Origin of the sequence: Reichenbachiella ulvae, from assembly GCF_025833875.1 — a bacterium.
GTDB lineage: Bacteria > Bacteroidota > Bacteroidia > Cytophagales > Cyclobacteriaceae > Reichenbachiella > Reichenbachiella ulvae.
The window spans coordinates 4037002-4094672 of record NZ_JAOYOD010000001.1 but is presented as its reverse complement, the minus strand read 5'-3'; the positions used below and the strand labels follow the sequence as shown (position 1 = coordinate 4094672).

At 42.1% G+C, this 57671-nt stretch carries 44 protein-coding genes (2 of these 44 only partly in view); 22 read left to right on the top strand and 22 right to left on the bottom strand.

Annotated elements, in window-relative coordinates:
- Positions 1–1192, top strand: partial view of a bifunctional alpha/beta hydrolase/OsmC family protein gene (locus tag N7U62_RS16580; RefSeq protein WP_264139155.1) — the 3' portion only. Its footprint begins 14 nt before the window's first position; the window shows 1192 of its 1206 coding nt (coding positions 15–1206); its start codon lies beyond the left edge, outside the window; the stop codon is at positions 1190–1192.
- Between the two features lie 70 nt (positions 1193–1262).
- Here the strand turns inward: N7U62_RS16580 and metE are convergent, their stop codons facing one another.
- On the bottom strand, positions 1263–3572 hold the full coding sequence (gene metE, locus N7U62_RS16575) for a 5-methyltetrahydropteroyltriglutamate--homocysteine S-methyltransferase (protein ID WP_264139153.1): 2310 nt from the start codon (positions 3570–3572) through the stop codon (positions 1263–1265).
- A gap of 127 nt (positions 3573–3699) precedes the next feature.
- Here metE and N7U62_RS16570 point away from each other — a divergent pair, with 127 nt between their 5' ends.
- Both N7U62_RS16570 and glpK read left to right on the top strand, forming a co-directional pair.
- The gene (locus N7U62_RS16570) at positions 3700–4212 is read left to right on the top strand and encodes an Lrp/AsnC family transcriptional regulator (RefSeq protein WP_318840701.1); all 513 of its coding nucleotides are present in this window, start codon (positions 3700–3702) and stop codon (positions 4210–4212) included.
- A 323-nt stretch (positions 4213–4535) separates the two neighbouring features.
- A complete protein-coding gene (glpK, locus tag N7U62_RS16565) occupies positions 4536–6023 on the top strand; it encodes a glycerol kinase GlpK (protein ID WP_264139152.1) in 1488 nt (495 codons plus the stop codon).
- A 3-nt stretch (positions 6024–6026) separates the two neighbouring features.
- On the opposite strand, the gene N7U62_RS16560 is transcribed toward glpK, so the two are convergent.
- From N7U62_RS16560 to N7U62_RS16520, 9 genes are all read right to left on the bottom strand, one after another.
- Positions 6027–8042, bottom strand: coding sequence for a hypothetical protein (locus N7U62_RS16560; RefSeq protein WP_264139151.1), 2016 nt, complete (start codon positions 8040–8042; stop codon positions 6027–6029).
- A 20-nt stretch (positions 8043–8062) separates the two neighbouring features.
- Entirely contained in the window at positions 8063–9166 is a 1104-nt protein-coding gene (locus tag N7U62_RS16555) for a DUF4249 domain-containing protein (RefSeq protein ID WP_264139150.1), read from the bottom strand.
- Positions 9156–10259 (bottom strand): DUF4249 family protein, encoded by a 1104-nt coding sequence (locus N7U62_RS16550; protein ID WP_264139149.1) that lies wholly within the window; start codon positions 10257–10259, stop codon positions 9156–9158. The genes N7U62_RS16555 and N7U62_RS16550 overlap by 11 nt, the downstream gene beginning before the upstream one ends.
- Positions 10259–12919 (bottom strand): TonB-dependent receptor, encoded by a 2661-nt coding sequence (locus N7U62_RS16545; protein ID WP_264139147.1) that lies wholly within the window; start codon positions 12917–12919, stop codon positions 10259–10261. Before N7U62_RS16545 ends, N7U62_RS16550 begins: the two co-directional genes overlap by 1 nt.
- A 193-nt stretch (positions 12920–13112) precedes the next feature.
- Positions 13113–13679: a pentapeptide repeat-containing protein gene (locus N7U62_RS16540; RefSeq protein ID WP_264139145.1), complete on the bottom strand. Its 567-nt coding sequence runs from the start codon at positions 13677–13679 to the stop codon at positions 13113–13115.
- Between the two features lie 10 nt (positions 13680–13689).
- Positions 13690–14430: a DUF3667 domain-containing protein gene (locus N7U62_RS16535; RefSeq protein WP_264139144.1), complete on the bottom strand. Its 741-nt coding sequence runs from the start codon at positions 14428–14430 to the stop codon at positions 13690–13692.
- Positions 14431–14916, bottom strand: coding sequence for a GyrI-like domain-containing protein (locus N7U62_RS16530; protein WP_264139143.1), 486 nt, complete (start codon positions 14914–14916; stop codon positions 14431–14433).
- Between the two features lie 101 nt (positions 14917–15017).
- A complete protein-coding gene (locus N7U62_RS16525; RefSeq protein ID WP_264139141.1) occupies positions 15018–15764 on the bottom strand; it encodes a glucose 1-dehydrogenase in 747 nt (248 codons plus the stop codon).
- A gap of 78 nt (positions 15765–15842) precedes the next feature.
- Positions 15843–16421 carry a TetR/AcrR family transcriptional regulator gene (locus N7U62_RS16520; RefSeq protein WP_264139140.1) on the bottom strand — a complete coding sequence of 193 codons (579 nt, stop codon included), beginning with the start codon at positions 16419–16421 and terminating at the stop codon, positions 15843–15845.
- 222 nt (positions 16422–16643) lie between these two features.
- Here N7U62_RS16520 and N7U62_RS16515 point away from each other — a divergent pair, with 222 nt between their 5' ends.
- Positions 16644–19028, top strand: a complete 2385-nt coding sequence (locus tag N7U62_RS16515) for an ABC transporter permease (RefSeq protein ID WP_264139139.1) — start codon at positions 16644–16646, stop codon at positions 19026–19028.
- A gap of 66 nt (positions 19029–19094) precedes the next feature.
- Here the strand turns inward: N7U62_RS16515 and N7U62_RS16510 are convergent, their stop codons facing one another.
- The 4 genes from N7U62_RS16510 to N7U62_RS16495 form a co-directional block, all read right to left on the bottom strand.
- Positions 19095–19727, bottom strand: a complete 633-nt coding sequence (locus N7U62_RS16510; protein WP_264139138.1) for a hypothetical protein — start codon at positions 19725–19727, stop codon at positions 19095–19097.
- A 78-nt stretch (positions 19728–19805) separates the two neighbouring features.
- Positions 19806–22376 carry a TonB-dependent receptor plug domain-containing protein gene (locus N7U62_RS16505; protein ID WP_264139137.1) on the bottom strand — a complete coding sequence of 857 codons (2571 nt, stop codon included), beginning with the start codon at positions 22374–22376 and terminating at the stop codon, positions 19806–19808.
- 6 nt (positions 22377–22382) lie between these two features.
- Positions 22383–23300, bottom strand: coding sequence for a FecR family protein (locus tag N7U62_RS16500; RefSeq protein WP_264139136.1), 918 nt, complete (start codon positions 23298–23300; stop codon positions 22383–22385).
- A 48-nt stretch (positions 23301–23348) separates the two neighbouring features.
- Positions 23349–23876, bottom strand: coding sequence for an RNA polymerase sigma factor (locus tag N7U62_RS16495; RefSeq protein ID WP_264139134.1), 528 nt, complete (start codon positions 23874–23876; stop codon positions 23349–23351).
- 707 nt (positions 23877–24583) lie between these two features.
- Here N7U62_RS16495 and N7U62_RS16490 point away from each other — a divergent pair.
- From N7U62_RS16490 to N7U62_RS16455, 8 genes are all read left to right on the top strand, one after another.
- The gene (locus N7U62_RS16490; protein WP_264139133.1) at positions 24584–25798 is read left to right on the top strand and encodes an MFS transporter; all 1215 of its coding nucleotides are present in this window, start codon (positions 24584–24586) and stop codon (positions 25796–25798) included.
- Between the two features lie 146 nt (positions 25799–25944).
- Positions 25945–27288: an NAD(P)/FAD-dependent oxidoreductase gene (locus N7U62_RS16485; protein WP_264139131.1), complete on the top strand. Its 1344-nt coding sequence runs from the start codon at positions 25945–25947 to the stop codon at positions 27286–27288.
- A gap of 117 nt (positions 27289–27405) precedes the next feature.
- Positions 27406–28107, top strand: coding sequence for a hypothetical protein (locus N7U62_RS16480; protein ID WP_264139130.1), 702 nt, complete (start codon positions 27406–27408; stop codon positions 28105–28107).
- Positions 28108–28190: 83 nt separating this feature from the next.
- Positions 28191–28709: a hypothetical protein gene (locus N7U62_RS16475; RefSeq protein WP_264139129.1), complete on the top strand. Its 519-nt coding sequence runs from the start codon at positions 28191–28193 to the stop codon at positions 28707–28709.
- Positions 28706–29263: a sugar O-acetyltransferase gene (locus N7U62_RS16470; protein ID WP_264139127.1), complete on the top strand. Its 558-nt coding sequence runs from the start codon at positions 28706–28708 to the stop codon at positions 29261–29263. The genes N7U62_RS16475 and N7U62_RS16470 overlap by 4 nt, the downstream gene beginning before the upstream one ends.
- A gap of 161 nt (positions 29264–29424) precedes the next feature.
- A complete protein-coding gene (locus tag N7U62_RS16465; RefSeq protein WP_264139126.1) occupies positions 29425–31866 on the top strand; it encodes an ABC transporter permease in 2442 nt (813 codons plus the stop codon).
- Positions 31867–31966: 100 nt separating this feature from the next.
- On the top strand, positions 31967–32611 hold the full coding sequence (locus N7U62_RS16460) for a ThuA domain-containing protein (RefSeq protein ID WP_264139124.1): 645 nt from the start codon (positions 31967–31969) through the stop codon (positions 32609–32611).
- Positions 32612–32683: 72 nt separating this feature from the next.
- Positions 32684–33865 (top strand): cation:proton antiporter domain-containing protein, encoded by a 1182-nt coding sequence (locus N7U62_RS16455; protein ID WP_264139123.1) that lies wholly within the window; start codon positions 32684–32686, stop codon positions 33863–33865.
- Between the two features lies 1 nt (position 33866).
- Here the strand turns inward: N7U62_RS16455 and N7U62_RS16450 are convergent, their stop codons facing one another.
- From N7U62_RS16450 to N7U62_RS16440, 3 genes are read right to left on the bottom strand one after another with little or no spacing between them, the layout of a single operon-like run.
- Complete coding sequence (locus N7U62_RS16450) at positions 33867–34826, bottom strand: succinylglutamate desuccinylase/aspartoacylase family protein (protein ID WP_264139121.1); 960 nt, start codon at positions 34824–34826, stop codon at positions 33867–33869.
- A gap of 15 nt (positions 34827–34841) precedes the next feature.
- A complete protein-coding gene (gene rimK, locus N7U62_RS16445) occupies positions 34842–35744 on the bottom strand; it encodes a 30S ribosomal protein S6--L-glutamate ligase (RefSeq protein ID WP_264139120.1) in 903 nt (300 codons plus the stop codon).
- On the bottom strand, positions 35741–36178 hold the full coding sequence (locus N7U62_RS16440; protein ID WP_264139118.1) for an ATP-dependent zinc protease family protein: 438 nt from the start codon (positions 36176–36178) through the stop codon (positions 35741–35743). The genes rimK and N7U62_RS16440 overlap by 4 nt, the downstream gene beginning before the upstream one ends.
- 224 nt (positions 36179–36402) lie before the next feature.
- On the opposite strand from N7U62_RS16440, the gene corA reads away from it, so the two are divergent.
- The 4 genes from corA to N7U62_RS16420 all read left to right on the top strand — a co-directional run bounded on the left by corA (position 36403) and on the right by N7U62_RS16420 (position 38710).
- Positions 36403–37530 carry a magnesium/cobalt transporter CorA gene (corA, locus tag N7U62_RS16435; protein WP_264139117.1) on the top strand — a complete coding sequence of 376 codons (1128 nt, stop codon included), beginning with the start codon at positions 36403–36405 and terminating at the stop codon, positions 37528–37530.
- 64 nt (positions 37531–37594) lie between these two features.
- Positions 37595–38137 (top strand): pyridoxamine 5'-phosphate oxidase family protein, encoded by a 543-nt coding sequence (locus tag N7U62_RS16430; RefSeq protein WP_264139116.1) that lies wholly within the window; start codon positions 37595–37597, stop codon positions 38135–38137.
- 44 nt (positions 38138–38181) lie between these two features.
- Positions 38182–38412 carry a hypothetical protein gene (locus tag N7U62_RS16425; RefSeq protein ID WP_264139115.1) on the top strand — a complete coding sequence of 77 codons (231 nt, stop codon included), beginning with the start codon at positions 38182–38184 and terminating at the stop codon, positions 38410–38412.
- 1 nt (position 38413) lies between these two features.
- Entirely contained in the window at positions 38414–38710 is a 297-nt protein-coding gene (locus N7U62_RS16420; RefSeq protein WP_264139113.1) for a type II toxin-antitoxin system RelE/ParE family toxin, read from the top strand.
- A gap of 131 nt (positions 38711–38841) precedes the next feature.
- Here N7U62_RS16420 and N7U62_RS16415 read toward each other — a convergent pair whose 3' ends face one another.
- On the bottom strand, positions 38842–40119 hold the full coding sequence (locus N7U62_RS16415; RefSeq protein ID WP_264139111.1) for a DEAD/DEAH box helicase: 1278 nt from the start codon (positions 40117–40119) through the stop codon (positions 38842–38844).
- Between the two features lie 314 nt (positions 40120–40433).
- Between N7U62_RS16415 and N7U62_RS16410 the strand changes: the two genes are divergently transcribed.
- The 3 genes from N7U62_RS16410 to N7U62_RS16400 all read left to right on the top strand — a co-directional run bounded on the left by N7U62_RS16410 (position 40434) and on the right by N7U62_RS16400 (position 44132).
- Positions 40434–40907, top strand: a complete 474-nt coding sequence (locus tag N7U62_RS16410; RefSeq protein ID WP_264139109.1) for a hypothetical protein — start codon at positions 40434–40436, stop codon at positions 40905–40907.
- A 91-nt stretch (positions 40908–40998) separates the two neighbouring features.
- Positions 40999–42390 (top strand): sodium/proline symporter, encoded by a 1392-nt coding sequence (locus tag N7U62_RS16405; protein WP_264139107.1) that lies wholly within the window; start codon positions 40999–41001, stop codon positions 42388–42390.
- A 74-nt stretch (positions 42391–42464) separates the two neighbouring features.
- Positions 42465–44132, top strand: a complete 1668-nt coding sequence (locus N7U62_RS16400) for a capsule assembly Wzi family protein (protein WP_264139106.1) — start codon at positions 42465–42467, stop codon at positions 44130–44132.
- A gap of 65 nt (positions 44133–44197) precedes the next feature.
- On the opposite strand, the gene N7U62_RS16395 is transcribed toward N7U62_RS16400, so the two are convergent.
- Positions 44198–45739 (bottom strand): hypothetical protein, encoded by a 1542-nt coding sequence (locus N7U62_RS16395; RefSeq protein WP_264139105.1) that lies wholly within the window; start codon positions 45737–45739, stop codon positions 44198–44200.
- Between the two features lie 229 nt (positions 45740–45968).
- On the opposite strand from N7U62_RS16395, the gene gltB reads away from it, so the two are divergent.
- From gltB to N7U62_RS16380, 3 genes are all read left to right on the top strand, one after another.
- Positions 45969–50465 (top strand): glutamate synthase large subunit, encoded by a 4497-nt coding sequence (gene gltB / locus N7U62_RS16390; RefSeq protein ID WP_264139103.1) that lies wholly within the window; start codon positions 45969–45971, stop codon positions 50463–50465.
- Positions 50466–50468: 3 nt separating this feature from the next.
- Positions 50469–51884 carry a glutamate synthase subunit beta gene (locus N7U62_RS16385; RefSeq protein WP_264139101.1) on the top strand — a complete coding sequence of 472 codons (1416 nt, stop codon included), beginning with the start codon at positions 50469–50471 and terminating at the stop codon, positions 51882–51884.
- A 1292-nt stretch (positions 51885–53176) separates the two neighbouring features.
- Entirely contained in the window at positions 53177–54205 is a 1029-nt protein-coding gene (locus N7U62_RS16380) for a hypothetical protein (protein ID WP_264139100.1), read from the top strand.
- Between the two features lie 62 nt (positions 54206–54267).
- Here N7U62_RS16380 and N7U62_RS16375 read toward each other — a convergent pair whose 3' ends face one another.
- The 3 genes in view from N7U62_RS16375 to N7U62_RS16365 are tightly spaced (at most 49 nt apart) and all read right to left on the bottom strand, a layout consistent with a single transcriptional unit that may run on beyond the window.
- Positions 54268–55044 carry a carboxypeptidase-like regulatory domain-containing protein gene (locus tag N7U62_RS16375; RefSeq protein WP_264139098.1) on the bottom strand — a complete coding sequence of 259 codons (777 nt, stop codon included), beginning with the start codon at positions 55042–55044 and terminating at the stop codon, positions 54268–54270.
- A gap of 49 nt (positions 55045–55093) precedes the next feature.
- Positions 55094–55504 carry a tellurite resistance TerB family protein gene (locus N7U62_RS16370; protein WP_264139097.1) on the bottom strand — a complete coding sequence of 137 codons (411 nt, stop codon included), beginning with the start codon at positions 55502–55504 and terminating at the stop codon, positions 55094–55096.
- On the bottom strand, positions 55504–57671 hold the 3' portion of the coding sequence (locus N7U62_RS16365; RefSeq protein WP_264139096.1) for an AsmA family protein. It continues 457 nt past the right edge of the window; only the last 2168 of its 2625 coding nucleotides appear in the window; its start codon lies off the right edge, out of view; its stop codon occupies positions 55504–55506. Before N7U62_RS16365 ends, N7U62_RS16370 begins: the two co-directional genes overlap by 1 nt.

Below are 57671 nucleotides of genomic sequence, written 5' to 3'. Positions count from 1 at the left end.
AATTACCATTCAAAACGAAAAAGGCTTTGATTTAGCGGCGGAGCTTTTGCTTCCCATTGATCAAAAACCCATCGCCTACGGCATATTTGCCCATTGTTTTACCTGCAACAAAAATCTGAATGCTGTCCGCAACATTGCCGAGTCCCTGCGTCACAATGGGATTGCTATTCTCAGTTTTGATTTTACAGGCTTAGGGAGCAGTGAAGGGGATTTTGCTGATTCCAATTTTAGCAGCAATGTGGAGGACATCCTATCTGCAGCCAATTGGTTGGCAGAAAACCATGAATCGCCCAAGCTGTTGATTGGTCATTCGCTGGGTGGGGCTGCAGTCGTGATGGCCGCATCTCGTTTGAAGGACATTCTGGCGGTAGCAACTGTGGCAGCACCCGCTTCACCAGATCATGTCATTCATCTATTTGAGGAAAAAGAGGAGGAGGTGAAAGAGAAAGGTTGTGCTCAGGTCAATATTGGAGGAAGACCTTTTGTGATCAAAGAGCAGTTTTTGCAGGATGTGACGTCTCATGATCTGTCAGATGATCTAAAGTCGCTAAAGAAGTCTTTGCTGATCATGCACTCTCCTCAAGATCAGATTGTAGATATCCAAAATGCCCAGAAAATGTATGAGTCTGCCATGCATCCGAAGAGTTTTGTTTCGCTGGATGGAGCGGATCATTTGCTGAGCGATAAAGCAGATTCCGACTATGTAGGTGAGTTGATCGCCTCATGGGCCAAGCGATACTTACCACCCAAGAAGCAAAGTGAGTTAAAAACCAATGAAAGAGTGGTGGTGCAAATAGGTGCGGATGGCTATACCTGTGATATCCTGGCAGACAAGCATCGCCTACGTGCGGATGAGCCTGAAGATGTAGGAGGAAATGATTACGGTCCAGATCCCTATGAGCTGCTATTGTCATCTTTGGGTGCATGCACGGTGATGACGCTCAGGATGTATGCCGACCGAAAAAAATGGGAGTTGGAAGAAGTAAAAGTCCACCTGAACCATGAAAAGGACTATCCGAAGAATTGTGAAAACTGTGATGAAAAATCCAGAATTGATCAAATCACGCGTAAGATAGAATTGAAAGGAAACCTTAGCGAAGAGCAAAAGAAGCGCCTGATAGAAATTGCCAACCGCTGCCCAGTACATCGCACCTTACATAGTCCTGTGGAAGTGTACACGGAGAGCATCTAGCTGTTTTTATTAATTGAAAACAGCGTAAAAAAGGCCGTTTGAATTTACCTCAAACGACCTTAATCAAAACTTATACTTCTACGCTAATCCTTTCCCTCATTTGTTTGGCAGCATCCACCAGATGAATAAGGGCTTGTTTTGTTTCTGGCCACTGTCTTGTTTTCAAACCGCAGTCTGGATTAACCCAGATGTGTTCAATTGGCAAAAGTTCACTGGCACGAACGAGTAGTTTTTCTATTTCCTCTACAGAAGGTACCCTTGGGGAGTGAATATCATATACCCCTGGCCCAATCTCGTTGGGGTACTTGAACTGGACAAAAGCATCCAGTAGTTCCATTTCTGATCGAGAAGTCTCTATGGTTATGACGTCTGCATCCATTTCGGCGATGCTTTCTATGATGTCATTGAACTCCGAGTAGCACATATGGGTGTGAATCTGCGTTTCATTCCTTACCCCGCTGGCTGAAATTCTAAAAGATTCTATGGCCCAATTAAGGTAAGCTTTCCATTCGTTTCGCTTTAAGGGTAGCCCCTCACGAATGGCAGGTTCATCGATTTGAATGACTTTAAGACCTGCCTTTTCTAGATCCACCACTTCGTCTCTGATAGCAAGTGCTATCTGCTGACAGGTTGCAGATCTAGGTTGGTCGTTTCGGACGAAGGACCATTGCAAAATGGTGACTGGCCCGGTTAGCATTCCTTTCACGGGTTTGTTAGTTAAGGATTGGGCGAATTGGGACCATTTTACAGTCATGGCTTCTGGTCGAGAGACATCACCATATATGATAGGAGGCTTGACACATCGGCTACCGTAGCTTTGTACCCAACCATATCGAGTGAAAGCAAATCCTTCTAGCTGTTCGCCAAAATATTCGACCATGTCATTTCTTTCGAATTCGCCATGAACCAAAACATCCAAACCAGCTTCTTCCTGAAATCTAATCGAGCTTTCTGTTTCTTTGGCCAGTAGTCGGTCATAGCTATCCTGATCCAGGTCGCCTTTTTTGAATTGGGCTCTCCAGCTGCGGACTTCTTTGGTCTGAGGAAAGGATCCAATTGTAGTGGTAGGGAATAGTGGCAGGTTTAGCACCTCCCTTTGTTGTTTTTGTCTTTCAGTAAATGAAGCGAGTCTCTGAGAATCATCGGCACTTAGTGCTTTCACTCTTCTTTGAACCAACGGGTTGTGAATCAAACCAGATGTACGACGTGAAGCATTAGCCTTTTTGTTATCCACAAGTTTGGAGAGGATATCTTGGGCTTTCACATTTTCGGCCAGGGCTTTTAAGGTGACGATCTCTTCCAGTTTTTGTTTGGCAAATGCCAGCCAGCTCTTCAATTCCTTGGACAAATCCGTTTCTAGATTCAGATCACAGGGACTATGCAGCAATGAACAGGAAGAAGCCACCCAAACTCGATCAGCACCTATTGCCTTGATGGCTTTTTGGATCAACGAAAGAGATTTTTCAAAGTCATTTTTCCAGATGTTTCGGCCATCAACTACACCTAGAGACAAAATCAGGTTGCTATTAGTGAATTGGGTAGACAAAGCCTTTTCCAAATCTGATTGACCTCTAACCAAATCCAAATGGAGAGCATGTACGGGAAGCTCCAGAGCCAGCGATAGATTTTCTCCAAAGCTGTCAAAGTAGCTGGTAAGAATGATGTTGATTGACGGAAATTTTTCGGAGAAATAATTGTAGCAATGTTGGATGGCACTCTTTTCCTTTTCACCTAAATCTAATGCAAAACAAGGTTCGTCGATTTGTACATATTCAACATCATTTTGCTCCAATAGAGATAGCAACTGATGATAAACCGGCAGTAATTCTTCAAGTAATTCTATTCTATGAAAGCCTGATTCTTTTTCCTTTCCTAATAACAAGAAGGTCACTGGCCCTATTATCACAGGTTTAGTTTTTATGCCCAGTTCCAGTGCTTCTTTGTATTCAGAAATGATTTTATCTGGATTTAAAGAGAATTTTTGATTCTGTACAAATTCTGGTACTATGTAATGATAGTTGGTATCGAACCATTTGGTCATTTCCATAGCCGTGATGTCATATCCATCCTTTTGAATACCTCTAGCCATGGCAAAATAGAGATCTAATGGTGATAGATTTTGCTGAGCTGATTGGTATCTCTCGGGAATGCATCCCAAAGTCACTACCATGTCGAGTACCTGGTCGTAGTATGAAAAATCATTGGATGGTATTAAGTCAATCCCAATGTTTAGTTGTTCAAGCCAATTTTGCTTTCGAATTGTTCTGGCTGTTTCATGTAGTTGGACTTCATTGGATTCTGCACTCCAATATTTTTCTTCGGCTTTCTTTAGTTCTCTTTTGCTACCAATACGAGGGTAGCCTAGCAGGTTTGATTTCATTTTAATTAGCTTTATTTTCTTCACAAAGCTATATGTATAGATAATACATCTTTGATTATTCCATATATTCGAAAAACAAACCTATATAATCGTAAATAACAGATAATTAATTTATTCATTGAATAAAATGAAGGAAGGAAAAGAAAAATATTCTGTGCCAAAATTGGATGCAGTGGACCATCGATTGCTGGCGATGCTTCAGAAAGACTCGAGCCTGACTACAAAGGAGCTGGCCGCTAAAGTCAACCTTTCGCCTACTCCTGTGTTTGAGCGAGTCAAAAGATTGGAGAAACATGGCTATGTCAAAAAGTATGTCGCGGTGCTGGATGCAGAAAAACTAGGTTCTGGACTCATTGTTTTTTGCAATATCACGCTCAAGGAACACAGTCAGTCCATTGGACATCGCTTCGTAGAGGAGATCATGACGATAGATGAAGTAACAGAGTGCTACAATATATCTGGCGACCATGACTTTCTATTGAAGGTAATGGTGAAAGATATGAAGCACTACCAGGATTTTGTTTTTAATACTTTGGGATCTGTAAGCAACGTGGGTAGCGCACATAGCACATTTGTTATGGCCGAAATAAAGAATAGCCATGCAGTACCAATGCACGTCCATTTTGGCAATGGACAATAACTAGGCATTTCACCTATTTTAACATTCCATTTGTCAGTTTGGCACAGGGCTTGCCAATAACTAATCGAGTTTTAGATTAAAAGTTTCATAGTTTATGGTCCAGCCGGGACCAATAGATTAGTTGATTGGTTATGTTTTGAGTTTGCCCTGATAGCTCCCGCTATTGGGGCTTTTTTATATTGTCCAGACTATCCTATTATTGGTTGATTATCAGCACTTTAATTTCCTAATATTTCAGATGTATTACAGAGTTGGCTTTTCTATGTAAAAAATCATAAATTGATCTATTAGATATATAAGCAATTTGACTGATATTTGGCATCATGAAGCAGTATGTACTGGCATTGGACCAGGGAACGAGTAGTTCTCGAGCGGTACTTTTCGATCAAAAGGCCAAAATGGTCGGAGTTGCTCAAAAAGAATTGAAGCAAACCTACCCTAAGCCTGGATGGGTAGAGTATGATCCTAAAACAATATATAAAGACCAACTGGAGGTACTTTACGAGGTATTGAAAAAGACCAAAGTAAGTATTAGCCAAGTGGCTACTATTGGTATAACCAACCAAAGAGAATCTGTGGTAGTATGGGAAAAGCGCAGTGGCAAACCCATCTACAACTGCATATCCTGGCAGGATACTCGTACTACTCTGATGTGCAACGACCTCAAAGACGAGGAAGAAGGAATTGAAGCCTATATCAAAGAGACTACAGGACTACTTCTAGACCCTTATTTTTCAGCTACCAAAGTCCAATGGATCCTGGATAATGTTTCGGGCGCCAGACGTAAAGCAGAAAATGGTGAACTTTTGTTTGGTACCATCGATACCTGGCTGCTTTGGAATCTAACAGAGGGTGAGTCTCATCTGACGGACTTCACCAATGCCTCTCGAACGTTGCTATTCAATATCGCAGAATTGAAATGGGATGATGAGTTACTAGAAAAATTCAGAATCCCGAGAGAAATGTTGCCTGAAGTAACTCATTCTGGTTATTACTTTGGCACAGCCAAGCTTCAGGGAGCCGAGATACAAATAACAGGTGTGGCTGGAGACCAGCAGGCGAGTATGTTTGGACAGGGCTGTGTAGAACCAGGTCAGGCCAAAAACACTTACGGTACCGGATGTTTCATTCTGATGAATACAGGTGAGACTATCCAGCATTCTAAAAATGGATTATTGACCACAATTGCCTTGGGCTTTAATGGTAAGATAGATTACGCATTAGAGGGCAGTGTATTTGTAGCGGGTGCAGCTGTACAATGGTTAAGAGATGGATTAGAAATGATCCGAACAGCTGATGAATCTGAGGCCATAGCAAAGAATGCCAATCCAGAATCAGGCGTATATGTTGTTCCGGCTTTTGCTGGATTAGGTGCACCATTTTGGGATATGTATGCCCGCGGAGGAATTTTTGGATTGACACGAGACTCTAATCAGTCGGACATCGTAAAGGCTACTCTTGATTCGATGGCTTATCAGACGAGAGATGTGCTTCAAGCCATGGCTGCCGATTCTGGTCTGCAATTGACGGACCTGAAAGTTGACGGAGGAGCTTGCGTGAACAACTACCTCATGCAGTTTCAGGCCAACATCATGAACATACAGGTTGAAAGACCTACAGTGATAGAAACTACAGCTTTGGGTGCGGCTTATCTTGCTGGTATCACCGCAGGGATTTGGAACAAAGATTCGATTTTCAAAAAACGATCCATTGACAAAGTGTTCAAACCGAAAATGGATGACTTCACTAGAGCCAAACTCTATGAAGGCTGGCACAATGCCGTGAAGCGGTGCATGAATTGGGCGAGGTGATCTTTAGTGTACCTGGTAAGTTTTAGAGGTTGTTGTTGGAATCTTAGTCTTGCATTCTATCAGGTCTATTTGATATTCGCCCTTCAAATCTGATTTGATCTTGTTCATATCAATTTCTTCAATATCAGATATACATCCCCAGAACAATTGCTTCCTAAAATCAGGTGAATGAGGGTTTTTAGACATTTTTTGAGTCGGGTCAACTCTTTTTCTGAGAACAGGCAAATCGGCATTTTGCTTTTCCAGAGGGTTTTCAATTCCATCTTTAAGATATATGGAAACTGCCCCTTTTAGACCCAAGTTTCCTAAGGTAGCGGTTGAATGAATCGAATTACGAAGTTCTACTCTCTCGACACCTTTTGGATCCATGTTCAACACATATTTGCAATCATAAGTAGGCTCGTCATTGATAAAAATGATAGGAGGAGCGTCAAACTTGTATATGGTCATGTACCGATAAAGTGAAAACTGAGGTTCATTATTTTCATACTGTACAGATAAGTATTTCACAATATTATTGATCAGGTCTTCCATGGTTTCAGGTATTTGAAAATCTTCCATAGAATAAGTGAAATCTGCCTCAGGAATTAGCAACTCCTCCTCGTCCTCTCTATATGATTTGTTGATGGATTGAAGATCCTTTAAAGAGGAGAGATATTCTTGAGTCTTTTCATCTACACTCAAAATTTGTTTAAGAGGAGAATATTTGTAATTGGCTCTTTCATAAACGGGAACCTCTCTTAATGGAATCAAGTTACCGGCCAAGAGGTATGGGAAAACTCTGGTTTCTTCTTCTGGCATCCATTTTTCAAATTGATGAAGGCCGGTAATATCTGACCTAAGCATTTCAATAGGCTCCAGATGTGGTACTGTGAGCATAGAGACTCTTCCGAATGACTTTTCATCCTTTAGAGATATCAACCCTCCCTCATTTATTAGTTTTATTCTTTCTTGATTTTCAATTGAGGTGAGCTGGTCTTTAAAGACCCTTAAATAGGATTCAAAATCTCTATTAGTTACAAGTTGTATGTCCAAACCGTATTGATCAAGAAAGTAATACTCAAAAGCATCGAATTGATAATAATCCTTATCCTCTTCCAGATAGACGGAAGCAATTTGTTTTTTTGATTTCCAAATGCTGTCGGAACTTAGCTCAGCTTTATGGGCAATGATTCTTTTTAAAAAATAGCCAGAAGAGTCCGAAATTATGATGGAGTTAATACCGGGTTCTAATTTTAGTTGTCCCATTAATATTGAAGAATTCTCAGATGAAAGCTTATCCGACAACATGTTAGTACCATTCCATTCGATCGAAACGACCTTTTGAGTGTTTTCTATTTTATAGTGTAGACTATCAGTTATTATTTGAAGGGAACTCTGGAAAACATCCCGATTTGAAATGGGAAGAACTATTGATCGTCCTTCATAATTCACCCTATAAAAATTGGAATTGGGTGTGATTGTGGTAGAAACGATTCCGTTTGCATCTGTTTGCAAAAACTGAATCACAGAATCTTGATCATCGACAATTGATAAGGTAGTGGATATGCCCGATCCCAGTTCGTCCAAACTCCTGAAGCTGATTTTTGATTCTACTCCATTAACAAATTCAGAAGCATCCAGAAAATATTCCAATTTGATAGGTTGCCTATCCTCAATGTTGGTAGTTTTATCACCGAAAACATGAATCCGTTTTTCTACTTGATGACTACCAGGTGAATGAGCAATGAGCCTATATATCCCTGTTTTTAATGAATCAGTCAAATAAAAGAACAGTTGGTCTTTTGAGGTTTTTATTAGGGACTGTGTTTCGATAATACTACCATTAGGAGCTACCAAATCGATAGTAGTCAAAAACCCTTCCGACTCACTAGAGTTACCGATCTTAACAATATCAAATAACACCTGCTCTTTTGTTATATAGGTATTCTTATTGGTCAAGACAGAAAGGTCTTGGGCTTGAATAAAAACACAATGAGCAAGTAGAATTGCGGTAAGAATGAGTTTATATTTTTTCATTTGGGAAAGTAAATCTTTGGTTAATTGTTCCACCACCAAGGTTTTTGGTTGGTTATTCTAGATCTAACTACTAATTCTGCTTGTCGACAGTCATAGCATGATGGAGGAGGTAAAGGAATATTACATGAGCTTCTTAATGACTCAGGATATATGATGTTATATGAAACCATTTTAGGATTGAAAATCCAACGATAGTAGGATTCGCTTACTGCTCCAAAATAACCATAGACTGGAACGTTAGGGTTATTTGAACTCATGTTGGTTTTTAGATTATAAGGAGGAGGAGCAAACAGACCTTCTTGTTCTTCTTGTCTTTTGATGTCGTTCCAGTAGGAAAAATAACTTTCGGCCATAGCATGTTGACGAACAAGTACTGATAAACCCTCGTGTATTTTATCTACTGCAGTGTTGACAAACACCATTTCATGACTTGTACCAGGCTGATCGAATTCAGCTACTTCAAAACCTGGATAAAACAACTCTTCGGTTATCCAGCATCGATAGTTTGGATCAGTTTGCGTTGGATTCAATCTGGCGACAAATCCATAAGTAATATCAAAATCCCATTTGTAGTATTCAGTAGAAGATGGAGTAATGTTTTCTGGCATATCCACTTTCAATTGTAATCCCTTGGCTTTGATTATTATTTCTTCTCCTAACTCGATGCTATAAATATCTTTTTCTATTTCCTCGTATTTCAATGTGCCAGTTAGAGAGGAAGAAGGAAGACCGACCCACTCACTGTAAAATACATCTCCTTCCGGCAGAATTATTTCAAGTTGGTATTGTTGATCTTGTTCCGCTTTAAAATCCTCGTAGAAAAGTTGATATACTCCAGCATCTGTTTCAGAATAATCCCAACTTTGATTTTGATCAGAATGGATAATTACTTCTGCTCCTCTGACTTTTTCATTCAATGAGTTTTTCACTTGTCCTGTCCAGCTAAGTTTTATATCGAAATATCGGGGGTCCGTAGGCTCCATGTTTAAATCAGAGTAGGATTGATCTGATATAAAACCCTCTACAACTAATGCTTTTTCAACTTCATTGACCTCAAATTCATAGGTGCTAATGCATGAAGCCCAGAATAAGGCAATTAAAATGATTGTAAATTTATTTTTCATTCCACCAAAGAGGTTTTTCATTCGTGATAGTTAGACCAGTAGAAATGTCGTAGGCCATACAGTTGAAGCAAAATGGAGCAGGGTCTAAATCAGGGATATTGCATACATCATAAAAAATGATTGGGTAGGATACCATGTCGTTTGAAAATGTCCATCTATGGAAATATTCCTTCACCACTCCGAAATAGCCAAATGCCGGGTTATTATTGTTAACACCTGATATATTGGTAGGTAAATTGTAGGGAGGTGGTGCAAATAGATCTGATTGTTTTTTTTGTTTTTCTATTCCAGACCAAAAGTCATAATATCCCTCGTTTAGAATTTGTTGTCTAATTAATATAGAGAAGCCGTCATAAATCTGATGATGATCGGTATCCACAAATTGTAAATCCAATGTAGAGTTGACTTCAGAAGCCTCTCCAACGAAGAAGTCGTCGTAATAATAAATGTCAGTCGCCCAGCATTCATAGTTTGGGTCCGTGTTAGTAGGTAGGTTTCTTGCAATGACTACAAAAGTTGTATTAAAGTCCCATTTAATGTATTCGTTGAGTTCCCCCTGCTTCTCTGGAATATTTGCTCTCAATTGGACTCCTTTCAATTCCTTAATGACCTCTTCTCCAAGTTCTATTTCATAGACCAATTTCGTAGATTCGTAATATTCAATTTCACTTTTGCGACCTTCTGGAAGGCCTGATGGCGTTGATTTATATTGCTCACCATTCGGTAGAGTAATTTCAATATGGTATTCGAGGCCTGGTTCTACTTTAAAATTCTCGAATGCCAATAAGTATTTTCCTGGTTCTGATTCAACATAGTCCCATGATTCATTGTTGTCATTAACAAGCAATATTTGCGCACCAGATATCAATTCGTCTCGGGTATTTGAGACCACACTAGAATACTTTAATTCCAGATCAAAATACCTGGCATCCAATGGCAGGTCCGTTTCCATTCTAGCATTGATGTCATCAAAGGAGATATTAGAAACAAATCCATCTACTACTAAGAATCGACTTGGTTCGTCAATTTCAAAGTTGTAAGTGCTAACACAGGAGGATAGCGAAATAACAATGATGACCAGTGTCAATCTCATTATTTTGAAATTCTAAAATTGTAAGTAAGAGATGGAAATGCGGAACCAAGAATAGAGAGTTTGCGCGCCTGACCTGAATCGTTGAAATAAATGGAATAAGCATTTTCTCTACCGTAAATGTTGAATACAGAGAAAACCCATTCTCCACTCAATATTTTGTTTTTCTTAAAATTTTCTTTGAGTGTAAGCGATATATCAAGTCGATGATAGTCCGGTACCCGATAGGCATTCCTTTCAGAATAAATTAAAACAGCCAAGGTTTTGTCATAGCTATATTTAGATATCGGAACAGTGATAGGTCTTCCTGTGCTATAGCTAAAGTTCGCAGAAAGAATTAACCTTGGGGCTAGTTTGTAATTAGCTACCAGGGTAAGGTCATGTGGTTTGTCAAAATTAGAACTGTAGTACTTTCCATTGTTGATAGTTTCGATTTCTGAACTTCCATCAAACTTTTTCAAACTACGGGAATAAGTATAAGAGATCCAGCCATTCAACCTGCCTTTGTTCTTTTTGAATTGGAATTCTACCCCATAAGATTTTCCAATACCCTGAACCAAACTTCCCTCAATTTGATCATTACCTATTATTTCTGCTCCTTCTATAAAGTCTATGACATTGCGCATGTCCTTATAATATCCTTCTACTGAAATTTCATATTGACTATCATATAGGTTTTTGAAAGCTCCTAATGCGAACTGATCTGCAAATTGAGGTTTTAGGTTCGGTCCACTAGCTAAATAATAATCCTGAGGAGTTGCCGAAACAGTATTGGAAACTAAATGAAGATACTGGAATGAACGGTAGTAACTGGCTTTGATGGAGGTATTGGCATCCAAAAGATACCTTAGCGATATCCTTGGTTCAAGAGCTGAAAAATTATCAATTAATTCCCCGGATTTATAATCTTGGCTAGAGGAAACCACTGGTTTTCCGGAGCTGTTTTCTTCAAAAGAATAAATTTTGTCTGGACCAAAACGATAGAAGGTTGAATATCTTAGGCCGGCAGACACGGCCATTCTTTGACTCAAGTCCCAATCGTCATGAATGAAATAATCGATCTGTTGTGAACTTTGATCTGGAATCTTGGCATATTCGAGCGAGGATAATGCGCCTGGTTCAAGGGTGCCTGGACTTATGCCATTATTGTTGTATTCAATGCCCGCAGTGACGGTATTCTTATAAAACATTTTATATTGAAATTCTAATTTACCCGAGAGGGTATTGATACCATTGTCGAAACTATAGGTATCTAGAGGGTTTTCCTGATTGGTGGTTTTCACCCAATAATCACTACTTGCAAAATTCAAGGTTGAAATTAAGTTGTCTCCGTAAATGTGATTCCAATCGAAACTGAAATTTTGTGTGTTCCAATCATAGACTGCTTCATTGTTGAGGTTGAAATCATCATGACTTCTATAGAATGAAGCTGTTATAAAGTCCTTAGTGCTCATACGATAGAGCAGTTTTCCATTAAAGTCATAAAATTGAGCCGAACTGTTGTTTAACTCAATATTATTGAGTGAATGCATAAGCCAATTGGTGTATGAAGTTCTACCTCCTATTAAGAAAGAGACCTTGTCTTTCACAATAGGACCTTCAACAGTTAGTCGGCTCGAAACTAACCCAATACCTCCATTGGCTTTGAAATGTTGATCATCACCATTTCTCAATTTGATTGAAAGAACTGAAGATACCCTTCCGCCATAGTTTGCTGGTCCACCCCCTTTATATAAGTCTACCTTGTCGATCATATCTGAGTTAAAGGCACTATAGAAGCCGAATAAGTGTGTCGGGTTGTAAATAATGGCCCCATCCTGTAGAATCAAGTTTTGACCGGATTCTCCACCACGAACATTGAAGCCAGAGGAAAGCTCTCCTGCTGTAGTTATGCCGGGTAAAGTGGTTAAGCTTTTCACTGGATCGACTTCACCCATAAAAGTGGGTAATTGTTTGATCGTTTTGGCTGACATCTGTTGAAGGCCAGCCACACGTTGGTTTACATTGGCTCCATCTGGTTCGGCTCTTATGACTAATTCTTCTAACTCTACTGATCCTGAAAATAAATTAATATCAAAGGATCCGGAGGACTTGATATAAGCGTCTACTTTTTTGGCTTCATAACCAACAGAACTGAATTCAATAGAATATTTCCCTACAGGAACCTTTAAGTTATAATTGCCATTGAAATCACTGATAGCACCAATGTTTAATGTTCTGATATATGCTTTAGCACCTAAAAGACCTTCATCATTGCTGCCATCAATGATGGTTCCAGTTACGGTTACTATTTCATTGGGTTTGGCATCCTCCGTGCCTATGACTATTAGATCTTCTTTTTGATTTGATGTTGCTTTGAAGTAGTCAGGGTTTTTCATTACCAAGACATAAGATCCATACATTTCTAATAAAGAATACACCTTTTGATCAGTGTTTTCAAGGATAAAGCTAGCAATGGATTTGGACTCACCACTTTTTTGGATTGAATTGCCTTCAAACCAAGAAGGGTCAAAATAGATATTAACCTCGTATTCTTGTTCAATGCTTTTACAGGCATCAACAAATGATTCTCCGAGATAGCTTTCCTTCAATAGTGTTTGGCATTCAGCAATAAAAGGCAATAGGTAGGCTATTGATAAGATAAAAAAGCATTTATTTATCATGTTGTTATTTTTGGGCTTAGACGAATACAATGGTCATCATTTATTAACCAAATAATTCTAATTAAATGGTAGGTGGTTAATAGTGTTGATCAATGGTGATTAGTCGTATCACGCAAGTTACAAACCGTTAGGGAAAATAAAAGTTAAAGTATGGACTTTGATGTCATTTCTGCGTTAAGGCAGAAAATTTGATTCACCCCACCTTAATTCCAAATACTGATACTAAACCAACTAATCCTTCTGGGCTGAAACGTGCGTTTTTAAGCAGGTTGTTTCTGGGATCAATTTGAAAGTTGAGGGCAGTTCGGAGCTCTGCTTTCTCAAGGTTGGTTCGCTCAAAAATGCTATCTATGAGGTGGCTACCACTGAAGTCGCTTTGGGTCAGATCACATTCTGTCAAATCCACTTTCTCCATCTTGCAATTAATAAAAGGAGTTTTTTTCAGTTTCAATTGAAAGAAGGAGGAAAAGTCTAATACACAATCTCGAAAAGTAAAGGCCAGTAGAAATGGATTGCAGTCTTCAAAATGCAAGCCCATTAGTTTGCAGCCTTTAAAATCTACTTCCTTGAATGAAGTGTGATGCAGCTTGGACATGCTCAGGTCGCAGTTGATGAATTGCGAGTTGTTAAAACTCGCTTCAGAAAGATCCAGATCATTCAGTTGGCAATTTTCGAAAGTACAGTCAACGAACTCTCCAGTCTTCCATTCTTCTTTCTGAAAATTGATGCCCTCAAAATTGACTTCATCAAAATATTCCATACGAATAATTTTATCTCAGTATAACAATAAGATAGGAAAGACTCATGCCTCCCCATGTGTAAATTATGACACTCAAAACACTCAAAAGTATGGATTTTAGTACCACATTTAATTTTCGTCCAAACAGTGAAATGCTACCATAAAAGGTAAACAAGAACATAATGAGCAATTGAAGTTTCATGTTGTCGAATTCAGTCAAATGTATCAGGAGCATGTAAAAAATTCCTGCTAAGATGTACATTCCGATAATGTAAAGGGCGACTGCTGCGTATTCTGCGAGAAAATATCTTTTGCGAAAAAAGAGCTTCATCATCAATGCTACGGCTATCACCGGGATCAGAAGCATTTTGTTGATATGAAGAGTCATAAACTTCGCGGCGTTCATCATCTTAACTGCTACTTCCGGCATCCCTACATTTTCTATTCTGGCAGCCTCTCCCTGCAGCGGATCAAAACCTATCAGTTTTTGGATGATCAGATAAAATGCGGAAAGGAGAATATAAAAGTAGAAGGGTTGATAATATCTTTTTCGTTTTCCGGCCAAATAGGATTGAAAAACCTCACCTGGATTTTTGATCAGCGAAAGAAGGGTAAAGAGGAAGGGTCCTTGAAAGGATAAAGCAGAACGGAAAAATTGAGAGAGTGAATTTTTAAAGGTAATACGATCTACTTGGGTCGATTGACCACATTCAGGACAGTAGCTTGAAGTCACGATTGTCTCGCAGTTGAGACAGGTATTGGTATGCTCCATTTATGCTTTTGGCTTTATGGGCACCCAGATTTCTTCTTCAGAGTCTGGGTGATTGTTTTTGTATTTCTCTCCCAACAATTCGAAGTGCTCTCTACGATCTACTTCATATTCCGAATTTGGGATCCATTCAGCAAAAATGTATTCGAAAGTGCTTCTGAATTCATTGAAACTACCCTTGTGTAAAAATACCGCATACAATCCTCCATCCAGTTCATAACTAGACATTGCATCTGGTACATTATTAATTGAATCAACTGCTACAGCTGCCCATTTGGTAAAGGGAGTCTCGGGGGTGAAGTCTTTGAATTCCAAATTAGGATCATACACTTGCATGGAGTACAGATCTGAAGAAATAGGGTTTTTTATTTCTTTTCTTCTCGGCATAAAGCTACCCCAAAGTTGGGCAGTTTTGTTCTGCATCAAAGTCATCTCTATCGATTGACCGATCAGCAGCTTTTTGGGAAGCGTTTCGATTCTTAAAAACATTCCACAATTATAGAATAATATACTGAATGAGGAAAAGGCACAAAAAAGCCAGCAGCTCCTTAGAGCTGCTGGCTTATAAATTACTACGAATAGAAAAAGATTTATACTTGTCCGATTCCTCCGTCAACAATCAACTCTTCGCCTGTGATGAAAGAAGCATCGTCTGATACCAGGAATAAAGCCGCTTTGGCGAGTTCTTCAGATGCGCCGAATCGACCCAAAGGTACCTGAGCTGCAAAACCTGCAGCCATTCCATTCAATTGATCCTCGGTCATATCCATTTTACCATAGATTGGTGTTTCTACAGGTCCTGGAGCCAAACTCACGGTTCTGATTTTCTTTTCTTTCAGTTCGTTTGCCAGAACTCGGGTTACTGATCTCAAAGCTGCTTTGGTTGCTGAGTAAATACCAGATCCGGCAAAGCCTTTGTGATGAACAACAGAAGTGTTACTCAAGATAACAGCGCCTTCATTCAAATGAGGGATAGCATGCTTGATTGTGAAAAATGGGCCTTTCACATTGGTATCAAATGTTTCGTTAAAGTGCTCCTCCGTGATATCACTCATAGGCATGAAATGAGCAATGCCCGCATTGAGAAAAAGTATGTCGATTTTCCCGAAGGTTGCTACAGCTTTTTCGATGGCTGCTTTGTTGGCGTCTATGTCTTTGGCGTTTGCCAATACAGCTATGGAACCGCCCCCAATTTCTTTGACGGCCTCATCGAGTGCTTCCTGTCTTCTTCCTGTGATTACTACTTTGGCGCCTTCTTGGACAAAAAGCTTGGCTGTCGCCAACCCAATGCCGCTGTTTCCACCTGTGATCACTGCTACTTTGTTTTCTAATTTCATGTCGTTTGGTTTTTTATTGAAATGATTGTTCCAAATAACGACATACTGAAACGAACGTTTCAAATAATGAGAATTATTTTAAAGGTTTTTTAAAATGTTGTCGACCAAAGCATCCAATTCTTTTTGGTCCGAGATCAATAGAGCGGTGACCTGCAAGCCATGCAGGCAGGTATACAGGTACATGGCTAGCTGTCGGCTATTCGAATCATTTTTCAATTCGCCCGCTTCTTTTGCCGCTTTCAGTTTTTTATCAAAGACCTCTATAGTCGCTTCTTTATTGGCAATGAGTAATTCCTGAATGTGTGGATCTGAATTGCTCAGCTCTGTTGCACAATTCGAAAGCAGGCAGCCCTTGTGATCGGCGTCTTCTTTGATTCCTTTGAGTATCTGAGAGAAAAAATCACGAATGGAATCCATAGGGCTCATATCCTGATCAAAACTTTTCGATAGCGTTTTGGATTGCCAGATTTGATATTCTTTGAGACAGATTTCAAAAAGGTCGTGTTTGTCTCCAAAGCTATTGTAAAGACTGGATCGGTTAAGCCCTGTGGCATCTACCAGGTCCTGCATAGAGGTCGCATGAAAACCTTTCTTCCAGAAAAGTTGGGTGGCGTTATCTATCACCTGGGCTCTATCGAATGTTACTGCTTTTGGCATACTGCAAAGTTGTGCATCACAACTGCTCAAAATTAACTAAAGTTTCCTGTATCCACATTTAACAGCTGTACAGTAACTATAGATAGTGTCCAATACTGCAACCCAACTGTACATAATCGCACGAAAACCAGCTTGACCAAAATCAATAAGACGCTATATATCAATAAGTTAAGTTTTGGGAATGACTTTTGGCATGGCTTGGGAAACAAAACACCGACTAAAATGCTGAAAAACTATCTTCTTGTCGCCTATCGCAATTTGCTCAAAAACAAAAGCTATGTAATCATCAATACGTTGGGACTTGGTATTGCCATGGCATGTTGCATCACGGCTTATATTCTCCTGGCCTATAATATTGAGTTTGATGAATTCCATCGGGACGAAAAAGTGGAGAACATTTATCGCCTTGAGTGTGATCTATTGCTCAACGAAAAAGACCCCTTACTCGGTGTCCATGGGCCTTTGCCAATTGGACCAATGGCAACAGAAGACATTAGCGGTATCAAGCGCTTTACCCGATATTCTATGTTGGGTACCAATATCAGCTTTGAGGACAATGCCTTCAACGAACGAGTATCCTTTGCAGACAGTACCCTTTTCGAGATGTTTGATTTTCCTTCTGTACAGGGAAATTTATCTTCTTTCAAAGATCTCCACAGCATCGTCATTTCACGTGAGATGGCTGAAAAGTATTTTGGAGATGAAAACCCAATTGGTAAAATCCTGACCCTAAATTTTGCCAGAGAGGTGGAAAAACAAATGATGGTCGGTGCGGTGGTAGAAGATGTTCCTGTCAACAGTTCTATTGTATTTGATTTCCTCATCAGAATGGAGCATTTCGCAGAGATGAGGGCGGTAGAAGAGAAACCATGGGCGGATTGGAATGTACCTGGTGTATTTTATGAGTTGGACCCTAATGCCGATCCAGAGACAATTGCCGCCTCCTTTGATCGCTATGCCAAACGACGCAATGAAGCCAAAACGGATCAAAAAGTAGAGCGATACAGGTTGGTTCCATTCAAGCAAAATATAGATTTAAGCCAGCGAGTATGGTCTTCTATCAATACACCTATCGAACTGGAGCCTTTGATTGTATTTACGACTTTGGGTGTGATGATCATATTGATTGCTTGTTTTAACCTGACCAATACCTCTATCGCCATGACGAGTTATCGATTGAAAGAGATTGGTTTGAGAAAAACTGTAGGGGCTAAGAAGAGCCAGATAGTCATTCAATTCTTAATGGAAACGGTTCTTATCATATTGCTTGCAGTATTGGTAGGCTATAATATCTCCTTAGTGATCGTACCAGAGTTTACCAGCATGTGGGACATCCCATACGGTATGGAGGATCTCAATGGTATCAATACTGTGATTATGCTACTTTCGGTTGTCTTCATGACTGCCTTGCTGGCTGGTATCTATCCGGCACTTTTCAGCAGCCGACTAAATACCGTGGAACTGCTCAAGGGTATGGTCAGAATCAAAGGTACCAACGCATTGACCAGAAGTCTCGTGACTATACAATTTGCCATTTCAGTAATTGTTTTGATTGCTGGGGTGGTTTTTATTAGAAATACGCAATTTCAGGAAGGCATTCAATTTGGCTATGACAAGGATCAATTGTTGACCGTGTCGGTGCAAAACCTGAGTGAGGTCAGAGCAATGGAATCAAAGGCCAACAGTCACCCTAAAATTGAGTCGATCGCTTATACAGATCATCAGGTGGGCGCAAGCAGCTACCCATCACCTGTGAAGTTCAATAATGTGATTCATGAGGTACAGCACTTGGCCGTAGGTCGCAATTATTTCGAAACGATTGGATTGGAGTTTGTTCAGGGCAGACCTTTTGATGTGGACAAAACCAATGATTTTGAATTCAGCACGGTAGTGAGTCGTCAGTTTCTGGATAAAGTTGGCCTGCAGGGAGATCCCATTGGTCAGGTGGTGGAGATCCACAATGTGCGTAGAAAGATTGTCGGAGTGATCGAAGATTTTGTAGACAATATCTGGAGATCCAAAGACCCCGAACCATTTGTGTTCTATCCAGCCATTCCTGAAACCTACAAGTTGATGGTATTCAAGGCTCAGAATTCAGATTTGGTGGAAGTAAATGAGTTTTTAGAGAAGACATGGAAGGAGAATTTTCCTACCAAACCCTATATCAGCAAATTTCAGGAAGATGTCGTCATGGAAGAAAGTAAACAGACGAATGACAATCTGGAAAAAATATTTTTGTTCCTTACTGTGCTAGGAGCCATGCTTTCCGCCTCGGGTATTTTTGCTTTGGCTTCCTTGAATATTGCCAAAAGAACCAAGGAGATTGGAATTCGAAAAGCGCTTGGTGCCTCGATTGCTAATATCGTCCTACTTATCAACAAGGAGTTTGTCATCATTTTGTCCATTGCTGCTGTATTGGGTGCAATTGCAGCCTATTTTGGAACCGCTTGGCTGTTGGATTTGATTTATGCCTATCATATTTCTGTAGAATATACAGTCCTGGTGATATGCTCGATTTTCATATTTCTGTTGGGGGTATCTACTACCAGCCTTACCATTTACCGAGGAGCCAGAGCCAATCCAACTGATACACTTCGAGTAGATTAATTAAATCCTCTCAAGTAGAAAAATCCCGCTTCTGTAAGACCAGAGCGGGATCTTTCATTTTATTGATCAACTAAATTCTGAATGTCTGGTCAGGTAGTTTTCATAAATGTTAAACCCAAAGGTCATGATGAAAACGAAAATAGCTGCTGGAATTAAAATCCATAACCAGGTCAATAATGTCAAACCCAGGAAAGTGCTGCCATCTTCCTGCGCCAATGAGGCAATTAAGGTATAGTTGTTTTCTACAGACAGTAGCGTTTCGCTCAGCTTGCCTTCATCTTGAATGATCAACCGGTTTTGATGGTTTTCAAATTCAGACATAAAATTCAGTGAAATAATGAGTTCTGAAAAATCAATGCCGGGCTCAGATATTTTCATCTTCAGATCCACTTGTTTGTTTCCCATCTTGACCTCACAATCGGTGGGGCCAATATTCAATCCATCTAGATTGAGAATGGTCAGGTGACTCAATGTATAGGAAGATATGTGGGCCTTGTATTCGTTTACAAATACAGGGTCTAGATTTCTTCCTTTATAGTATTTCTGAATGATTTTGTCGATTTGCGATCGTGGTACCTGTGTCTCCAAAATCCATTCTCCCTCTCTATTTTGAAGATGAAATGTAGTCTTTGGACTGTTGGCAAAAGCGGGTGCGACAATGCTCAGGATAAGTAATAATGTGAATAATTTCGATTTCATTTCTATTAGCTGCTTTAATGGTTATTACCTATCAAACGATTATAGCTGCTACAACCCTACCTTGAGTTTATTCAATATTTAGAATTCTACGATGAGCATCAGGTTAGGGGCAAAACCTATTCCATATCTATCGATAAAGTTGAATTCAGGGTCTGCTCTGAAAACTCGATCTATCAGGTTGGAATTGTTGAGAATGTTGACCAGAGATAAACCTAAACTAGCGGACCAGTCTCTTTGCACAGATCTTGGCAGGGTATAACTGGCCGACAAGTCCAAACTACTGATCGGGTCATAATACCCGTTTAGCTCAGCAAAAGGATTGGGCGGAGGTGGTGGAGGGGTACTACCTGGAGGTGGGGGATTAGTCGGAGCGGGTCTAGGGGGTCGGTTGAGAAAAATTAGTTCTGCATGTACCATATCCAGGGACTTTTGGTACAGTCCGGTAGACCATTTATAGGCTGCAGATAGCTTCCATCTTCCATTTTGATATGCGCTGCCTAGATAAAAGACATGGGGTTGAACATACTTGGCTTTGAAGCTAAGGTCTTTCGCAGTATCAAGGGTGATTTCGGATTGGCTGTAAGAGTAAGAAGCCCAAACATTCAACTGGCTGTTGAATTGCTTTTTGATCATGGCATCAAAACCTTTGATCCACTGAGAGGAACCGAATATTTCCAGATCAGGCCTTAGAGATCTTCCACTGGATACCGACACCCCACCCGTGAGTTTTTCATAAGCTTCAACATCTATGATCCAGCCCGAATGGTAAATGGTACTACCGAGGGTAAATTGTCTACCATTGATCACATTTGTGCCTTTGTCGTTGGCTAGTACCCATAGCTCATTGTCAAATCCCCCACCCGTGAATTCAAGGTATTTGACCTGACTCAAGTATTGGTGGTACCAACCAGCCGAAGCTCTGAAGCCTACCCAATCAGCAGGCGTGTAGTTGACAAAAGCTCTGGGGTCCCAGTAGATCTGATCCAGAGGAGCATAGTAGGTAGCCCGCGTCCCTAATTGAATGTCCCACTTTTCCCAATGTTTGAGATTCAGATTGAAATAGGGAGAGAGATAATTGGCCCTATCTTCCTCATCGACCCGGTAAATCTGATTTTGCTTCGGTGGTATATTGGCATATTCTGTTCCCACAGCTTGAAAATTGTAATCAATTCCGAGATCCAGCTCCATCTCTTGGAGGCTCAGCTTGAACTCTTCTTTTAGATTCAGGTCTTTGATCCGATTGTTGGAATAAAACAACGAGTCTCCATCCCCATCTGGGTCGATAGAATATTTGAAACTAAAATCTGAATAGGTGATACTGGTATTGGTGGACCATTTTGGGTTTAACTGAGCAGTCCAGTTGAGGTTATATCCTGAATTGGAAAACTGGTTTATATCTTCGCTCTCCTCGCTTCTACCCAAGTTGGTGTAGGTCGTATGATTGTTGGTATAGATGGCGGATAGGGCCAGTTGATGTTTTTCATTCGGGTGATAGTTGATTTTGGTGTGGTAGTCTTGAAAGATAAGGTCTATGTCTCCCTTAAAGTTGCCCGCACTGTCAACCAACCCGGTTCCAGAGAAAACAGATTCTGAAATAGCCTTGAGTTTAGGTGATTGGATGTCTCTCGGGTAGGATCTGCGAGCAGCTACGGATAGACTTACTTTATCTTCAGCTAATTTCGCTTTGCCATAGCCTGTAGCAAATAGTGAGTTTGCTCCTATACCCACATGTGACTCATCATATATCTGCTGATCTGATTCTATGATGACTGCTCCGCCCACTCGATTACCCAACCTGGGATGAAATCCGTTGCGATAGACACTTACATTAGAGACGATCTTAGGGTTGTAGGGTGAAATGGTTCCATAATAGTGCCCACGATGGTAGATCGGAATATTGTCAAACAAGACAAGGGATTGATCAGTATAGCTACCTCGAATGAACAAATTGCCTGCTCGCTGATCCGGAGAAGTTACCCCCGGCAAAGCAGCAATGCTTGCGAATATATCTCCGTCGGTCTCTCCAGGTAGTAGAGGAAGGTCTTCGACATCTATTTTTACTGATTGGCTAGTGGGGTCCAGGTCGATACCTTTGGTTAGGTATTCTTTTATCACCAGGCCTTTTAGTTCTACAGATATATTCATCATAGGGATGGAAAACCTGGATTGGTTGATAAACTGTTGAGGAGAAATCAGCCTTTTTTCATAACCCACGGCATAGAGCAAAACCGTATCCGAAAGGTTGGGTTTGTACAAAAGACGGATGCCGTCGGACTGATAATCTATGGGTTGTGGTACGGCATTGACCAGTACCATGATATCCGTAGGTGCAATGGCGACCTGATCTAGTGAATCATAGGCCTGGAAATAATAGGCTCTTTCTGTAGCACGGATGATAAAGTAATTATTCTCTATTCTTTTGACCTCTAGCGGGAGAATGGATTCAAGTTCAGATACAAAATCAGACAAATCTTGTTGATAGGTAACTTTAGCATCCACTAACCCTATCAGTTGTGGATCGAAAGAAAATTTGATACCCTGCTCTTGTTCATATTTGTTCAAAGCAGATTCAATATTCATTTCTTGCGCCCATACAGACACCTGGCAGAAAAGAGCCAAACTTCCTGCCATAATTTTTCTCCAATACATGCTTGCTTACTTCGTCAAAATGACTTTTTGTTCTTTGATTTCATATTTGATATCCAGCGTACCAAATACAATTTCCAATGCAAGTTTTAGGTCATCGGTTGGAATAGATCCTGTGAATCTACGGTTTAGGTTGACGTCTTTTGTTACCACTTTGACTCCATAGATCGATTCGATTTCTTCGATCAGCAGTCCTAGAGGTATGTTTTCATATTTTGGTTTCGCTTCTAGCCACGAAGGCTTAGCGTTGGTAAGGGCTTCTTTCTTTTCCCAATCTCCTTCATGAAACAGCACGGCCTCTCCAGCTGTCACGAGTTGCGAACTACCGAGCTTCTCCGTGGCACGTACCTTACCTTCAAAACAACGGACCAAAAAGCCATCTTTGTAATCAGCCACATCGAACTGTGTCCCCAAAACCTCAACCTGCCCCTGTTCGCTCACCACGCTAAAAGTCTCCCCTGATTTGACCTCAAAGAATCCTCTTCCTTTCAAGCGGACTTTACGATAGCCAGTATCCCAATCCTTGCTGTCCCAGGCAATCTGTGAATGAGAAGATAGGGTGGCAAAGGATCCATCGGGCAGTTCGACACGTTTGGTCTCACCAAAACTGGTATAGTAGGTTTTTTCTCGTTTGCCGAGATATAAGAAACTAACTGCCAGAACCAATACTATGGAAGCGGCCACTGCCATTCGCTTCCACCCAAACATTGACACCACTTTCCCTTCATTCGCTTTGGGTCTATTCATTACTTCCTTAGGATCGAAAACAGTTTCTTCCTTACTGGGCACCCAGCTATCCACTTCGAAAAGTATCTGCTGGTACTTAAGCATATCCTCTTTTCCTATGATTTCGCTGACCTGCTCATCGCTCAGCTGGCCCTGAACCCATTGGTTTAGTATCTGGTCTATTTCGTTTTGCTCTGCCATCTTCTTTATGCTATACCTGTAAAACGGGAAGGCTCCTATTTACCCTACCTAAATTTTGTAATGATTCAATTCGTCCAGACTCTCTCTCAGGGACTTGAGTGCGGAGGTCATGTGTTTCTCTACCGTTTTTATGGAAACATCCAGCGCCTCAGCGATTTCCTTGTTAGGGGTTTTGTCAATGCGGCTCATGAGAAATACGGTGCGTTGTTTGTCCGGAAGGCTAGAGACTGCCGCCTCCAGTTCTGCTTTAAATTCTTCTCCACGATAAAGAAACTCTGGGTTGTTTTCCATTCGAACATCCGTGCTGGCTTCCCTCTTTTCGAATTTCAGTACCACTTTTTGGTGGCTCGCATCATCCAGAAATATTCGGTTGGCTATGGTAAAAAGGTAGCTCTTCGCTTTGTCGAAGCTCACCTTGCTGCAGTTTTCCCAAAGACGAATGAAAGCTTCTTGCGCACAGTCTTTGGCCTTTTCCAGGCTACCAAATCGGTAGTAAAGAAAATTTCTTAATGGAACAGATTGTTCCTGATGTATGTGCAAGAACCCATGTTCTTCACAGACGGATTTGTCCTTCATAGCGCGGCGATTGTGGAGTAAACTCCAAATATAAGTCAAGGACGGCAAAAAATAATTTGCTCTTGTAGGGTAGGGTAATTTTTTATCCGCTCTTTCTACTCCTGAATCAGCAGCTAGAAAGATGAAAATAACATTCAGAATCATATTAGTCGGAGCACTTTGGTTGGTTGGATTAAACCAAACCAGCTTTCAATCCGAGTCAAAAATGAACGTCGGAATATCCCCAATATCTATCCAGGTAAATATGACAAAGTGTTCTGGTCAAGCGAAGGTTTTCCGAGACAGAAATTAAAATAAGGTTAGGTTAAATAGGTTATCCCAAAGAGACGCTTTGGGTTACTATGCGGGCTGGAGATGTGAGTTTCCAGCCCGTTCTATTTGAAGATTTTGATCATCATGTTTTACTGATCGATCGGCGACAGCCTTCACTTTTTTTCCTGGTACAACTTTCTGCACATATCCTATTTGTATTAAAAGCTGTTCCAAAAATGACCTTCTAATAAGCTGTGCAACAATCCTTCCTTTATAGGTTTTGATATTACACAAAAGCAAGTTGACTTCAATTTTGTACAGACAAATCTTGCGTTTTCGAGGGATATTTATCCCAAATCCATTGTATACCGAGGCGGTATTTTTTTAACTGAAAAAATATTCTGAATATTAAGGATTGGCATGACTAAAAAACTTAAGAACTAAATACTATTACCATGGACAATGGACTGAATAAAAACCGGCTGTTTATCGCCAGCTGTTTTGCTCTACTTACTACGGCCTTTGCTTTTGGCATTCGTGCTGGTATCATGAATGATCTGGTCGCTGACATGAGCCTAACTGACCGTCAGCTAGGCTGGATCAACTTTATGGGCATATTTGGTTTTCCGATTGCCACATTGATCGGAGGGCCGCTGTACAATACTTTGGGTCCCAAAAGGATTGGGAACATTGCATTTATCTGCCATATCCTTGGGATTACTTTTTCCATTCTTTCCAATAGCTTTTTCACTCTGTTCTTCTCTACTTTCTTCATCAGTTTTGCGAACGGTATGGTAGAGGCAGCCTACAACCCCATGATCGCTGCGATGTACGACGAGAAAAGAGCTACCATGCTTAATCGATTTCATGTGTGGTTTCCAGGAGGTATTGCCATCGGGTCTGTGTTGGCTTTGTTGGTGGCCAATATGGGAGGTGGCTGGCAGATCAAACTGTCGATCATGTATATACCGGCATTGATCTATTTTTTCATGTTTAGAGGTCAGCAATTCCCAAAGACACAAAGCGAATCCAGCAGCTCAACAGCTGAAAACTTCAAAGCCATTTTGACCTCACCGATCTACTGGGTGATGCTCATTTGTATGGCGCTGACGGCTACAACCGAACTAGGGACCCAATCGTGGGTTGAAAGGATATTGGCAAACTCCGGCGCTCAACCGCTTTTGGTATTGGCGATGGTAACTGTACTGATGGCAGTGGGCCGATTATTTGCCGGGCCATTAATTCACCGCTTGAATATCACGGGTGTTTTACTTTCTTCAGCTGTTATATCTTCTTTCGCTATCTATTTGATGAGTATCGCGACAGGAGGAATGGTCTATGTAGCAGCCATCTTGTTTGCCATTGGCGTGTGCTATTTCTGGCCCAATATGATTTCTTTCATCGCCGAGTATCAGCCTAAAACAGGTGCGCTGGGTATGTCTCTGATTGGTGGGGTGGGTATGCTGGGCCTTTCGATCTTTCAGCCGATCATAGGCGGGTGGATCGAAGGACATCGAGCCACTTTGGCTTCCGAGGGTATGGTAGGTGAGGCCCTGGAGTTGGCTGCTGGTCAGGCCACCTTGGCCAATATAGCAGTCATACCTATATTGCTAACCGTAGTGTTCATCTTCATTTTCTTCTGGCAAAGAAAACAAGCAGCAGAGGCTTGATAAAAACCTTTATATGAGCAGGGGCAAGGAACAATATGTTTTTTGCCCCTTTTTTATGTTTAATAGTGTCTGGATTATTCCTTTAAATTCGTCAACTCGCTACCTTCGCGCTCGTATCTATCAATGTGTTATCAACACTTACTCACATGAATCAAGCGCACATCTCCCAACTCGAAAAAATCAATATTCCCAAGTCTGATCTTCCAAGAATTGTCATCATCGGTGGTGGTTTTGGAGGTCTTCGTTTTGTCAAGCGGATCGATACCCGAAAATATCAGGTGGTCTTATTGGACAGATACAACTATCACACCTTTCAGCCCCTGCTGTATCAGGTGGCTACAGCTGGTCTGGAGCCAGATTCGATTGCAGGTCCTTTGAGAAAGACCTTTCAAAAGAAAAAGAATTTCTTCTTTAGAATGGCAAGTGCTCATAAGATCGATCCTGTAGAGAAAATTGTAGAAACTAACATTGGTGAACTCAGCTATGATCATTTGATCCTTGCTTGTGGTTCTATTACCAATTTCTTCAACAATGAAGAATTTGAGCAGAAGGCTTTTCCATTGAAGCAATTGCCTCACGCTTTAAACCTTAGATCGCAGATTCTTCAGAATTTTGAAAAGGCAGTATTGAAAAACGATGAAAATGAGGTTCAGCGATTGATGAACTACGTGATCGTCGGTGGTGGGCCTACAGGAGTGGAAGTGGCCGGAGCTCTGGGTGAGTTGAAGAAGCATGTTTTGCCGAAGGATTTTCCTGAGTTGAACCTGAACAAGATGCAGATATATCTGGTGGAAGGGCAAGACAGGCTCCTCGGAGGTATGAGTGAAAAGTCAGGAGAAAAGGCTTTTGAATACCTCAAGAAATTTGATGTGAATCTCTATGTGGGCAAAATTGTGAAGTCCTTTGATGGAGAAACGGTAGAGTTGAATGACGGCATGCAGATTCCGTCCGAAACCTTGATCTGGGCAGCAGGTGTGAATGGAAATGCCCTGACGGGTATGGATCAAAAAGTAACGCGCGACAAACGTTACCAGGTCAATGAATTCAACAAGGTAGAAGGCTTTGATGAAGTCTATGCTATCGGTGATGTGGCTAGCATGAAGAGCGAGGAATTCGAAAGAGGTCATCCTATGTTGGCCCCAGTCGCTATACAGCAGGCCGAGCTTTTGGCTAAAAACCTGAACAAGGGATTAGAAAAAGATAATTGGAAGCCTTTCAAATATGTGGACAAAGGCACTATGGCAACTGTGGGTCGCAACAAAGCGGTGACAGAAGTCTTTGGTAAGCTCAAGTTCGGTGGATTCATGGCCTGGCTTATGTGGATGTTTGTTCACCTGGTGCTGATCGTAGAGTTCCGAAACAAGATTGTCATTATGAGCAATTGGGTGTGGAACTACTTTACCTACGATCGTGGTACCCGTCTGATTATTCGTCCATTCGTTAAGAAGAAGTACAAAGCAAAAAAGCAGGCAGAGGAAATGCCTGTATAAGCAATAACGAACCATGAATCGAAGGAATGACCTTTGGTTCATGGTTTTCATCTTCAATAATCCAGCATAGAGGCAATAAATGGACAAATAACAGGTTTATCTAAAAAAACCTGTACAATGAAACCTCCAATCCTTAGCCTCCTGATTCTCATATTCTTTACTGCCTGTGACTCCAAGGATGATGTCATAGAGATGATCGAAGAGGAGCTCCCTAATCAGACTTTTTCTTTTTCAGATTACAATTGGTCTTCATTTAATGCTTCCGTCTTTGATGTAAAGCTAGATGGAGAAGAGCTGACCTTAACACTCAATCAAAATGCAGCCTGGTTCAATGCTGAAACGGGTGGAATGTATTTCATGACGCATTCTGGTGATTTCGATTTTTCAGCAACCGTGGTGACATCCAATGTGGCAGGTACTCAGGCACCTGTCGAAAGCTATTCCTTTGGTGGATTGGTGGCGCGTGATCCTGGTAGCGCTTCAGAGAACTATGTGCATGTCGTTACAGGCACGGGCGTCAATACCCAATCGCCAATTTCAGGATATGAATACAAAATCACTCGTGACAGTCAGTCTGATTATACAATCACTCAGGATGGAAGCCATGCGCACGATCTTAGACTGGTTCGCGAAGGAAATCTTTTTTCTTTCTATCAGAGAACTGCCGAAAGCGAGGAAAACTGGAACCTAATACATTCGACCGAGCAGAATATGCCTACCGAACTGCAATTGGGCTTCACCATCTATACGGCCTTTGATGGGCCTGAAACCCTGGACATGCAGGTTCATATCAGTCATGTAAAACTTCAATCAGAATAAGTCCTAAATACTGTACAACTCTCTCAATTCTTGGCCAATAGGCTGGCATTTAGTATTTTGAGGGACATAACTAAAAAATGATCATGAAAGCAGCATTACCCGTATTGAGCCTTGTGCTCCTTTTTTATATTTCTCCGGCGCAGGCACAAGAGGATTGCGCCTGTTGTTCTGTCAAACATTCCGAATTTGATTTTTGGCTCGGAGACTGGGAGGTCTTCACCACTGAAAACAAAAAACTGGGGGAAAACACCATCGTCAAACTTGAAAGGGATTGTATCGTGCAGGAGCATTGGAGAGGAGAGTCGGGAATTACGGGCCGTAGTTTCAACTATTTTGATCCATCGGATGGTACCTGGAATCAACTTTGGTTGGACAGTGGTGGATCTAGTCTTAAACTCAAAGGGAGATTCAGGGATGGAAGCATGGTTCTTCAAAGTGGTCTGACCAGAGGCAAGAAAATCGATTGGTACTATGATCGGATCACCTACACAAAGATTGATGAAAACACCGTGAGCCAGCTTTGGGAGATATTGGATTCTAATGAGCAAAGGGTGACTGTAGCCTTCCACGGCGTATACAGACGCAAAGCCAACAACCCATGACCGAGAAGGAGAAAATGCTGTCGGGTCAGCTCTATGATGCCTCTGACACGGAGTTAGAAGCGGAGCGCCATTGTGCCCGCCTCATCTTTCAGGACATCAACACCATGGGAGATGCCAAAAAGGAGATGCGCAATAAGCTTTTCTACAAGTTATTTGGCAAGGCAGGAAAAGGCCTATGGGTAGAACCTCCGTTCTACTGCGACTATGGTTATAACATTGAAGTGGGCGAAAAAGTGTTCATGAATTTCAACTGTTGCATATTGGATGTGATGAAGGTGAAGATGGGCAACAATGTGCTGCTGGGACCTAATGTGCAAATCTACACAGCCACTCATCCTATGGAGGCCAAATCCAGAGCGGAATGGCTGGAATATGCAAAACCCGTCACCATTGGAAACGATGTTTGGATAGGTGGGGCTGCAGTGATATGCCCAGGGGTAACAATCGGAAATGGCGTAGTAATTGGTGCAGGAGCAGTAGTGACCAAAGATGTACCTAATAATGTATTTGTAGGTGGAAACCCAGCAAAGGTTATTCGTGAGATAGATAATTAGAAATTGCGCAGAATGAACGAGGCAATGGTTGCTCATCCAAACATCTATAGATTTTTGCCTCCCGTAATCCAAATACAACCATTTAAATAAGGCGAAAAGTGTTTTGTAATAAACACTATCGGCATAGCAACTAAGTAATTAGAAAATAACCCAATAGAGTTATGCTTAGAAACTATCTACTCATTGCCATCCGAAACCTGTACAAGCACAAGACTTTCAGTTTTATCAACGTGATGGGGCTCACAGCTGGTATCACCTGCTGTTTGTTGATCTTCATTTTTGTAAAGGATGAACTCAGTTTTGACAAGTTCCAGTCCAAGGCGGATAGAATCTATCGTGTGCAGTATATGGTTCAGGAATTTAACATTGGTCAGATACCGCCGATTTTTAATGAGTATTTTGGTGATTACTTTCCCGAAATAGAACAGTCTGCAAGACTCTATAGCCGAGGTGTGAGTATACAAGTTCCTCAACAAGGTGCTGCCCCCAAGCGATTCGAAGAGGATCAGGTTTTCTTTGCAGATTCCTCTGTTTTCCAAATTTTTGACTTTGAATGGATCGAGAAACCGACATCCGAGCCTCTGTCAACTCCATTAACTGTTGTGCTCAATCGTGAGTTGAAAGAAAAATATTTTGGTGAGGAAATAGCTACTGGCCAATCCATAGAGCTGGAGGGGAAACCATTTAAGGTCATTGGGGTGGCCGAGGATTTTCCGAGCAATTCCCATCTTCATTTTGACATGTTGGTTCCCTTTTATGATCAGGTGATCATTGAGCCAGAAGGTCTTGCCGATTTGCTGAGAAGAATAATCAAAGAGAACTGGGTGTTTTCTCACTCTTCGACCTATGTCCTTTTGAAAGAAGGACAGTCAGCTGCTAGTGTCAATGCACGTTTTCCGGACTTTGTGGAGGAAAAGATTCCTGAGGATATGCAGATCAGTCAAGCCTTCAAATTACAACCTCTTTTGTCCATCCATATGGATGAAGAAGTGTCGGGCGTCAATGACAACCCAGGGAGTCAAACTTTTATCAAAGTATTCATCACCGTGGGTATTCTCACCCTATTAATTGCTTGTATCAATTTCATCAATTTGTCTACTGCTCGTTCACTTCAGCGAACGAAAGAAATTGGTGTGAGAAAAGTCCTGGGTGCCTGGAAACGAGATTTGGTGATGCAGTTTATGGGTGAATCTTTTGTGACTACTGCAGCCGCTACGGTTTTGGGTTTTATTGCTGCTTTTTTCATGGTGGGTGTGCTCAACAGGATGACTGGAAAGGAGTTGGGAGTAGAGGTGTTTTATCAATGGGAAACCTGGATTATGATCGTGGTGCTCTTTGTAGTGACTAGTTTTTTAGCCGGTTTATACCCCGCGTTTTTTGTCACGAGAATTTCACCAGTAGAGAGTGTGAAAGGCATGGTAGCCAAAAATGACAAGAGCGGTTTTGCCTTCCGCAATGTCCTGATGGTCATTCAATTTGCTATTTCTATCATATTAATATCCTCGACGCTTTTGGTATTTGATCAACTGGATTTCATCAAAAACAAACCTTTGGGATTCCAAAAAGACCATATGATCAATGTACCTGTTCAAAGCCAAAACATGAATAACATATTTGGTGGTATCAACGAGCAGAAGCGCCAGCAGATGAAAGCATTCGAAGATGATATTGCGAAAATTCCCGGTGTAAGGGCAAGCACTTTGTCTGCAAATGTACCCGGAGGAGGGGTGGTCAACAGAGGAGTGGTGCCGGAAGGATTCACACCAGAGGACAAATTGATTGCGCCAGTGCTATCAGTCGATTATGACTTTTTGGAAACTTACGATATTGAATTGGTAGCGGGTCGAAGCTTTGATGAGAGTTTTGGGACGGATCATATGGAAGCCTTCATCATCAACGAACAAGGTGTGAAGGAATATAATCTGGGTAGCAATGAAGAGGCCATTGGCAAATCGATGGAAGTGGAGGGGAAAAAAGGGAAGATTGTTGGGGTGATCAGAGACTTCAACTTTGAAACGCTCAATCGACCGATTACTTCTCTGGTTTTGAATATCAATCCAGGACAATTTGGTTTCTTTTCCATTTCCATTCATAATCAAAATATTCCTGAAACATTGAGTGCTATAGAAGCGAAATGGAACGAGCATTTTCCGAGTGAGACCTTTTCTCATACCTTTTTGAACGCTCAGCTGAACGATGCCTACGAAGCGCAGGATCGATTCGGGCGAATGGTGGGTAATTTTTCGATTCTTGCCATTCTTATTTCATGTTTGGGTTCATATGGTCTGATCATTTTCGTAGCTGGCCAAAAGATGAAGGAAGTCGGCATCAGAAAAGTGCTGGGTGCCTCTGTGACTAGTTTGGTCATGATGTTGTCCAGACGTTTTATGGTATTGATTCTGATCGCTGTGTTGATTGCGGTACCCGTCGCATATTGGTTTGCAGGAGTTTGGCTAGAAGAATTTTCCTATCGAGTGGATATAGCGCCGATCAATTATCTCTGGGCTAGTTTGGCAACCATGGTTTTGGTCTTTGGTACGATAGCCTTTCAGTCGATCAAGACTGCCGTCTCTAATCCAGTGAAGTCGCTGCGAATTGAATAATTTCTTCTCTATCATTGTTACTATGATATTGATGAGAAAGATAGTGGTAGGCCTAATGCTCCTGATGCTTATGGTTTCCTGCTAGCATAAGGAAAAGGTCTTGGTTTTCAGCAAAACTGTAGGCTACAGACATGCGAGTATTGAAACCGGCGTTAAGTGCATCGAGCAATTAGGCTATGAACATCAATTTTTGGTTGACCATAGCGAAGAAGCTGCAGTCTTTTTATCAGACAGCTTATCCACTTATGATGCGGTTATATTTCTCAGTTCATCTGGCGACATTTTCAATTCAGAGCAGGAAAAGGCCTTTCAATCTTATGTGAAAGCAGGTGGGGCTGTGATGGGAATACACGGAGCGACCACTACAGAGTATGAATGGCCCTGGTTCAACCAACTGATGGGTGCCTATTTTGATAATCATCCTGAGATCCAGACTGCCGATTTTGATGTGGTAGATCCAAATCACCCTTCCACCCGGCAGTTGCCCACAAGATTTCAAATGGAGGATGAATTCTACAATTTTTATTCTATCCAACCTGGCCTGAAGCCTCTGATCAGGATAGATGAGTCCAGCTATGAAGGAGGAAAACATGGCGACAATCATCCTATAGCCTGGTATCATACTTTCGAGGGAAGTCGAGTGTTTTACACTGCTCTGGGTCATAGAAAGGAACTTTATCAGGATTCCGTTTTTGTTCAGCACTTGATGGGTGGTATTTCATATGTCCTGAGAAGAGAGGATTGAAAAATATTGATTTCACCTCTCTTGGGCTGGATGGCAAATGAGCGTATTTTAGTCCCGATGAACGCAACGAATATGATATTACTTACTGCTATGGGTAGCCAGCTTAATTTACTGCTAGCTGTTTGTGGTTTGATTCTGATTTTAGGTTTGTTGCTCAAACGAGCTCATCAGCCTTATATCATTGCCTATATTCTCACCGGGGTGGCTGTGGGTCCGTGGGGTTTTGGCCTGGTGACCGATACCCATAGAGTCGAGCTGATAGGTGAGATGGGTCTGATCATACTGATGTTTTTCATTGGCATGGAAATTTCTCTACCAGACTTTGTAAAAAAGTGGCGCGTAGCTGTTTTTGGTACAGGCCTACAAGTAGCCATTAGTGTTTTGGCAATGGCATTGGTAGGATACTTTCTGGATTGGGAATTTAAACGAATGCTCCTTTTAGGTTTCGTGATATCTCTGAGTAGTTCAGCTGTGGTGATCAAGCTACTCGAAGACAATGATCTACTATCCACTCGGATTGGTCAGAATGTAATCAGTATTTTGATCACCCAGGACATTCTGATCGTGCCGATGATCATCATTATGAGTTTGTTTGATCAGGGTGGTTTGGACTATGAAAAAATATCCCTGCAAGTAGTAGGAGGAGGATTGATGATACTGCTCTTGCTTTATTTGTTGAAAAATAAAACTATCCGTTTGCCTTTCAATGATCAATTGAAGGGTGATCAGGAATTGCAGGTATTCGGCGGGCTGATCATTTGTTTTGGGATGGCATTACTGTCTTCCTTCTTTGAACTTTCGGCAGGTCTTGGCGCTTTTGTGGCGGGGCTGCTGGTACATGCTTCTCCGGCTACTCATTGGTTGTACGATAGTCTTAAGTCTTTTCGGATAGTTTTAGTATCTGTTTTTTTCTTGTCGGTAGGCATGTTGATCAATATTGAATTCATTCGCGACAATTGGATGATCATTGGAAGTTTGGTGTTGGCCGTCTATCTCAGCAACATGCTGATCAATGCCTTCTTGTTAAAAATGCTCGGGAACACTGGTAAGGAAAGCCTGTTTGGGGGTGCGCTATTGGCTCAGATTGGGGAGTTCAGTTTTGTACTGATTTCTATAGGTTATCATTCGTCAATTATCTCGCTATTCAGTTATCAAATGACTGTGATAGTCATTTCGATTACGATTTTCATTAGTCCAATTACGGTTTTCTTCGCAAAGCGAGGATTGAATCTGGATCCCGAATCTTTAAATTGAATTACTCAGCAATAGGAGCTGGGTCCTTGTACACCCCTATGTGTACAATGGCATCACCTGAGTGAACAATTGGATTGTGATTGAGCCCAATGATGTAGCCATTGGCACTAGACCGTACGGCTATTTTGAACTCTCCAAAGGGGTCTGAGATATAACCAATGATCTGGTTACGCTTTACCATTTCTCCACTTTTGACCTCTGTGAGAAAAAGTCCGGAGGCCTTGGCTCTAATCCAGGAAGAAGATTTGATTTTGATGTTTTGAAAATCCGGAACGGGTGCGGGATCGCTGTGCATTTCCAGATATTTCATCAGACGCAAGGTGCCGTCAATTCCATGATTGATGGCAGACTCATCAAAGCGCGCTGATTCGCCTCCTTCGAAGACCAATATTTTTTTGCCCATTTTGCCAGCAGCCCATCTCAGTGACTTGGGCCGAAACGGAGAATGTAGACTAAAGGGAGCATAAAAGGCTTTGGCTAATTCTGCATTTTTGGGTTGTGTCATCACACATCTCACCTGTGGGTAATTGGTACGATCCGCACCACCAGTATGAAAATCCACCCCATAATCAATCTGGGGTATGATTTCTTTCATCAGATAATAAGCTACCCGCGCAGCAAGAGAACCATTTTTATTCCCGGGAAAGGAGCGGTTCACGTCCTTACCATCTGGTACGTAGCGCGAAAAGTGGATAAAACCGTAAACGTTGAGAATAGGGATGCATATAGTGGTGCCACGATCAACTATATGGTATCCCTTTTCGATCATTCGTCTGACGATTTCTATCCCATTGATCTCATCACCATGCAGACCACCCATCAACAGGAGTATTGGGCCTTCTTGCAAAGCACGAGATACTGTAATGGTAATTTCAATAGGAGAATGCGAAGGCAAACGGGCGATATTCACCGTCACGTTTTTGGTTTCACCTGGCAATATGTCTACATCACTTATTCGCATTCTGACAGCACAGCCTTAGGCGTGCTTTTTAGTTTTCTTTTTCTTTTTGGCCTTAGATTCGATGAATTCTACGATTTTGTCCGCTATGTCCACACCTGTGGCATTTTCTATCCCTTCCAGACCTGGAGAGGAATTGACCTCTAGAACCAACGGACCTTTTTTGGACTGTAGCATATCTACACCAGCTACCGCTAGCCCCATACTTTTTGCAGCTTTGAGGGCAGTTGATTTTTCTGCACGACTCAATTTGATAACTGCGGCATTGCCACCTCTATGAAGGTTTGATCTGAACTCACCCTCTTTTCCTTGTCTTTTCATCGCTCCTACTACCTCTCCATTGACTACAAAGGCGCGAATGTCTGCTCCACCGGCTTCTTCGATGAACTCTTGTAGAATCACACGTGTCTTTACACTTTCGAATGCTTCGACTACCGATGTAGCAGCCTTGTTGGTTTCGGCCAGTACCACACCCAGTCCCTGGGTTCCTTCCAGCAACTTGATCACTACCGGGGCTTGTCCGATGTGTTTTAAGACCTTGTTTTCTTTTTTATTGAAGTTGGTAAAGGCAGTTTTAGGCATCCCTACACCAGAACGGGACAAAATCTGAAGACTTCTGAGTTTGTCTCTTGACCTGGTGATGGCGATTGAATCTACTGTACAGAAGACATCCATCATTTCGAACTGGCGAACTACTGCGGTACCATAGAATGTTACCGATGCACCAATCCTAGGAATCACAGCATCAAGATCATTAAGGACCTCTCCTTCATAGTAGATAGAAGGCCCTTTATCATCCATGATGATGTCACACTTCATGTGGTCAATAACTCTGGCTTCATGTCCCCGTTTTTCTATGCCCTCGACAAGTCGGCGGGTGGAGTATAGTTTAGGGTTGCGTGACAATACAGCGATTTTCATAATGTAGTTTTTCTTTTTTTGTGTGATAAATTTTTGAGTTGGACATCCACCAGATACTTTCCAGAAAGAAAGGTTCTTCCCAAGAGGATGGGGTTTTTCATTTTGCGTCGGTCGGTTAGCGAAAATTCAATTTCTTGTTTTTCACCAAATAAGAAGATTTCAGTTTGGATCGTGAAACGCTCTTCCATGTCTCCATTAGAGCTTTTGACTGTTTTCCGATCAAAGTGCTTCGTACGAAAGACCTTGTCCTCATACTCAGGATGATCAGGATCCAAAATTTGGAAGCTTAGTATTTCTTCTCCATTTTCTTTTTCGATGATGGTATGATGACAGTGAAGGGCAGAACCATAAGCACCCGTATCAATTTTTGCATCAATTCCTATTAAGTCAAATTCAGGTAAATCGACTTTATCCTTTCGGCCGATTGTGATCATGTGTTGTTTACTATCAGGTTTCAAAACTGAAGGTCATATATAAGAGAGACAAAACAAAGCCCATTGGGGATTATTCCACGAATGGTCTTATTGAATCCAAGCTCAAATATCTCTACTAAATTCAAATAAATGACAGCTAGAGATTTTATTCTTTTATCAAATTTGTACTTGACCCATGATTATCATTTAGCTTTATTTTCTCCAATCATTAGAAATTACAAAACATGAAAGATTTTGACATCACACGTCCCGATAAGTTATTGTTCTCTGGATTGAAGAGTTTGGTGAGCTTGCCGATCTCTCTGTACACAGATCAAAAGTCTAAGGCTAAGGGTAGTGGACAGGTTTCCTTTATCGGAGAGAAAAAGGTGGAGGAGGTAACTACTCAGCATTATTTGTACAATTCAGATACGCTGGATATAGTCAATGAAAATGCGCACGATACCTTCCCCAAGAACCTGGATGACAAGAAAACGCATTGGTTGAATATCTATGGATTGCATGATGTTCAATTGATCGAAAAGCTTTGTACAGATCTAAAACTAGATCGAATCACCCTGCGTCATGTATTGGATACTACTTTGAGACCGAAAGTTGAGGCATACGATTCGTATTTGTTTTTTAGTATCAAATCTGTTTTGCGAGAAGGGGACGAAGACCTCAAGGTAGAGCAGGTCTCTTTTATTCTTTCTCACAATTATGTGATTTCTTTTCAGGAAGAGGTGGGCGATCACTTTGATCACATTCGAAATAAAATTGTAGAGAAGCTGGGGCTGGTGAGAACTAAAAAAGCCGACTTTCTAGTGTACCAGTTGTTGGACGCGATTTTGGACAACTATTATGAGACTATAGAGTGGATCAATACGGAAGTGGAGCAGATTCAGAGGCAGATATTCAAAGAACCATCGCAGGATCTATTGATTCGAATGGAGCACATGAAGCAATTGGCCCAAACGATTAAGAAGGCGTTGACACCTTTTAAAGATTCGCTTCGGATCATCGGATCAAGTGATAGCAAGTTCATATTAAAGGATACTGACAAGTACTTTATGGAGTTGATTAGTAGTAGTGAAGGGGCGATTGACGAGGTACAGTCTACGCTCAATTCACTCGAGAGTTTGACCAACGTTTATTTTTCTTCCCTGAGTCAGAAGATGAACGAAACGATGAAGGTGTTGACAACAGTGGCTACTATTTTCATCCCATTGACCTTTATCGCTGGGGTGTATGGAATGAACTTTGAATATATGCCAGAGCTAAAATTCCACTATGGTTATCATGTAGTTTGGGGGGTGATGGGAATGACATTTGTGGCGATGTTCATTTATTTTAAAAGAAAAAAGTGGCTATAAAAGCCGAACCTTTTCCCATTATTCAACGATTGAATAAGTGTGTTACCAAATCAACTAATCTTAAATGGGAAAGAAACTCGATCAAATTACCCCCGCTCTTCGGGAGTTTATAGAAGCACAACCTATCTTTTTTGTAGGAACAGCTCGAAGTGAAGGGCGTGTCAATGTCTCACCTAAAGGAATGGATTCTTTGCGTGTCTTGGGTCCCAATAAAGTCATCTGGTTGAACCTGACAGGTAGTGGAAATGAAACTGCAGCTCACCTGTTGGAGAACAACAGGATGACCATTATGTTTTGTGCCTTTGAAGGGAAACCACTGATTCTTCGACTGTATGGTAAGGCTAAGATTTATCATCCCAGGGATCGGGAATATCAAGAGTTTATCAATCATTTTCCTCCCCTGATGGGTTCACGCCAGATTATCGAGATGGATGTCGATCTGGTACAAACTTCTTGTGGTATGGCAGTACCTTTCATGGATTTCAAAGAAGAGCGAGACCAACTCAAAACGCATTGGGAAAAACAAGGTCAAGACCGTATCGATCAGTATTGGGAAGAAAAGAATACCCAAAGCATTGATGGATTTGAGACGGAGATTTTGGGGTAAGTCTATTAGAATAAGAAAAGGTATATTTGTATAAAGTGGAAAAGATGGAAAAACCTCAGAGGATAGAACAAATTACGACGTATCTACAAACTCAGGCTGATGATCGCTTTATCAATTTGATATATGGAATGATAAAGGCTGAGGTAGAAAATGCTCCAGACGAATTGTCAGAGGAGGTCAAACAAATTTTGGATGAAAGGCTCCTAATTCATCAGAAAAATCCATCCGTAGGTAAAAGCTGGGAGGAAATAAAAGTTTCTCTATTAGGAGAGTAGTATGGATTATGAGATAGTCATTAAGCCGGATGCAGAAATTGACATAAGGGATGCAGTAAAGTGGTATGAAGACAAAAAAGAGGGATTGGGTCTCAGGTTCATTAAAGAATTAGATCAAAAGCTTATAAAAATTCGGAATCAGCCACTACTTTATCAAAAGCGATACAAACTGGTCAGAATGGCCATATTGAGTGTTTTCAAAGAAGCTATTCATTTTACAGTAGAGGAGAACAGGGTTTATGTTCATGCTGTGTTAGCGACTGCTCGTGACCCAAAAATTTGGAACAAACTTAGTTAAACTTTAATTGGCTCGTTAAAGATAATTGTTGACTTGGCAGGCCGTCGGGTTATGAATGAATAAAAAATAGGCATAAAAAAAAGACAGCCATTAATAGCTGTCTTTAAAATATCATGATTTGAAAAGTAGTATTAACTACTCGTTCTGCTTTTAGACTTCTTGAAGTTCGACTTTCTTCTTCTCCAGGAATTGTTACCACCCTTATTCTGTGGTTTGTTCTGAGGCTGACCACTTCGTTGCGAAAAGTTCTTTTTCTTGGGTGCCTCTATGGCAGTTTCTGTAGGCTCGAATCCTTCTATCACTGTTGCATTTAAGCTTTGGCGCAATAGTTTTTCGATTCCTTCCAAATATTCCATTTCATCTGCACTCACCAACGAAATCGCTTCTCCATTGGCACCTGCGCGACCTGTCCTACCGATGCGGTGTACATAGTCCTCTGGTACATTGGGCAATTCGAAATTGATCACATGTGGCAGCAAAGGAATATCCAGTCCTCGGGCTGCGATATCTGTCGCAACCAGTACTCTGACGCTTCCTTTTTTGAAGCCATCAAGTGCCTTGGTTCTGGCTCCCTGACTTTTATTGCCATGTATGGCGGCCGAACTGATGCCTTTCTTTTCCAGAATCTGGCTGAGTTTGTTGGCGCGATGTTTCGTACGTGTAAAAATCAGCACCTGATGCCAGTCGCCTTCTTTGATCATATTCACGACCACTTCAGGCTTCTGCTTTTGGTCCACTCGATAGGCTCTTTGATCCACTTTTTCAGCGGTAGAGTTTTCTGGAGTAGCCTCAACAGTCACAGGGTTATTCAACAGGCCATTGGCCAGTTTTTTGATCTCTTTTGAAAAGGTCGCCGAGAAAAGCAGGTTTTGTCTACGTTGGGGTAGTTGAGCAATGATTCGCTTAATATCGCGAGCAAATCCCATGTCTAGCATACGGTCTGCTTCGTCGAGAATCAGCATTTCTACTTGATCCAATTGGAAGACCTTTTGGTTGTGAAGGTCCAGCAATCTACCTGGAGTAGCGACTAATATATCCACACCTCTGTTCAAGGCTTTGATCTGAGGGTTGGCGTTGACGCCACCAAAGATCACGGTAGATTTTAGTTCAGTGTACTCGCTGTATTCACGTACATTTTCAAAAACTTGTGCTGCCAACTCACGAGTTGGAGTCAAAATTAAAGCCCTAACTGCTCTGTGTTTTCTGGGTTTCCCCTCTGATAAAATTTGAAGTAAGGGTAAAGTAAAGCCAGCTGTTTTTCCCGTCCCGGTCTGGGCAGATGCCAAAACATCTTTTCTTTCTAATATGGTGGGAATTGCTTTTGCTTGAATGGGTGAAGGGTCGGTATATCCCTTCTTGTCGATGGCTTTGAGTATGCCATCGGACAAACCTAATGATTTAAATGTCATATAAACTGTTAGTGAAATGACAAATAATTTCAATCCGGCAAGCCGTAGTAAAAAGTGAATAGTAGAGAGTTAAATATTTTTGAGTTCGGACATTTTAAGAATTGTCTGCCACTCGCAACTTGTTAACTTCATTTCTATTTACTCCTGAATCAATGATTCAGGGTCAAATATCATTTCGGTTCTAAAGTGCAAAGCTACGACTAATAGTTGGGGAAAAGTCAATAATGTAGTTTTTTCGCTGTTTGGCTATTTTTTATTTCATGTATATGTCGCTCTCAATATCAGTTAATATCTTGCCTCAAAAGTGACAAACCATGAAAGCAGCAAGTGTCAAAGAACTAAAAGAAGCCCTAAAAGAAAAATCTGAAAAAGAGCTCATGGAGCTGTGCTTGCAGCTTTCTCGCTTCAAAAAGGAGAACAAAGAGCTGCTGACTTATCTGTTGTATGAGGCACAGGACGAGGATAGTTATATCCAATCTGTCAAGACGGAAATGGACGAATTGTTCGCCGAAATCAATCGCTACAGCTATTACTATGTGAATAAAAGTGCTCGTAAAATTTTACGATTAACTAAGAAGTACATCCGTTATTCAAAGAAAAGGGAGACGGAAGTAGAGCTGCTGACTTATTACTGTCAGTGTTTATTAGAATTTGACCCACCCCTTCAGCGCAACGCAACACTTTTTAATCTGTATCAAAGACAAGTGGCGAGTGTTCGCAAATCTCTAAGCAAATTGCACGAAGACCTCCAATATGACTATGGTAGAATATTGGACGAAATGCTCTGAGCCTACGAATAACCGATTCTGTGCAGAGTAATTTCAAGGGGGATTGAGTTTTACTTAACTTGCGATCTATTATTTTAATATTGAAATATCTATGATCGTAGTATTTGCCTTAATGCTCCTGCTATTCGCAGGAATCGGAGTAGCCTCTTCTATTCAGAAACAGAAAAACACCAAAGACTATCTTCTAGCTGGACAGGATATGCAGCCCTGGTTGGTAGCCCTGTCTGCAGTAGCCACCAACAACAGTGGTTATATGTTCATCGGTATGATTGGGTATACCTATACCGCAGGCCTGGAATCTGTATGGCTGATGATCGGTTGGATTTTGGGGGACTTTTTCGGTTCCCTGTTGGTTTATGGCAAATTGCGAGACTTGAGCGCGAAATACGACATCCTAAGTTTCGGTAGCCTCATCGCCAATCACAAAGGAAAAATCATCAAGAGCATTCGCTTATTAAGTGGGATCATCAGCTTTGTTTTCTTGAGCACCTATGCTGCGGCCCAGTTTAGCGCAGGGGGCAAAGCCCTATTCGTAACCTTGGAGCTAGATCAATGGATCGGTGTGATATCTGGAGCTGTTTTGGTCGTGATCTATTGTTTTTCTGGAGGTATCCGAGCGTCTATTTGGACGGACGCTGCCCAGTCGATCGTTATGTTTATAGCCATGGGTATATTGTTGTACTACGCGGTGAATTACATGGGTGGCTGGACTGATACTATGACTAGCCTGAAGGAAGTCGAAGTAGGTTATATGAACCTATTTCACCCTAGCAAAACATTGACCGCTTCTGTTCTAGTGGCAGTGGGTTGGTTGTTTGCAGGTTTTGGGGTAGTGGGCCAGCCACACATCATGGTTCGTTATATGACTCTGGACAATACCAATAATATCAGAAAAGTAAGAATGTACTACTACTCGTGGTTCACGGGCTTTTATGCATTGGCTATTGGTGTAGGTTTGTTGTCCAGGATTGTGTTGCCTGCCAAAGGTTCATTCGACCCAGAGCTGGCCTTGCCTATGATGTCGATGGAACTTCTGCCAGACTATTTGGTAGGTATTATGCTCGCAGGGATTTTTGCTGCTACGATATCCACTGCTGATTCATTGGTGATCAGTTGTACCTCTTCCCTTTCGAATGATATTTTCCCTCAATTCAAGAACAATTATAATGTCAGCAAGCTCTTTACGATTGGGATCACGGTCTTTGCTGTGATCATTGCACTCTATGGAGAGACCAGTGTATTTGCCATTGTGATCTATGCCTGGGCGGTATTGGGTACCGTTTTTGGTCCGGTGATTACGCTGCGCATGTTGGGAAAAGACTTGAGTGCGGGTACGACCCTAGCCATGATGATCATAGGCGGAGGAGTCACCTTAACCTGGAATTTCCTGGGCTGGGGAGCCATCGTATATGAAATGATGCCAGGTCTAATAGCTGGTTTTTCAGTGTACTTTATCGCACGGTTGTTCAACAAGGCAGAGTAAGATTCTGCTATTGATTCAATCCTTTACTTTCCAAAACAAATTAAATCCCTATCATTGTTTCTAAAAGAGCATCAATGAAAAAGGGTTTGGCTTTTTGTGTAGCAGTGGGCATGTCTATGGGCGCTATGGCTCAGAGCGTATATGCACCGCTCAATCAGGACTATTATCATTTGATCGATCGCGCCGAAGTGATCAATGGCGATGTGAGTCCCAGCATACACAGCAGCTTCAAGCCTTATCGAAGAGTCGATATTGCCAGTCATGTCGATTCCTTATCTCAATTCGAACCCAACAAAAAATACTTGCTGACCGACAATTGGGAATTTGTTGCGGATGGGGAGGAATATGCCAGAAGTAAAAAGCCTTTTCTGAAGTGGTTTTATCGAAGCAGAGCGGATATGCTTCACGTCAACAAAGAAGCCTTTCAGCTGAAGGTGAGCCCTGTTTTGTACCTGGGGGTTGGTAGAGATGAAAACAGTGCGGGTCGGCCCTTCATCAATACACGAGGGATCGAGTTGCGGGGGCAGATAGACCAAAGAGTTGGTTTTTATTCCTTTGTAGGAGAGAATCAAGCTATATTTCCGGACTATGTGCAAAAATATACCGCCAGCAATGGTGTAGTACCCAACGAGGCTTTCTGGAAAAAATATGGAGAGAATGGTGGGGTAGATTTTATCAATGCCCGCGGCTACATCACCTTTCAGGCTACCAAACACATTGGGGTGCAGTTCGGTCATGACAAAAACTTCATTGGTAATGGCTATCGATCTATGCTCTTATCGGATTTTGCGGCACCTAGTACTTTCCTAAAGATCCAGACCAAAGTCTGGCGCATTCAGTATACCAACCTATTCACAGAATTGGTGGCAGATGCTCCTTATAGCTCCTTTGGTTCGAATGGTACCGAGGCTTTCCCGAAAAAATTTATGACTGCTCATCACTTGAGCATTAACCTGACCGATCGATTGAATGTTGGGGTATATGAAGCCATCATGTTTCACAGAGGAGACAGCACCAGCACGGCTTTTGAGTGGAACTATCTGAACCCGATTATTTTCTACCGCTCTATTGAGCAATATACGGGTAGTCCAGACAACGCACTTTTTGGTATTGACTTCAAATGGAACGCACTTCGACAGTTGCAGATATACGGTCAGGGACTTTTGGACGAAATGGTCATTGGCGAGCTCAAGGCCAACAATGGCTGGTGGGGCAATAAATACTCACTGCAGCTGGGTGGGAAGTACTACAATGCATTGGGGATCGAAAATCTGGACCTTCAGGCCGAATACAATATGTCCCGACCTTTTACCTATCAGCACGAATCGATTTTTACCAACTATGCACACTATCGACAGCCGTTGGCTCATCCCTTTGGCGCCAATTTTCACGAAGTGGTCATGATTGGAAGGTACCAGCCGATCCGCTATTTGTATCTGACAGCAAAGGTGATTTTGGCACAACGAGGAAACGACAGGCCTAACGAGAACTATGGGAGTGATGTGATGAAGGACTATAACTCAAGAAATGGAGATTATGGCTATGAAATTGGAGACAGTGTGCCCAGCCAACATGTCTTTGTGGATGTCATGGCGAGCTATATGCTGCGTCAAAATCTATTCATAGATCTGAGGCATATATACAGGGATGTAAAAAGTGATGCTTCTGCCATGGAATCTACTACACAATATACCTCTATCGCGCTTCGTCTGAATATTGCTGCAAGAGACCATAGTTTTTAGGGCATAAAAAAGCTCCTTACATTTATTGCAAGGAGCTAGTTTTACTCATAGAAAATATCCTGACATCAATCCATTTCAGCAGCCTCTTTCACTACTTCTAGGAATGATCGGCCCGAGATTTTACTTTCCAGCCAACTCATAATATCGAAATAAAGAAGAGGTTTAGATTCGAATTTATCTTCTCTCAATGGCTCTAGACTCGAACGCAGGTTCTTCAATTCACCTTTCAGATCCAAAGGCATGATGTGCTCCGAACGCTTGATGAATTGCAGGATAATGTGGTGAAATTTGCCCAAAATGTTCCTCTGTCTCAAGTAGACGAAGGCGCGTTTTCTGACTTTTTCCAACTTCTTATAATCCCGTTGTTCGTAAAGGGCGATCACGAAGATGATATAAGAGAAACTCTTCAGGTCTTCTCTCAAATGTTCGTCGTGATCTTCGAGTACGCGTTCCAGATATACCATGCATTTTTCATAGTCCTGAAGCCCGAAGTAGAGGATGGCCGATTTGTAGAAGATTACCAGTTGGTTGTTTCTATCGATGTACTCCATGTTGTCCTCAATCTTAGTGAGGTAGCGAGTCAGCTTATGCTCATACTTTTTGAAGTCACCTTCCATGAAACACTTGTTGAGTGTCTGGATCGTGAGGCAGCGAAGCAGCAGCTGTTTACTGTTCGAATCGATGGCTTTCATATATAGTTTTTCGAATTCGATTAGCTCCTCATAATACATGTTGAAGCGATCCCTATCGTTGATACGGAAGAGCGACTGCAGCAGTCTGTTGAGTCCGCGTAAGAACTCTGCATGTCGAAGATGTGTCAGGTTATTTTCTTTGAAAATGCTGACCCAGATCTCTGTGTATTTCACGCATGATTCGAAATCTTGAATCAAGTATGAATACCAATAATAAGCACGACACATATTATACTGCTCACTAAAAGAAAGGTGTGCTTTGTCGTATTCTGGCAGACTGGAGTAAAAAATCTTGTTAATTTTTTCCAGCTCGTCTTCGCTACGCGCCATACCGCCTTTCAAGAATTGCGCCTTCATACGGAGGGCAACAGAAAAGAAGGACTGTGCCACGTTGATTTTGTTCAGGATGCTCTTCGTCTCTCTGTCCAGTTTGAGAGTCGTCGTAGTATCCAGGGTGAGCATTTGCTGGTTTTCGATGTTTTTTTCGTAGTTCAGCAGCGCCAGCTTAAAGATGTTCTTTTTGTAGTTGTTAGCGGTCAGCTTGATCTTGTTGAGCAGCTTCATACTTTCGTCATAAAGCCCCTTTTTGTACAATAGACGTACATAATCAAGGTTTTCGCGCAGTTGGATGTCTACATCATTTTTCAAATGACTGATTCTGAGAACCAGCAAAACCTGCTTGTAAAGATGAGATTTTAGGTTCGCCAACTGGGCCTTGCTAATATTGGACATTTTTTTGATGATGACAGCCTCATCATATTCTTCAAGCCTATCTAAAATATCAAATAAAGTGATGAACTTTACTTCGTTTTCCTCATTGATGCGGCTGACATAAAGTTTAAAACTTCTTTTTTCGGACTTGGTGAGCGACTTGATTAACTGAAACAGCGGTTGCGGACTAGATTTTTTGGACATGATATGAATGGTACTATTTAATTTAGTATAATTTATTGATTTACAGTAAAATAGGTGAATTTAGTCTGACTTTGGATATGTTATGACTTTGCTAAACTATAAAAAATTTTGAGAATTAAAAATGTAGATTTGTAGACTCAAAAATGATCTGTGTCAGCCGACAACATTAAATTTAGTAGAGTTCTCTACTAAGGCACAGGGAAAACAACATTTTTTATTGGATATGTCTATGAAGCAAAATATAAAAAATACAGGATTATACTCTCCGGAGTTTGAGAGGGATTCTTGTGGGATTGGTTTTATTGCTCATATTAAAAATAAACCTTCCCATCAAATAGTCTCGGATGGACTGATCATGCTTGAGAAAATGGAGCACCGTGGAGGTGTGGCAGCAGACGGCGAAACCGGTGACGGTGCAGGGATCATGACCCAGGTACCCTACGATTACTTTGCGGCCATCGCAAAAGAGGAAGGTATTGAGCTACCAAAAAAAGAGCACTACGGAGTAGGCGTTCTTTTCGTTCCTAAAAATCTTGAAGAAGAACAAGGTCACCTTGATTTAGTATCACAGGCCATTTCGGAATTAGGTTTCGAAAATCTGTGGTTGAGAAAGGTGCCAGTTAACGACAAGAAATTAGGTAAGATTGCCAAGCAGTCTGAACCGACAATCTATCATGTATTCGTGAAGAAGGACAAGCTGAAAGGTTTGGACCTGAATCGCTCGTTGTACGTGCTTAGAAAATCGATCGAGCACAAGGTAAGAGGAACTTACCCTGTATCTGATTTTTACATGCCTTCATTCTCTTCTACCACCATTATTTTCAAGGGGGAGTTGAGAACCTGGCAGATTCCAGAATTTTACGAAGATTTAAGAGACGAAAGATATGCTTCTGCTATCGCATTGGTACACTCTCGTTTCTCTACCAATACATTCCCAGAGTGGAGATTGGCTCAGCCTTTTAGATTCCTGGCTCACAATGGTGAGATCAACACGATCAAAGGTAACATCAACAAGATGGTGGCTAGAGAGGCATTGTTGCACTCTACCAATTTTACTGACGAAGAATTAGCGGTGCTTTCTCCTATCTGTAATTCACGTTTCTCAGATTCGGCTAACCTGGATGCTATTCTGGAGCTGATGGTGATGGGTGGTACTAACATCCAGCACGCCATGGCGATGCTAGTGCCTGAGGCATGGCAGGAAGAGACTGTAATCAGTCCAGAAAAGAGAGCCTTCTTCGAATTCCACTCTACAATCTTCGAACCATGGGATGGTCCGGCTTCATTGGTATACACCGATGGATATACGATCGGAGCTTCTTTGGATAGAAATGGTTTGAGACCTTCACGTATCGTGTTTACTAAGGACGATCGTTTGGTATTGAGCTCTGAAGTAGGGGTAGTGGATATCGCACCTGAGAATGTAGCCAAAAACGAAAGATTAGGACCAGGCCAAATGGTGATGGTGGATCTTCAGTCTGGCAAAATCTCCTTCGACAAAGAAATCAAAGAATTCCTGGCTAAGGCTCAGCCTTATCAGGAGTGGGTAGATAAAAACCTCGTTCGTCTCAACGAGCAGGTGAAATCACAAGAGTTCAACAGATCGATCAAAGAAGATGAGTTGACTCAAAAGCAAATCGCTTACGGATTTACAGTAGAGGATTTAAAGTTCATTCTGGAGCCGATGCTCAAAGGAGGAACAGAGCCTCTAGGATCTATGGGTAACGATACGGCATTGGCAGTATTTAGAGAGGGCAGCACGCACATTTCTCAATACATCAAGCAGCTGTTTGCTCAGGTATCTAACCCGGCGATCGACCCGATCAGAGAAAAGGCAGTGATGTCTTTGGTGAATTACCTGGGTACTTCTTACAACCCACTGAATCACATTCCTGATCACGCGCACAAATTGAGAATCGAAAGCCCTATGCTTTCAACTGCGGAATTTGAGTATATCAAGAACATCAATATCGATGGGTTCAAATCTGTAGTAGTAGATTCGACTTACAATCCTTCAGAAAAGAATTTGAAGCAAGCACTTCTTGATCTTTCTGCTGAGGTAGAGGCTCAAGTAAACGACGGTGCTACGATTGTCATCGTATCCAACAGAGCGGTAAACGCTGAGAAATCAAGAATTCCTTCTCTATTGGCTACAGGTGCAATACACAATCATCTGTTGAATACCCAATTGAGAGCCAAGGCAAGTCTGGTGATCGAAGGTGGAGATGTGATCGAAACACACCACTTCGCTACATTGGTAGGATTCGGTGCTACGGCTGTTTATCCTTTCATGGCCATCGAAACGATGCTGGCAGAAGGAGAAAAGCTAGGCGAAACAGACGGTGAAAAATTATTTGAGAAATACAGAAAGGCAGTAGGATACGGATTGAGAAAGATTCTTTCTAAAATGGGTATCTCTACGATCCAGTCTTACGAGTCGGCTCAGATTTTCGAAATCCTCGGTTTGGATCTTGAAGTATCTGATATGTGCTTCAAAGGCACGCCTTCGAGAATCTCAGGTAAGGGATTTGATCAGCTAGAAGAGTCGATCCTACAAGATCACTCAACGGCATACAAGACTGTAAACGAATCAGCTAAGTTGCCAACAGGCGGATTGTACCAGTGGAAAAGAGACGGTGTTCGTCACCTGTTCTCTCCTGAGGTAATTCACGCGCTGCAAAAGTCTACAAGACTGGGTGATTACGAGCTGTTCAAAACGTATCAAAAGCATATCGATGATCAGGCTAAGAAGAACATTACTCTTCGAAGCATGTTCAGTTTCAATAAAAACAACTCGATCAGCATCGATGAGGTAGAGCCAGTGGAAGCGATTCTTCCAAGATTCGCCACAGGTGCTATGTCATTCGGTTCGATCTCTGAGGAGGCACATACGACCATCGCTAAGGCGATGAATAAGATCGGTGCTAAGTCTAATAGTGGCGAGGGTGGTGAAGATGCCGTTCGATACGAGCCAAACCCAGACGGTACGCTGTCTAGATCTGCGATCAAGCAGGTGGCTTCTGGACGTTTTGGTGTTACCGCTCACTATTTGGTCAACGCAGACGAAATTCAGATTAAAGTAGCTCAGGGTGCTAAGCCAGGAGAAGGTGGACAGCTGCCAGGTAAGAAAGTGGATGAGACCATCGGTCGTATCAGACACAGTACACCGGGTGTATCCTTGATTTCTCCTCCTCCTCACCACGATATCTATTCGATTGAGGATTTGGCTCAGCTGATCTATGACCTGAAAAACACCAACCAACAAGCAGACATCAACGTGAAGTTGGTATCTGAGTCAGGCGTAGGTACGATTGCTGCTGGTGTGGCTAAAGCTAAGGCAGACAACATCCTGATCGCTGGTCACGATGGAGGTACAGGAGCTTCTCCTATATCATCTGTTCACCATGCGGGTATTCCCTGGGAGATTGGTTTGGCAGAGACGCACCAGACTCTGGAGAAAAACGGATTGAGAAAGAAAGTAAAACTGCAGACAGATGGTCAGTTGAGAACCGCCAGAGATTTGGCGATCGCAGCGATCCTGGGAGCAGAAGAGTGGGGTATTTCTACAGCGGTATTGGTCGTAGAAGGCTGTATCATGATGAGAAAATGCCACTTGAATACATGTCCAGTAGGGGTAGCGACTCAGAACCCTGAGTTGAGAAAACTATTCTCAGGCGAAGTAGATCACATTGTGAATTTCTTCCACTTCCTAGCTCAGGGATTGAGAGAAGTAATGGCTGAACTGGGCGTAAAGACAGTAAATGAATTGATAGGTCGTACCGATCTATTGACTTTCGATAGAGAATTGGCAGCAGAGCATGCAGGTAACATCGACCTGGAGGCTTTACTTCTGAATCCTTTCCACTCTGCAGAAGACGGATTGTCTTGTAAGACAGAGGATCAGGATCACGAATTGGATATAGTGATCGACAATCAATTGATCAAAGATGCTGCTCCAGCTCTAGAAGAGAAGAAAAAAGTAAAACTTGACTACCCAATCAACAACCAGAACAGAACGACAGGTGCGATGCTTTCTGGTCAGTTGGCAAGACTACATGGACCTAACGGCCTGAAAGAAGACACCATCAAGGTGAAATTCACAGGGTCTGCTGGACAGAGTTTTGGGGCCTTCCTGGCGAAAGGTATCACTTTCAATCTCGAAGGAGAAGCCAATGACTATGTAGGTAAAGGCTTGTCAGGTGGACGTATCATCGTTCATCCAAACAAAAAATCGGATTTGGTTCCTGAAGACAACATCATTGTGGGTAATGTGAACCTTTACGGTGCGACTTCTGGTGAGTTGTACGCCAACGGTAAAGCAGGTGAGCGATTCGCAGTTAGAAACTCAGGCGCCATCGCGATTACCGAAGGATTGGGAGATCACGGCTGTGAGTACATGACTGGGGGTCGTGTAATCGTACTGGGCGAAACAGGTAAAAACTTCGCTGCAGGTATGAGTGGAGGTATCGCTTACATCTACGTGGATGGTTTTGATTTCGAATCAAGATGCAACAAAGAGATGGTAGAGCTGGAAACTCCAGGTGCTGAGGATTTCGAATTCATCTTCGAGATGCTGAACAAGCACAACAGATTCACTGGTAGTAAAGTAGCGTACAGAATGTTGGACAACTGGGAAACTGCCAAAGCGAAATTCGTGAAGGTGATTCCGACAGAGTACAAAGCCGTACTTGAAAAACAAAAATTAGCTAAAAAAGAAATTGCATAAAGGATGGGACAAGTAGATGGATTTTTGACATATGATCGACACTCTTTGCCATACGAAGAGGTCGATGAGAGGACAAAGCACTACAAGGAATTTGTAAAGCCTATCTCTGAAGAGGAAACCAATCAGCAGGCAGCTCGCTGCATGGACTGTGGCATTCCTTTTTGTCACAGTGGATGTCCTTTAGGAAATAAAATTCCTGATTTTAACGACGCGGTTTATCGCAAGGAATTCAAAGAAGCTTGGGAAATTCTAAAGAGTACCAACAACTTCCCAGAATTCACAGGACGTATCTGTCCTGCTCCTTGCGAGGGCTCATGTGTATTGGGTATCAACAAGGATCCCGTGAGCATCGAGCACATCGAGAAGACCATTGCTGAAGAAGCCTTCAAGCAAGGATGGGAAGTGCCGCACGACATCATGGTGAAGTCGGGTAAGTCTGTAGCCGTGATTGGTTCTGGACCTGCGGGATTGGCAGCTGCCGATCAGTTAAACAAGCAGGGTCACGATGTGACGGTATTCGAAAGAGACACGCAGCCTGGTGGATTGTTGAGATTTGGTATTCCTGATTTCAAACTGGAGAAGAGTGTAGTAGAGAGACGCGTGAACTTGATGAAAGCCGCTGGCGTGAAATTCGAATGTGGTGTGGAGATCGGCAAGGACATCGATGCAAAAGAGATCGAAGAAAAGTTTGATGCCATCGCGATCACTACGGGTAGTACGGTAGCGAGAGATCTTCCGATCCCAGGTCGTGATTTGAAAGGCATTCACCTGGCGATGAAGTTCTTGAAGAACTCTAACAAGGTCGTGTCTGGCGAAGATGCTCAAATCGACCCAGCCATGTTGGCCAAAGACAAGCACGTCATCGTGATTGGTGGAGGTGATACTGGATCTGACTGTGTGGGTACTTCGATTCGTCAGGGTGCTGCTTCAGTGACTCAGATCGAGTTGTTGGACAAGCCGTCCGAAAGCAGAGAAGCGACCAACCCATGGCCAGAATGGCCTTTGGTTTTGAGAACTTCTACTTCTCAAAAAGAAGGAGCTGAAAGACAGTGGTCGATCCTAACCAAAGAATTCGTCGGTAACGAAGCAGGGGAAGTAACAGGACTGAAAGTAGTAGATGTGGAATGGACCGACAAGTCTAAGTTCCAATTCAACGAAATCGAAGGTTCTGAAAGAACACTTCCTTGCGAAAGAGCTTACCTGGCGATCGGTTTCATGCACCCACAAAAAGAAGGTTTGTTGGAGCAGTTGGGAATCGAGACCAACGAAAGAGGAAATATCAAAGATGATATGTATAGAACGAATAAGGAGCATATATTTGCAGCTGGCGACTGCCGCAGAGGTCAATCTCTCGTGGTATGGGCCATCAGTGAAGGTAGAAAAGCCGCTTATTCGGTCAATAAATATTTAACCGCCTAGTCCTTCGGGATTAGGGAAAACCAGGGCTCAGTTGTTATATAATTGAGCCTGACAATATTACCCAAATTACAATATTTTATCCCCGCAGCAAATCGAGGATAAGGAAGACAAGTAGTTTTCTCATATTGTAGTTGGAAAGGACTTCAACCTGGACTTGGAAGTCATTTGTTGGATAACCCCGGTGGAGTAACACGCCGGGGTTTTTTTGTGCTTTCCGATTCGTTCGAAAAACAGAAACATGGGTGCGCCGGCATTTCCGCAAACTCGGAAAGGTCGAAACATACGTGCGTCAGCGTTTCCCGGATGTCGGAAAGGTCAAAACATGCGTGCGTCAGCGTTTCCGGGATGTCGGAAAGGTCGAAACATGGGTGTTTCAGCATTTCGGGAACGTCGGAAGGGTCGAAACATGGATGTTTCAGCTTTTTGACCCTAATGAGACACTTGTACCAGAGCTGTTGATCCTTCCCCAAGGAAGGATGTATACAGGTACTTTGGCTGCTCAAAATTTCCAAGCAGCAGATTCAGTCCGCAGATAATCCCCTCCTTGGAGGGGACACAGGGGTGGGTTCAGCCCTGATCATTTTCTAATTTTCCAAAGCTAATCCAATGTTCCAACCAGGCTTTACATGGTGGTTGTTCATAAAGGCATGGTCTGAAATGACTCTCATTCTAGCGCAAGCGTCCGCTTGTGCCACTAACCTTCACCAGTAATGCTACTACTTTCTAGAGTTGAGCATTTGCTGGCCTGCTTACAGAAACAGGCCATGCCAGGGTTAATACAAGACTAAGGATCAAAGAGGATGTAAACCTCTTTGACGTTTAACTAAGAAGCGTCCGCTTGTGCCTTATCGCTCAACCAGCATACAAGCCAAGCAATGCAGCTACTTAACCATTCCCGTTTTGGCAATCCTTTTCTCGCAGAGAGAGATAGCTGCTGAATGGATCAAGTCAGGAATCCCTCAGAGACGTTCCAATTGACACTTTATCACTTGCTACTTTTAACTTGAGGAACTAATGACAGTATGACAAAATGCTGACAATTATGTCTAGACATTATTAATTGCTCATGGCTTTTGCTTAACTTAATACTACGACCGAAAGAAAGCCTAACTAGACTCCTTTCTTCTAGTCCAGATGAAACAGCTTCTCACAGAATATTTCAATTGTTTCGTCGAAAACGTAAATTATTCTTGGTGTATTGATCGATTAGGTACGACTTTTGCCACCTGAGAGAAAGATTAATAATGCACATATTATTTTAATTTTTAATAACTCTAATAACTATGAATGGAATGAAAAAACTAACTAGAATGTTCTTGATCGCGATGACAGTTTTCGCTGTTTCGTGTGATAGCAATGATGATTTAATTGACGATATCCTGGGTGATGAGGATATTGAGTTAATGGTAACGGATAAGACTTCTAAAAGCGTAACTGTATTCGTATCGGATTTAGAAGCAGGAGCAACTTCTTTCAATGCTTTAGTAGATTTTACTTCTACAGATGCGAGCATGAGAAGACTATACATCACAGAAAACTATTTCGGGGCTGGCGATGAGCCTTATGATCTAACTGCATCGGCTGGATTCACTGGTTTGGATACTAAATTGGACGGATCTATCGATTTGGAGAGAGATTACAAAGAAGGATTTTCTTTTGATATTCCTTTCAAAGTATATGATACTGAAACTACTGGTAAAGTTGTTTATACACTTTGGGCAACTTCAGGCAGAGGTGACTTCAGAGATACTGACAAAAGATTAGCTGTAGGATTGGGTACTATCACTGTTGACTATGGTGGAAATAACCCAGCTACTGATGTTAAAGAATACACAACTAAGCTTTTCTATGCTCCTCTAGGAGATGGTTCTTCAGAAACATTCATTTCTATGTTGGATGGCCAGCTTTACCAAATCAGCGAGGGTGAAGAGTATGCTGCTTTCTGGGATTTTGGTTACTACTATGGTGGCCAGTCAATGGCATCTTTCGCATCTACTGCTGATTATCCACAACTATTCGATCATGACAATGATGCAAATACTCCATTGGTTGATGTTGCGACTTTAGTAGGTATTCCTGATTCAGAGCTTAATGAGGTTTTCTTTAGCTTGTCTGATATGGATTTTGCTGCAGTAACTAAATCTTCAGATCTAGATGGAATTGTTGCTTCAACAGAACAACGTATCAATGGTTTAGTTGCTGATAATGTTGTAGAGTTTGTTGATTCTTACGGTAAGAAAGGACTTATTCAAGTCGTAAAAGTTCAAGGAACTTTCAATCAAGGTGACTACATTGAAGTAAATATCAAAGTTCAGCCTTAATCAAAAGGTAAAGAAGTTGACTTGACAGAGTCACTAATAATAAAAAACCCTGGCGGATCCCGTCAGGGTTTTTTTTGTTCCTGCTCTAGCAGGCGAATTTTTTTGTCGAGTTGGTCGAAGTAGCCATCCAGGCTATCGGGCATCAGCTGTACCAGCTCGTAAACATCCCGACGGGCGAAAGAATGCAGATCCAGCCCGATGTAGTGGATGAAATCCAGATAGTAGTATTCGTCTAGCCTTTGATCGAGGATGTCCAGCAGCTCTTCCATTTTCACTTTAGCTATTTCGAAGGTTTTGTCCTCCTGTCTTCTATCCAGGTTTTCTTCGTAGAGGCGCTTCTCTTGCTTGTAGGTATCACTGGTCGCGCGATAGATGGCAGTAGCAGGACTCACGATCGAGCCCATCACACCCAGGTGATAGTCATCCGCTTCGGTCTTGGGCTTAGAATACACGCCTGGCACATGGTAGGTGGGTCGGTTGGGGTTGCGAATGATCGTGTTGGCCTGAAAGTCGTCTCGAATCTGTACGTTTTCTAGTACGATGGTGGCTTTGGTCAGGCTGATCAGCATTTTTTCTATTGCCGTGCTGTCCGATACGGTTTGTATCACTTCTTTATAGCCGAGTAGTTTGAAGTGCAGGGTGTCTCCCGAAAAGACCTTGAGCGAAAAATTGCCATCGATGTCTGTATAGGTGCCTTTACCATTTTGGGTGAAGATATTGACGTCTCTGAGTGATTCTATGCTCTGACCATCGATGACATTTCCCTTGATGGTGATCGTCTGCGCCCGAGTGGCTAGTTGGAAGACAAGCAATAAGGCAAAAAGGGAGAAAAACTTCATATACATATTACACTACAATGTAGCGGAGGGTTGCAGGGTTGCCTGACAATTAGGAATCTTTGAGGAAGGAAGTTAGTTTTTTCTTGAGTGCTTTTTTCTCACTTTTTATGACCAGGTTTTTGTGCACCTGCGGGTACATTTCCATCACGGCCCCATAGCTGTAGCCCAGCTTGTCAGCGATCATGTTGCAGTACTCCACTTCTTCGTTGAAGATCTCATCGTCTATTTTCATCAGTTGGATGATGCTGTAGAGAAATTCGAATTTTTCGTCTGGGTCCAGCTCGTCTACACTTCCGATTTTGCCCGGATGGGCTATGATTTCCTGGATTTCATCACGGCTGATCTTGTGAGCATCGCCGATTCTATAAATCAGCGCTAGCTCACGATCATCCATGTTGTCATCACTCTTGGCCATGTTTACCAGGGCAGTGATTTGTTTTTTGATCATCGACTCTGTCATCAGAACATATCTTTGAGTGCTTTTTTGGCTTTCTTTTTAGCATCTTCTGCTGCCTTCTTCGCTTCTTCCTCTGCCTTCTTTTCTAGTTCCGCTTGCTGCTTGGCCAGCTCTTCTTTGGCTTTCGCTTCCGCTTCTTTCTTTTGTTTTTCTAGTTCTGCTTTGGCCTTTGCCTCTGCTTCTTTGATTTGTTTGTCGATTTCTGCCTGTGCAGCTGCTTTGATCGAACCGCCCTGTCCATTAGCTGATTCGGTGCTGGCGATTCCGACTTTTGGCTTTTCGTAGGTGCCTCCGATTTTCAGCTTGACCAGCATTTCTTCTCCGATCACTTCTTTGCCGCCGGTGTAGCTGGCCAGTGCCTGGTTGACTGCCGATCCTGCAGCTCCAGTTTTCACCATCGTGCTGATGTAGTAGTCCAGTGAGCCGTCGATACCATTAGAGCCATAGACTGTGGCCTTTTGGCCGGACATCTTCACATCGAAGGGTTCTACATAGAGACGGCCTTCGCGGATTTCAATATTCAGCTTCACATTGTCCATGTTGATCTGATCTCCGCTGAATTTAGAAGCTGCAGACATGGCCTTCATCAGGTTGTCGCCTTTGAGGGCAGCCTCTGCGATCTCCACCAAACCATGGCCTGTCAGGTGCTCATAGTCTGGCATCATGTCAGGTCCCATCACGCCATTGAATCCGAGTGCCGCAGAAAAGTCTCCTGCTACGTTCTTGGCCACTGGCGCTAACTGCTGCACCGTATTGAAAGTCTCGTAGGATTTTGGGATCGAAAGGTCTTTGATGTTGAAGCCAAAATCAAAGGCAGGCTTTTCAGGTACTGAGTTGTAGGTTCCGTTCATGACGAACTCTCCGTCCAGTAGGTTGAAGTCAATGTTTTCCAGTTTCGCAATTCCGTCTTTTACTGTGATCAGGCCATCCAGATCAGAGATGTCCATGCCATCATAGACGATCTTCCCGATTTTGGATTGCAACCTCAGGTCCAGATTGGTAGGCACCCTGATGATCTCCATGGCACTCGTGTCTTCTTCTACTACGGTGGTGTCTTCTTCGGTCATCCACTCGTCCAGATTGAAAGTGTTTGAACGAAAGTTCAACGATCCTTTTAATACTTCTTCTTCGTTTAGCGCATATCCGATGAAGTTAGAGACACTGCCATCCAGATGCATGTCGCTTTGTCCGAGTGTCGCATCGAATTGCTGCAAGTTGATCACCTTAGGGCTAAAGGTCATTTTGGATTGCTGGATGCCAAAGCCCTGTGGCAGGTCTTCGCTCACCATCTCGAATCCAGTGATTGCCAAACTACCCTCTGCAGGTATTTCGTCATAGCGCTCTTCATCTACCAGCTTCATGTTGCCGGAGGTGCTCAGGTCAGCTGCGATCAGTCCTTTCAGATCCATGCCTTCGACAGGCACTACTTTCAGCAGTTTTTCCAGGTCCAGTTTTCCGTGCATCCCAAAATCCCAGGTGTAGTTCTGAAGGTTGCTAAAGGTCAAATTGGCTCCTACTTTCTCTCCATCTAATAGCATAGAGAAAGTGGGCATGTTAAAGACCATATCATCCATGTTTTCGCCGGGTACATTTAGATCCGTGCGGATGGTCAAGGCTTCTATCGGAATAGGGTATTCGGCATATTTGATGCGACCCTGGTCTACGTTTAGTTTGGCCATCACATCAGGGAGGCGGTTTTCGTTGTAGGCTCCTTTGGCGCTTCCTTCGAATGAAATGCTACCGCTGGTTTCTACTCCATTTAGGTATTCCTGATATACGCCAGGGATCAACGAAAGAATGCTTTTGATGGAAATGTCTTTGCCCTCAAAGTTCAAATCCATGTCTATGTCCTCTCCCGGCATGGCTACATATCCGTCAAAACCAAATCCGAAATCATTGAGTGAGAGCTTATTTTCTTTGAAAGTATATTTCGAGTGAGGCAAATCCATATTCAGGATTATGTCCGCATTGAAAGTCTTGTTGCTGAGGTAGTCCACACCATCCATTCCGAAGGTGATGGACTCTATGCTGGTCTGAGTGCCCAGGTCAAATACATGTTCGGTGAAGTCGCCGGTTCCACTGTGGTTCAAACCCAACAGGATGGCCGACATATTCGAAGACTGGTCGATGTAGACGATTTCAGCGTTTTTGATTTCCCATTGCTTGATCG

Excerpts from the sequence above, each read along its gene's own strand:
- N7U62_RS16510 (WP_264139138.1), bottom strand. The coding sequence starts at position 19,727 with ATGAAATCGAAATTATTCACATTATTACTTATCCTGAGCATTGTCGCA.
- N7U62_RS16405 (WP_264139107.1), top strand. The coding sequence starts at position 40,999 with ATGATCGTAGTATTTGCCTTAATGCTCCTGCTATTCGCAGGAATCGGA.
- N7U62_RS16425 (WP_264139115.1), top strand. The coding sequence starts at position 38,182 with ATGGAAAAACCTCAGAGGATAGAACAAATTACGACGTATCTACAAACT.
- N7U62_RS16530 (WP_264139143.1), bottom strand. The coding sequence starts at position 14,916 with ATGTTTTTAAGAATCGAAACGCTTCCCAAAAAGCTGCTGATCGGTCAA.
- N7U62_RS16520 (WP_264139140.1), bottom strand. The coding sequence starts at position 16,421 with ATGCCAAAAGCAGTAACATTCGATAGAGCCCAGGTGATAGATAACGCC.
- N7U62_RS16560 (WP_264139151.1), bottom strand. The coding sequence starts at position 8,042 with ATGAAAAAATATAAACTCATTCTTACCGCAATTCTACTTGCTCATTGT.
- N7U62_RS16475 (WP_264139129.1), top strand. The coding sequence starts at position 28,191 with ATGAAAGCAGCATTACCCGTATTGAGCCTTGTGCTCCTTTTTTATATT.
- N7U62_RS16440 (WP_264139118.1), bottom strand. The coding sequence starts at position 36,178 with ATGATCACAATCGGCCGAAAGGATAAAGTCGATTTACCTGAATTTGAC.
- rimK (WP_264139120.1), bottom strand. The coding sequence starts at position 35,744 with ATGAAAATCGCTGTATTGTCACGCAACCCTAAACTATACTCCACCCGC.
- N7U62_RS16415 (WP_264139111.1), bottom strand. The coding sequence starts at position 40,119 with ATGACATTTAAATCATTAGGTTTGTCCGATGGCATACTCAAAGCCATC.
- N7U62_RS16495 (WP_264139134.1), bottom strand. The coding sequence starts at position 23,876 with ATGAAGGACAAATCCGTCTGTGAAGAACATGGGTTCTTGCACATACAT.
- N7U62_RS16550 (WP_264139149.1), bottom strand. The coding sequence starts at position 10,259 with ATGAGATTGACACTGGTCATCATTGTTATTTCGCTATCCTCCTGTGTT.
- N7U62_RS16535 (WP_264139144.1), bottom strand. The coding sequence starts at position 14,430 with ATGGAGCATACCAATACCTGTCTCAACTGCGAGACAATCGTGACTTCA.
- N7U62_RS16385 (WP_264139101.1), top strand. The coding sequence starts at position 50,469 with ATGGGACAAGTAGATGGATTTTTGACATATGATCGACACTCTTTGCCA.
- N7U62_RS16540 (WP_264139145.1), bottom strand. The coding sequence starts at position 13,679 with ATGGAATATTTTGATGAAGTCAATTTTGAGGGCATCAATTTTCAGAAA.
- N7U62_RS16375 (WP_264139098.1), bottom strand. The coding sequence starts at position 55,044 with ATGAAGTTTTTCTCCCTTTTTGCCTTATTGCTTGTCTTCCAACTAGCC.
- N7U62_RS16490 (WP_264139133.1), top strand. The coding sequence starts at position 24,584 with ATGGACAATGGACTGAATAAAAACCGGCTGTTTATCGCCAGCTGTTTT.
- N7U62_RS16485 (WP_264139131.1), top strand. The coding sequence starts at position 25,945 with ATGAATCAAGCGCACATCTCCCAACTCGAAAAAATCAATATTCCCAAG.
- metE (WP_264139153.1), bottom strand. The coding sequence starts at position 3,572 with ATGAAATCAAACCTGCTAGGCTACCCTCGTATTGGTAGCAAAAGAGAA.
- N7U62_RS16545 (WP_264139147.1), bottom strand. The coding sequence starts at position 12,919 with ATGATAAATAAATGCTTTTTTATCTTATCAATAGCCTACCTATTGCCT.
- N7U62_RS16410 (WP_264139109.1), top strand. The coding sequence starts at position 40,434 with ATGAAAGCAGCAAGTGTCAAAGAACTAAAAGAAGCCCTAAAAGAAAAA.
- N7U62_RS16370 (WP_264139097.1), bottom strand. The coding sequence starts at position 55,504 with ATGACAGAGTCGATGATCAAAAAACAAATCACTGCCCTGGTAAACATG.
- N7U62_RS16380 (WP_264139100.1), top strand. The coding sequence starts at position 53,177 with ATGAAAAAACTAACTAGAATGTTCTTGATCGCGATGACAGTTTTCGCT.
- N7U62_RS16420 (WP_264139113.1), top strand. The coding sequence starts at position 38,414 with ATGGATTATGAGATAGTCATTAAGCCGGATGCAGAAATTGACATAAGG.
- N7U62_RS16515 (WP_264139139.1), top strand. The coding sequence starts at position 16,644 with ATGCTGAAAAACTATCTTCTTGTCGCCTATCGCAATTTGCTCAAAAAC.
- N7U62_RS16450 (WP_264139121.1), bottom strand. The coding sequence starts at position 34,826 with ATGCGAATAAGTGATGTAGACATATTGCCAGGTGAAACCAAAAACGTG.
- N7U62_RS16400 (WP_264139106.1), top strand. The coding sequence starts at position 42,465 with ATGAAAAAGGGTTTGGCTTTTTGTGTAGCAGTGGGCATGTCTATGGGC.
- N7U62_RS16500 (WP_264139136.1), bottom strand. The coding sequence starts at position 23,300 with ATGGCAGAGCAAAACGAAATAGACCAGATACTAAACCAATGGGTTCAG.
- N7U62_RS16430 (WP_264139116.1), top strand. The coding sequence starts at position 37,595 with ATGGGAAAGAAACTCGATCAAATTACCCCCGCTCTTCGGGAGTTTATA.
- N7U62_RS16555 (WP_264139150.1), bottom strand. The coding sequence starts at position 9,166 with ATGAAAAATAAATTTACAATCATTTTAATTGCCTTATTCTGGGCTTCA.
- gltB (WP_264139103.1), top strand. The coding sequence starts at position 45,969 with ATGAAGCAAAATATAAAAAATACAGGATTATACTCTCCGGAGTTTGAG.
- N7U62_RS16570 (WP_318840701.1), top strand. The coding sequence starts at position 3,700 with ATGAAGGAAGGAAAAGAAAAATATTCTGTGCCAAAATTGGATGCAGTG.
- N7U62_RS16480 (WP_264139130.1), top strand. The coding sequence starts at position 27,406 with ATGAAACCTCCAATCCTTAGCCTCCTGATTCTCATATTCTTTACTGCC.
- N7U62_RS16470 (WP_264139127.1), top strand. The coding sequence starts at position 28,706 with ATGACCGAGAAGGAGAAAATGCTGTCGGGTCAGCTCTATGATGCCTCT.
- glpK (WP_264139152.1), top strand. The coding sequence starts at position 4,536 with ATGAAGCAGTATGTACTGGCATTGGACCAGGGAACGAGTAGTTCTCGA.
- N7U62_RS16455 (WP_264139123.1), top strand. The coding sequence starts at position 32,684 with ATGATATTACTTACTGCTATGGGTAGCCAGCTTAATTTACTGCTAGCT.
- N7U62_RS16395 (WP_264139105.1), bottom strand. The coding sequence starts at position 45,739 with ATGTCCAAAAAATCTAGTCCGCAACCGCTGTTTCAGTTAATCAAGTCG.
- N7U62_RS16505 (WP_264139137.1), bottom strand. The coding sequence starts at position 22,376 with ATGTATTGGAGAAAAATTATGGCAGGAAGTTTGGCTCTTTTCTGCCAG.
- corA (WP_264139117.1), top strand. The coding sequence starts at position 36,403 with ATGAAAGATTTTGACATCACACGTCCCGATAAGTTATTGTTCTCTGGA.
- N7U62_RS16525 (WP_264139141.1), bottom strand. The coding sequence starts at position 15,764 with ATGAAATTAGAAAACAAAGTAGCAGTGATCACAGGTGGAAACAGCGGC.
- N7U62_RS16465 (WP_264139126.1), top strand. The coding sequence starts at position 29,425 with ATGCTTAGAAACTATCTACTCATTGCCATCCGAAACCTGTACAAGCAC.